Source organism: Vagococcus allomyrinae, assembly GCF_017829975.1.
Lineage (GTDB): Bacteria > Bacillota > Bacilli > Lactobacillales > Vagococcaceae > Vagococcus_D > Vagococcus_D allomyrinae.
In genome coordinates this window covers 1-50404 of record NZ_JAEEGA010000025.1, presented here as the reverse complement: position 1 = coordinate 50404, position 50404 = coordinate 1, and the positions used below count along the sequence as shown (strand labels likewise).

The window sequence follows — 50404 nt, the reverse complement described above, 5'->3', positions numbered from 1 at the left end:
AGCGAAAAATAGTGAGATAAAAAACCGGCATGGATACGCGACCAGTCAAAGTGATGGTCTATTTGGCATGACCGTTCAGGCAGCCACGACGTTGTTTGTAACGAATTTAAAAAGAATCATGACTCTGATGAATGAATAAAAGAGAATAAAATAAGGGTCAAATCCCAAAATCAGGGATTGGACCCTTATTATTTTATCTCTAAAGATTAAAACGAAAGAAATCTATTCGTTTTTCAGCAGCTTACTCGAAGGGATCACTGTTTTTTTGGCTCATAAGGAAGAGCTCAAGAACCTAATTGCTATCATAGCCCAGAAAAGTATAGATAGGCAAAGTGTTCTTTGATACTGTTAATTTCTTTTTTTGTGGGAATTGTGGAAATATAAAAGACTTTATTCGGTATGTTTTCTTCAATGGGGTGATTGCTGACAACCACATCTTCTTCGTCTAAGTCACAACCTAATAACTCTTCAATTTCGATGGAAACCAACGAGAGGCGTCCACCGAAAATAGCATCCAGTTCATTTGCCAGATAGGCTTTCCAAGCCGGTTCTCCTTGATATGAGAAGTAAACATGGCGTCGGGCACTAACCTCTTGGCTAATCGCTTCGGCCAGTAATAAGACAGCTGAACTAATAAAATGATCAGGGTAAACTAGCGACTGATAAAATGGAGAATCCGCTAAGTGTTTAGCAAGTAATTGCCAGTAATTAGCATAATTTTGTTTCCCGTAATTAAGCACCTCCAAGTGAGCTAAGACAAATTTTTCTGACAGACTTGTTGATTCAGTGTATTTCAAAAAGAGCAATAGCAGGTTTTTCGCAAAGAACGTCTTGTTTAAATCTACTGCTAAATCATTAGATAATTGATGGACAATGGCATCACATGATTGTTGAAGATCTTGATAATGACGACGAATAAAGTCTTCGGTTTTAACCGGAGGTACCTCACTAAAATTCCAACTTTCAATAAAACAATAAAAAGCAAAGAATCCCTCTTCACCATCTAGATAAATGCCTTCCCGCTGATAAAGCTGTGTTAAATAAGGCGCAAAAAGCTTAAACAAGGGGTCACTCATGTCTACTTGCTCAATATCAATCCGACAATTAGCTTTAATGCGAATGGTGTTAATAAAGTACCAGCAAATTCCCCAGATGTTTTCAAGTGATGGGGCGAGTTGATCTCGATCCAACTCTTTTAGAAATTGATGATAAAAGCTTTCATGAATGGGGTAATCATCAAAAAAGAAATTAGCGTGAGTAAAGGGCAATAGTAAACGATGATAAAAGATGCGAATGTCAGCTTCAGAGCCGACTAAGGTTACCTTGCCTTTAGTCGAAATCTTTAGTTGATAAGGCCGCAACTCTTTATTTAGAAAGCTTATCAGGCGACGCAAACTCTCTGTTGACGTTCCTAATTTGGTGGCTACGGCTCCACTGGTTAGTTTGTGACCGCGAAAAAGCAGTTTTAGTAGCTGAAAACTGATCGATTGCTCCACTAATTCTTCCCAGAGGCTGGAAATTGGCACGTCCGCTTGACGTTTTAAGACAATGCCTGAATTCCCTAAAGAGTCAATTTGCCATCCCTGAGGTAGCGAGTCTCGTAAACTTTGAATATCTGTTGAAATTGTCCGTGCAGAAAAGCCGATCTGATCAGCAATCTCTTTAACTGTTACGGTTTCAGAATTAGTTAGAAACTCTAAGATACTAACTTTACGAGCGATATCTTTTTCGATGATTAAACTTTGGGCGAATTGATACATGGAAAGACCTCCTATTGTTCTCAGAAATCCAAGGTGATGGTTACTAAGAAGGCTGTTGCTGATTAATAGTATAACACTTTATAGGCCTTATCGAAAAGCTAGAACCTTCGCCATGAAAAAAAGTTATTCTGAAAAAGCTCTAATATAAGGCGTTTCCTTATGAGAAAGCAATAAGGAATCAGAGACATGATTGAAGTTTCACAATCTTTTTGTTAAACTGTAATTGTGAAAAAAATAACTTGTAAATTTACTGCAATTAAGAAGAGGTTGGCTTGATTATTCAGGAATTTTAAGTTAAAGACAGTTCAAATCAGGAGGAAATTAGATGAAAAAGATTGGTATCGGGCTACTTTCATTCGTATCAGTGATGATGTTAGCAACAGGTTGTGGGAAAACAGAAAAGGCAACGACTGAAACAAAAGAAACGACTGAAAAGACAGATGCTACCTCAGGAGCTTCTGAGCAACAAAAAACATCACTAGATGAATTGAAAGATAGCTATGATGTTGTGATAGTCGGTGCTGGCGGTGGTGGTATGGCAGCAGCCATTGAAGCAAAAGAAAAAGGCATGAATCCAGTGATATTTGAAAAAATGCCTGTTGCAGGTGGTAATACAGTTAAAGCTTCTGCAGGAATGAATGCCTCTGAAACGAAGTACCAAAAGGCAGAGGGGATCGAAGATACGAATGATTTGTTTTTTGAGGAGACTTTAAAAGGCGGCAAAGGGACAAATGATCAAGAACTATTACGTTATTTTGTTGATCAATCATCATCAGCTATCGATTGGCTAGATTCAATGGGAATTGAATTAAGCAACTTAACAACGACTGGTGGCATGAGTGTCAAACGGACTCACCGTCCTGCCGATGGGTCAGCTGTTGGTCAATACTTAGTCGATGGATTGTTACGAAATGTTTATGAACGGGAGATCCCATTGTTTACTGATGCTGATGTGACCGAAATTGAAGAAAAAGATGGCGTCGTGTCAGGTGTTAAAGTGGCATTTAATGGGAAAGATGAAAAAGTCATTTCAGCGAAAGCCGTTGTGGTGGCAACAGGTGGTTTTGGTGCCAATCTGGATATGGTAACGGAATACAACAAGGAGCTTGAAGGTTTTGTCACGACGAATCAAGCAGGTAGCCAAGGTGATGGCATCAAGATGATTGAAAAATTAGGTGGCGCCACAGTTGATCTGAAAGAGATTCAAATTCACCCGACAGTTGAACAAGAGACGTCCTTTTTAATTACCGAAGCGGTTCGCGGCGAAGGAGCCATTCTCGTCTCTCAAGCTGGCAATCGATTTATCAATGAATTAGAAACACGTGACACTGTCTCTGCTGCCATTATTGGCTTAAAGGAAAAAGCGGCTTATTTAGTTTTTGACGCTGGTGTGAAAGAGCGAGTAACAGCTATTGATTTTTATGAAAAACAAGGATTTGTCAAAAAAGGTGACACAATTGAAGACCTAGCAAAAGAAATAGGGGTAGAGCCAGGGACCTTGACCAGTACGCTTGATACATGGAACACTAGTGTCAAAGAGCAAAAAGACGGTGAGTTTAATCGAGAAACCGGGATGGATCATGATTTATCCAAAGGCCCTTATTATGCTATAAAAATTGCTCCAGGCATCCACCATACCATGGGTGGTGTTAAGATTAACACTAAGACCGAAGTGTTAAAAGAAGATGGTTCGGTTATTAAAGGCTTATATGCTGCCGGTGAAGCTGCTGGTGGTCTTCACGGTCAAAATAGAATCGGTGGTAATGCCGTGGCGGACATCATTATTTTTGGGCGCCAAGCCGGTGATCAATCAAGTGAGTTTGTCAAAGCTTTAAAATAAGAAATAACGTGGCAAGTTGTCTGATTTCAGGCAGCTTGTTTTTTTACTCGATAGTAAAGTATAAAACTTTCTCTGTATCGCAGTTTGGATCTAGCTTCACGAGGCAACACCTAAATATATTACTTTCAGGGCTGAACACTTCGTTCAGCTTTTCTAAAGGAGGAGACGTCCTCATAGTTCAAGTTAGTTCGTTTGATATCAGTACTGAGAAACGTCATTTGAAGACAGGCTCGTCGGGGTGAATATAACGAAACTTGAGATGAGTGATGACATCACTCCCTCCAAGTTTTAAGTGTAGCCAAAGGCTGCTGTATCAAGGTTTTTATTTTGTGGTTTGACGATCAAACCTCAAAGGATGAGTGATAGCATCACTCATTAAATAACGATTTCAGAATTATCTTTAAAAGGTTGATTTCCGCTTGATAATATAACGAAAGAGCAAATGAGTGATTTTGTCACTCATTCCAAGATTTTAGTGTAGCTAACTGGTGTTATATCAAGGTTTTTATTTTTCGCTTGACGATCAAACCTCAACGGATGAGTGATAGCATCACTCATTAAATAACGATTTTTAGAATTGTCTTTAAAAAGTTGATTTCGCTTGATAATATAACGAAAGAGCAAATGAGTGATTTTGTCACTCATTCCAAGATTTTAGTGTAGCTAACTGCTGTTATATCAAGGTTTTTATTTTTCGATTTGACGATCAAACCTCAACGGATGAGTGATGGCGTCACTTATTAAATAACGATTTTCGGAATTATCTTTAAAAGGTTGTTTCCCGCTTAATAATATAACGAAAGAGTGAATGAGTGATTTTATCACTCATTCCAAGAATCCGATGTAGCCAAGGGCTGTTATATCAAGGTTTTATTTTTTCGATTTGACGATTAAACCTCAACGGCTGAGTGATGGGATCACTCATTAAATAACGATTTTCGGAATTATCTTTAAAAGGTTGCTTCCCGCTTGATAATATAACGAAAGAGCAAATGAGTGATTTTGTCACTCATTCCAAGATTTTAGTGTAGCTAACTGGTGTTATATCAAGGTTTTTATTTTTCGCTTGACGATCAGACCTCAACAGATGAGTGATGTGATCACTCATTAAATAACGATTTTTGGAATTATCTTTAAAAGGTTGTTTCCCGCTTAATAATATAACGAAAGAGTGAATGAGTGATTTTGTCACTCATTCCAAGAATTCGGTGTAGCTAAGGGCTGTTATATCAAGGTTTTTATTTCTCGTTTGACGATTAAACCTCAACAGATGAGTGATGTGATCACTCATTAAATAACAATATTAAAAATTTTCTTTAAAAGGTTGTTTTCCAAAAAATAATATAACAAAAGAGCAAATGAGTGATTTTGTCACTCCCTCCGAGTTTTCAGTGTAGCTAAAAGCTGTTATATCAAGGTTTTTGTTTTCCGATTGACGGTCAAACCTCAACAGCTGAGTGATGACATCACTCATTAAATAACATATTTTTAAATTGAGATAGAGGCTAGAATGCGAATTTTAACTGTTATTATTTTCCTACCTAACAGATGACAGTTGGTCCATGTCCTCGCACTGTTACTGTTATAAGACTGTCTAGTCAGATGTCAAAATTAAAGTGTGCAATGACAAAGTAAAAATGACTGAAAGTAAATTGTTTTTCAAAGGCGGAGTATGCTCATTTATTTTCGGCTGATGGTCAGCTTCCTTTACGACTGTGTTCTATCTGATAACTGTGGCGCAAAATCCTGGGAAATGGTCAGTTCTTTCGCTTATTTTTTTTCATCTTCACTCATAATATGAAATGAAACAGTCAGTTTTCGCCTTTTAGGAACTCTTAATAGTTTCTTTAGAATTGATTGGATAATCCGAAAGAAATCAGATAAAACTTAAGGAATTGACTGGGAAATTCACCAGTCCTTAACCGCTTTACGAGATCATTGGGTTGTTACGTGTAATGCTCAAAATCATCTGTACAATAGCTGATTTTCTGGTTTTTTAAGCGATAAAATCCTTTTTGAGGAACGTCTTGCTCAAGGGTGTTAGTTTCCTCAAGGTTGGCGTATGCCCCTCTTAGAATTCGGCCTAAAAGACCGTGGTTCACAACAATGGTGCATTTTTCTGAGTCAATATCTTTCAAGCAATTGCGGCAGCGAGTCATCACAAGGTCGTAACACTCGCCAGTTGGTGAGTGAAAGTACCAATGAAATTGATTGGCAGTCGCTAATGTTTGAGGATAGTCCTGTTTAAGCTCGGAAAAACTGTGGCCTGACCAGTCGCCTAAATCAACTTTTTGAAGTCGTTGGTCGATGATCACATCGTCAAAGGGATAATTTAAGTATTGGTATAAAATTTTGGCACTTTCCATCGCTCGACCTAAGGGGCTCGAGTAAATCTTAATGTTCTGCGTATCTGTTAACTGTTGTTTAAGTAAGACACTGTTTTGGGAGACTTGGGCGCGATCTAGGGGAGTCAAGGGAGAATCTAAAAGCCCTTGGTATTTGCCTAGTTTATTGAACTCGGTTTCACTATGACGTAATAGGTCAATCATCTTTCAACTTCCTGAATGTGGCTTACTTTAATTTTACCATAGTCAGGGCTGGTGAAATTCTAAAAAAGAGTAAAAATGTTTAAGATATGCATAAGATGTTGAACTAGAGCCCTTTGTAGCAGGGAGTGGTTTGAGCAAGCTATTTTTTACTGTTGGCATGGTCAGTACTTGCTATGGCTCGGTGGAAATGATAAAATGACGTGAACTTGTTGGTAGTTATGAAGAAAGCGGTGTTGCAAAGATGATAAACCAAAATACCTTTAAAGCCTTAGCGAATGATAACCGTTTGGAAATGTTAAGATGGCTAAAAAAACCTGAAGCATACTTTGATAAACCGACTGCGATTTTACATGCTAATCTATCGACAAAAGGCGGTGTGTGCGTCGGGGATATTCAAGATAAATCTCACTTATCCCAATCGACAGTGTCGTCATATTTGCAAATCCTGCAAGATGCTGGTTTTTTGGAGTCTGAACGTCACGGTAAACACACGTATTACAGGCGAAATGAACCGTTTATTAAGGCCTTTTCTCAGGCGATTAATCAGGAGTTATAAAGGAAATGACTTAGGAATAATTTAGTTCTTAAGTTATTTTTTGAGCTTACATATTGACATATCGAGAAAAGTCGATATAATCGAAAGTGTTAATAAATAGATAGTGAAAGAGGCGCTCGATGATGTCAAAGTATCAATTTTTAGAATCTTATAGGTTTAAGAATGGCATGACAGTCAAAAATAGAATTGTGATGGCTCCAATGACCACGATGTCTAGTTTTCATGATGGACAGGTCACGAATGATGAGGTTGCCTATTACGCCGCACGGGCTGGTGGGCCAGGGATGATTATTACAGGGGTAGCCAATGTATCCGAATCAGGTAAAGGCTTTGAGGGTGAACTAAGCGTAACAGATGACCGTTTTATTCCTGGTTTAGCGAAGGTGGCAGCCGCCATTAAGCAAGATGGGACAAAAGCCATTTTACAAATTTTTCATGCCGGTAGAATGTCGAATTCCAGTATCTTACGTGGGAAGCAGGCAGTCAGTGCCAGCGCCATTGCCGCGGCGAGAGCAGGGGCGGAAGTGCCTAGAGAATTGACTGAAACGGAGATCTTAACGATAATTGACGAGTTTGGTCAGGCCACAAGACGAGCAATTGCAGCTGGTTTTGATGGCGTTGAGCTTCATGGAGCCAATACGTATTTGTTGCAACAATTTGTCTCTCCCCATTCAAATCGCCGAACCGATCGCTGGGGAGGCAGTTTTGAAAAGCGTCTGGCTTTTCCTTTGGCGGTCATAGCTAAAGTAAAAGGAATCATTGCAGAAGCGGCAAAAGAGCCTTTCGTCTTAGGTTATCGGTTTTCACCTGAAGAGTTTGAAACACCGGGCATTCGCTTTAGCGACACACTAGCTTTCGTCAAGAAAGTCAAGTCAGAGCTGGATTATTTACATATTTCCTTAGGGCATGTTTGGCGGACGCCGATGAATGACCAGAGCAATCAACTGCCAGTGGTAACTTCCATTAAAGAAGCGATCGGTGAGTTACCCTTAATTGGGGTGGGATCACTTGAAACGCCTGAGGAAGTTGAAAAGGTTTTGGCACAGGGCGTGGAGTTTGCGGCTCTCGGTAGAGAATTAATTCGTGAACCAAAGTGGGTTCAGAAAGTGATCCGTCATGACCAGTCAAGTATTCGCTATAAGATTTCGCCGAGTGATTTTGATGAATTGACGATTCCTAGAGCGATGCAACACTACTTGCAGACTTCTTTTCGTGAGGTGATTCATTTGAGTACTGATGAGACTACGGAATCAAATGCTTATCTGAAAGAAGTGGCACCGATGGAAGGTTACGAAAAAAAATTATAATAGTAGATGAATAGCTAACTGTAGAAATTTTGCAGTTAGTTTTTTTGTGCTGAACAAGAACTTTAAGGGACCTGTTCAGTTGTTTTACCGAAAAGGGGGTAGAGCTTTGTTCTATTAAGAATGAGTAAAGCCATGTAAACTATGATTAATCCTTAAGAAAACTGGGGGAGGTGGATAAATGAAAAATAAGCGGATACAGGAGATGCTTATTACCTTAGGCAAGACTGGGCGAGTGTCTGATTTGAGCAATTGGGCAGAGGTCTATGGTGTATCAAAACGAACCATTCAAAATGACCTTCAAAAAGTGAGTGAGATTATCGCGTCAGATTATCGCTTAGAGTTAGTTAAGTCAGGATCAGAAGCGTATTTGCTTGAAGGGGAGGTCAGTCTGCTAAAAAAATTCCAAGAGGAACTTTTGGAAAAGGGGCTAGTCGACTTTTCTCAAACCAACAACCGTCAATTGGCGATCATCAAGAAATTGTTGCTGTTAAACGAAATCGTTTCTTATCGGCAATTGTCAGAATTATTTTATGTCAGTCGGAGTTCAATAGCGGCTGATATGAAGCAGGTGAAAAAATATTTTAACAGTAGTCCAGTTCCTTTAACCATCGATCATTTAGGGACTTCTTTTAAAGGTGACGAATACGCGATTCAAGGAGTTTTGCGGCATTTTATTAGTGAATATACTTGGAGCCAATCCAGCGATGAAGAGTTGATGATACAACTGTACTACTATTTTTTTGAAGCAGACTTAGTGGATGACTTGCGACAAATCCACAGCTCTTTCTTAAAAAAAATCAAAACTCAAATCAGTGATCAAAATGCTCGCAATATCCAAACCGCGTTGATTGTTTTAGTTTGCCGAGGAAGGCATCATCATCGGTTGGAGAAGCCAATGACGATCGATTATTCTTATGAACAATTAAGGGACATGACGACCTATTTGTTTGCTTTAGATATTTCCCAACAAGTTGAAGCAAAATTGGGTGTTGTTTTTTCTAAGAATGATTTGCTCTACCTTAACAAAATACTGATAGCCAGTGGGGTTGAACCAGTCAATTTTCTAGTTGAAACCAATGGAACCTATCAGCGCTTCATAAGTGAAGCGGTCAGTAAGATGTCAGTATCTGTTGGAATCAATTTACGGGATGACCAGCTGTTACATGAAGGATTGGTGACTCATATTATTCCCATGATTTATCGCATTCAGAATAATAGTCAGATTAAGAACCCCTTACTAGCTGTTATTAAATCGAAGTACAGCGTGATGTATGGCTTGACTTGGTTTGTGATGATGGACTTGGAAAAGGAATTGGCGATTAATCTTTCAGAAGATGAGGTCGCATTTATCATGGTCCATTTCCAAGCAGCAATTGAAAGGAAACGTCAAACCTTAAGAGTTCTATTTGTTTGTCCCAATGGCTACGGTACATCGTCTTTATTGGCCAGCCAAGTTCGTCAGGTTTTACCGAATAGTGAGAGTTATGAAACGCTGTCATTAAATCAACTTGAAGAGAACGATTTATCTGGTTTTGATTTTATCATTTCAACGATTACTTTGGCAGTTCCTGACAATAAAATTATCAAAGTCTCTCCTATTTTAACTCAACGAGACGTTAAAACAATCTTGGATAAATACGGTGATTGGTTTATTGAGCGAAGCGCCTATTTTAAGGCCCCTGCGACCTTAAGTGCCGCTAATTCGCTGATATTGGATGTATTACAGTTGTCGGACATTTATGTCAATCAACACTATGACTCCAAAGCGGAAGTATTGGATTTTTTATGCACTGAATTGGAACAAGAAGAACACGTGACGTCAGAATTTAGGCAATCTATTTTTGGCAGAGAATCGTTGGCCCCTACTAATATTAGTAATGGCGTAGCCGTTCCTCATGGGAATCCCCACTATGTTCGGCGGTCAAAGGTTAAGATTGTTGTTAATACCCACAAAATCCCTTGGGGAGAAGAAGATATTGACGTGGTGATGATGCTAGCAATTAATAAAGAAGATGTTGCTTATGTTGAACCAATGCTCATGAGGGTATTCAAAATGATTTATGATCGTGAAACAGTTGAAGCTGTTTTTCTTAAAAGCGATCGGCAACAAATTTTTCACAGTATTTTATTCGATGATGAGCAGGAACAATGAGTCAACAGATAGAGAGAATGGTCAAAGGAGTATACAAAAATGGCACAAACAGATTTAGGAAAATTATTAACTAGGGAACGAATTAAGCATGTGACAACACTGTCCTCATGGCAAGAAGCGACGGAAATCGCAAGTCAGCCATTAGTCACAGCTGGGGCCATTGATGAAAGTTATGTGGAAAGCATGAAGCAAAATGTCTTAATCAATGGCCCTTATATGGTTTTAACTGATTATTTTGCTTTAATGCATGCTAAGGCAGGTGCGGGCGTTAATGAGATGTCGATGTCGTTATTAGTGACAGATGAGCCGATTGATCTGGCAGGAGTACCCGTTAAGTTATTCTTAGTTTTAGGGGCAATTGATCATGAGGCCCACATTGCCGCTTTAGCGCAAATTACGTCAATATTACTAAACCAGGATGCTTTTGATACTTTCTTAAGTGGTGACATTGATGCGATTTTAACCATTATTAATAACACTCAATAGCCAATGACACTATTGAGCCAAGATCGCGATGTGAAAGGAGGTGGAATAAAATGAAAATTTTAGCCGTATGTGGGTTTGGTGTGGGATCATCCATGGTCCTAAAAATGACGTTACAAAAGGCTGTTGCCGAATTGGGCCTTGAAGCAGAGGTTGAAAATACAGACGTTAGCAGTGCAAAAGGAAGCCAAGCAGATGTTATTTTTACCAGTAATGAGTTGCTGGATGAATTGAAAGGTTCAACTAAGTCACCGATCTATCCGATTAAAAAGTACATGGATTTAGTCGAGGTTAAAGCCGCTTTGGAAGCGTATTTAAGCACACAAGCGTAAGTTGTGAACGCCTAAACTCTCAAGTCAGTTGCTAAAGACTCAAGAGTTTAGGGGACTTCGGCTGTTCATCGTTGTCTGGGGTGCGACTGTCAGATAAATAAAAAAATGGAGGGTTCTAACATGGATTTTATTGCAAACAATATACTAAAAAATCCGCCGGTTTTACTGGGGTTAATTGCAGCACTTGGATTAATTGTTCAAAAGAAAAACATTTCAGATATTATTAAAGGTTCTTTATCCGCCGCTTTTGGCATGGTTATTTTAAATAAAGGTGTGGAAATGCTAGTTGGGACGATTGCGCCGATCAATGTTGCCTTTCAATCAACTCTGGCAAGCGGAGGGACCGCCACTGAAGGGCTAAATGACATTACCTTTACGGCAGCTCATGGCGGTGATGTAGGCCTGGCAATGTTCTTAGGTTTAATCTTGCATTTAGCGATTGCTCGCTTCACGCCAATTAAAACGATCTTTTTAACAGGTCACATGTTGTGGTGGTTCCCGTTTGTTTTCGTGGCCGCAGGTGTTGAAGGAGGGATGAGTGGTACGCCTTTGATCATCTTTGGCGCAGTTTGCTCCGCTTTGTATTGGTCTGTTATGCCTTGGATTTTACGGAAGTATGTCTGGGATGCCACTGGCGATCAAAGCTTTTTACTTGGTCATCCAACAGGTTTCTTAAGCTTAATTTCCGGCTTTGTTGCCAAACGAGTCGGTAATAAAGAGCGCTCTACGGAAGACCTTAATGTTCCTAAGAGCCTGTCTTTCTTTAGAGAAATTTCTGTAACTGGTGGCATTGTGATCGCTTTAATGTATGGCGTGATTGGCTTAGCCATTCCGTCGCTAGTGGAAGAGGGCGGTAATTTAGTCATGACCGCGATTAACAATGGGTTGATGTTTGGCGCAGGTTTACTGGTGATGTTATACGGTGTCAGAATGTTGATCAATCAAATTATTCCAGCCTTCCAGGGAATCTCTGAAAAGCTGATTCCCAATGCGATTCCAGCTTTTGATTGCCCCATTATCTTTAACTACAAACCAAATGCCGTTATTATTGGTTTTATTGTGGCCATGATTACCTCAACAGTGATGATTGTCATCGCCAATGCCACAAATATGTTTGGCGTTCTTCTGGTACCTTTAGTGATTACGAGCTTCTTTGAATGTGGTGCGGCTGCAGTGATTGGTGAAGGACAAGGTGGCTTACGAGGTAGCATCATCGGAACAGCCGTTGCGTCGATTGTGATGGTTTTACTCATGGGGATTTCTGTGGCCATGTTCAGCGGGACCATTTCTAATTGGTTACTTATTTTTGGTGGGAATGATTTTTCTCTCTTTGGTCCGCTAGCGAAATTACTTGCAACTATATTTTAATGAGGTGTGATGATGAGACTACAATATTTTGAGATGATTAATGAACTGTTACAAGTAGTAGAAAAAGCAGAAGCAACAACTATGGCAGAAGCGACAGACTTATTAGTTGAAGCGATTGAGCAACGACGCTCGATTTATATTTTCGGCGCCAGTCATGCTGGTATTTTAGTTCAAGAGATGTTTTACCGGGCTGGCGGTTTGATGAGTATTAATCCGATTTTTGGTAAGGAAATCATGTTGGATAATCAGCCGATTACGTTGACGAGTCAAATGGAGCGTTTACCAGGATATGGCACTATTTTAGCTAGTCAGGTCGATTTTCAAAAGGGGGATGTCTTAATCCTTCACTCTGTATCTGGACGTAATCCTGTGACCATAGAACTGGGAATGGTGGCTCAAGAAAAAGGTGCCAGTGTTATTTCGCTGACAAATATGACTTATTCTAAAGCCACAACCTCTCGCCATCCCTCAGGTAAGATGCTCTACGATGTCAGTGATGTGGTGATTGACAATCACGGTGAAATTGGTGATGCTAGCTGTCAAATTGTTGGCATTGAGCAACGAGTAGGGCCGTCTTCGACAGTTATCGGCGCGACTATTTTAAACGCAATTGTCGTCGAAGTTTGTCAAAGACTTGTCGATCATGGCATGAGCTATCCGCCGATCTTTTATTCTGCTAATTTAGATGGCGGCGATGAACTCAATCAAGAGTTATACGAGACTTATCAGGAAACGATTCACTACCGCTATTAAAAAAGAAGCATCTACCGGATTTGGGTAGGTGCTTCTTTTGTTGATGATAGAAAAGGTTTATATGTTACTAAAGCGCTGATAGTGTCTACCGACTTCAGCAATGCTATGGGCATCGGAACCGAAGACAAAGGGAATACCTAAAGCTTGGGCTTCTTTAAGGATGTCAGCAGAAGGGTATGTCTGTTGGTAGAAGGGTTTGTCTAAACCTGCCGTATTAAAATCCAATTGATACTTTTTCTGGGCGATCTCGGCTAAAAGCTCTTTTAGGTACTGGCGGTTGGTTTGAGAAAAGGCCGTATCTTGTGGAAAGAACTGTTCAAATTTTTGAATCAACGTCATGTGACCAAGGCGTTGAGGTTTAAAAGGTCCAAGATCGGCTGTGAGAGATTGGTGGATCAAGTTGAAATACTCCTGATAGATTGTAGGAAAGTCTTGGTAGTGAGAGACTAAGCCTGTTTCGAATTCTTCTGGCGTGTAATCAAGACACCACCAGCCTCCTTGTCCCGCTTGAAAGTGAACCGATAAGATACCGTCTTGGGTGCGAGGTCCGTACTCCGTCAGAAAATCCTTGGTCCAATTTTCAAATAATGGCAAATAATCCATTTCAAAGCCAATCTTAATGTTGAGATCACTGGCGTATTTTTGTTGCAACCCCTCCATCGTGGTGAAATATAAAGGCAGATCGTTGAATGACATGCTGGCTGTTTGGAGACCTTGGGGCTCGCCAGCGTAGACTTCTGCAAAGTCTGGTGGTAAGGGAGCATGTTCGGTAATGGCGTATTCTTTAAAGCCTAGCTTAATCGCCTGTTGAATCATTTTTTCAACAGGTTCAAAACTGCCGTGGGGGCAAAATTCGGTGTGTGTATGACCATCTTTTTTCATATAAAGACCCTCCATCTCTATTGACTATTTTGTAAATTATACCACTTGCTTGTGTTAAATTGGTAAGAAGTCGTTAGATTATGCTGGAAATTAACAAAATTTGAATTTTTATTCGCAAAACAGTTTACTTTAGTCGTGATAATTGCTAGGATAGACATAATATTCTGTGAGTTCTATCATTTTAATTTTAAATGTTTTTAATCTAAGTTTAATGAGGGGTGACATGATGAAATGGAATCGTAGCTTACCAAATGGCACGAAAGACAAATTATTTAAGGAGGCCAGTTTAAGCCATCAACTTGAAACCTTGGTTAATCACCATTTTAAGAGGCGCGGTTATCAACGCATTGAAACCCCCTTGATTGAGTTTGAAGAGGTGTTTGATGGGATGGCTCAAAAAGCCACTTCCCGGTATCGTTTTTTTGATGATCAAGGACGAATTGTTGTCTTGCGACCTGATATGACCTTACCAATTGGCAGAGTAATCAGTACCACAGGGGTGATACCACCAGTTCAACTTTTTTACAGTGGCAAAGTATTCCGCGTCAATAAAGGCCACTCAGGGGAATACAATGAGCAGCTGCAAGCTGGTATGGAATTAATCGGGTACGATTCTTTGAAAGCCGAAACAGAATGTCTAGTAAATGCCATTGAGGTGTCACAAAAAAGTGGCTTGACAGATTTTCAAATTGAATTAGGCCATGGGGCGATTTTTAAAACGATCATGGCTGAATTAGCCTTAAGGGGCAAAGAGGCAGAGCAGTTTAAATGGTTATTGCAAAGTAAAAATTCACCAGGCATGCAAACCTTCTTAATTGATTACCAAGAACATGAGCTATATCCGCTAGTATCTAGATTGCCGCGACTTTTTGGTGATGAAGAAATGCTAAAGGAAGTGACAAGTCTGACGACCCACGGCACTATTTTAGCTGTCGTTAAAGAGCTTGAAACGTTGATTAAACGTGTAAAACAATTGTACCCAGAACAGCCATTAACTGTTGATATCGGGTTAGTTCAGGCGTTTCAATACTACACAGGGATAACGTTTAAAGGGTATACCGATCAGTCACCAGATGCCTTTTTAAGTGGTGGCCGTTATGACAATTTATTGACCGAATTTTCAGTCGATCCGGTGCCAGCGGTTGGTCTGGTGTTTTATTTGGATCGGATCATCTATATCAAAGAACGAAAAGGAGAGCTGCGTAAGCCGCGCGGCACCCAAACGTTAATTCATTTTGAAGATGATTGTTTACAGGTAGCAGAGGCTTTACTTGCCAAAGAACCTGATAGTAGTTTGAGCTTACATCAAGAGTTGGAAGAGACCGTAAATCACGCGCGGCAGTGGCATATTCCCCGAGTCCTCTGTGTGAGTCAAGCTGGTGTAATAGAACAGGTGATGGAAGGAGGAGGAAGCGATGCCTAAATTAAAGATCGCCTTAACAAAAGGCCGTATTGAGCAAAAAACCATTGATTTATTAGAAGAAATCGGCATTAACTGTGACTTTTTACGTCACAAAAAACGTAAATTGGTTTTTGAAAGTCCCTATGATGATTATGAATTTATTTTAGTCAAAGCTGTCGATGTGTTGACTTATGTCCAACAAGGCGTGGCTGATATTGGGATTGTCGGCAGTGACGTTCTTTATGAAGATGAAAATGAGCATTATGAGATGCTGGACTTAGAAATAGGGAAGTGTCAGTTTTGCGTCGCCTCCACCCCTTCTTATGAAACAACGGATTACCGGCGCAAGATTATTGCCACCAAATACCCCAACACAGCAGCGCGTTATTTTCAAGAGAAAGGTGAAGACATTGAAATCATCAAAATAGAAGGTTCCGTCGAAATTGCGCCTTTACTAGGGTTAGCCGATGCCATTGTCGACATTGTTGAGACGGGCGATACCTTAAGGGAAAATGGCTTGATTATCTTTGAAGAAATGATGCCCATTTCAACGCGCTTAATTGTTAATCGAGTCTCTCTCAAGCGAAATAAGCAAGCGGTGTGCCAGTTAGTGGATCAGCTGGAAGCCCATATTCAACAAAAGAAAGTAGGGGTCTAGATGAAGATTATCAGTGGAAGTTTGATGGAGCTTAGCGCTCATCTGGCTCGTCAAACTGACAGTCAGGACGATGCCGTTATTGAAGAACGTGTCAAAGCGATTATTGCTGAGGTCAAAGCGAAAGGGGATCAGGCGTTATTTAGCTATACGGAGCAGTTTGATCAGGTGGCCTTGGCTAAACTTAAATTGGATCTAACGGAAATCGAGCGAGGTTATCAAGAAACAGCCCCTGAAGTGGTTCAGGCCCTAGAAGCGGCCAAAGCCAATATTACCTCATTTCATCTAAAACAAAAACAGAGCGGGTTTGTGGATGCTGAAAAAGCTGGTGTCATTCGTGGGCAATTAGTTTTACCCATTGAAACAGTGGGAATTTATGTCCCTGGTGGCACTGCCCGCTATCCTTCTTCTGTGCTAATGAATGCTCTGCCCGCCAAAATTGCCGGCGTCAAACGGATTGTCATGGTGACGCCGGCTTCACCAGAAGGCTTGCCGCCAGGGCTTTTAGCCGCTGCTAAGATCTGTGGCATCGAGGAAATTTACCAAGTGGGTGGCGCCCAAGGAATTGCCGCTTTAGCTTTTGGGACAGAAACAATTCCGAAAGTCGACAAAATAGTCGGACCAGGTAATGTTTATGTGGCAACGGCTAAGAAAATTTTATTTGGAACAGTGGCAATCGACATGATCGCAGGACCTTCAGAGGTAGTCGTGCTGGCCGATGAGGCAGCCAATCCAGCCTTTATCGCAGCAGACTTGCTGTCTCAAGCAGAGCATGACGTGTTGGCCCGAGCCATTTTAATTACCACCAGTCAATTGATAGCAGAAAAAGTTAATGAAGAGCTAGAGAGCCAGTTAGTGACGTTACCTCGAGGGGCAATTGCTCGTGAAGCTCTTGACAATCACGGAGCTATCTTCGTTGTGGAAGATGTGACCAGTCAATTTGCCTTAATGAATCAGATTGCACCGGAGCATCTGGAAATCCAATTGGCAGATCCGCTAGCTCATCTTAGTCGGGTGAAACATGCAGGCTCTGTATTTTTAGGCGCCTATGCTTCGGAACCTTTAGGGGATTATTTAGCTGGGCCTAATCACGTGTTGCCAACAAGTGGAACCGCCCGTTTCTTTTCTCCTCTCGGCGTGGAGGATTTTGTCAAACGAACGGCTTTTATTTCTTATACGAAAGAAGCGTTGGCGGCAGAAAAAACAGAGGTGATGATCTTAGCCCGTGAAGAGGGGCTTGAGGCTCACGCTCGGGCGATTCAAGTGAGATTTGAGGAGGAGAAAAAATGAGAGAAGGATCATTAGTCAGAACGACGGCAGAGACAGCCATCACCCTTTATTTAGCATTAGACGAGGCCGATCCTGTTTGTGAAATTGCCACCGGCATTGGTTTTTTGGATCACATGTTGACTTTATTTGCCCGACACAGTCGGATTAGTTTTAGCTGTCAGGCCAATGGAGACTTGGAAGTCGATGGTCATCATACAGCAGAAGATATTGGCATCGTACTTGGCAAATGTTTGAAAGAAGCCTTAGGAGATAAGTCTGGCATTAACCGATACGGCAATGAATACGTGCCGATGGATGAAAGTTTAGGGTTTGTTGCTTTGGATTTAAGCGGGCGTTCGTATTTGGTTTTTGATGCGGAATTTGATAACCCAAAATTAGGTGACTTTGATACCGAATTAGTAGAGGAATTTTTTCAAGCAGTCGCCTTTAATGCAGAGATGAATTTGCATATGAAGGTGTTGTACGGTAAAAACACTCACCATAAAATCGAGGCTTTGTTTAAAGCTTTTGGCCGGGCATTGCGTCAAGCGATTGAAGTTAATCCTAATATTAAAGGGGTCAACTCAACTAAGGGAGTGTTGTAAATGATGGTCATTGTTGATTATGATACTGGCAATACCCGTAGTTTAAGCATGGCCTTTGAAAAAATTGGGATGCCGACTCTGATTTCCGATCAAGCAAGTGATATTTTGCAAGCAAAGGGGCTTGTTTTACCAGGGGTTGGTGCCTTTCCTAAAGCGATGGAAGCCTTAAAAGAGCGCGGGTTAGTTGGGCCTATTCGTGAGGCCGTGGCCAATGGCACACCCCTTTTAGGAATCTGTCTGGGAATGCAATTACTCTTTGATTACAGTCTCGAATACGGTGAGACGGCTGGTTTAGGCTTGATTCCGGGGAAGGTGCTTCCCTTTCCAAGGGAATTAGCTTTGCGAATTCCCCATATGGGGTGGAATTCACTACAAGTGACAAGGGCGGATTCGCTAGTTGCTGGGGTGGAAGATGAGTTTGTTTATTATGTTCATTCCTATTATGTGGATTGCCCAAATGAGTACGTGTTAAGTTCAAGTGATTATGGTGTTAATGTGCCTGGGATTGTTAAAAACAACCATGTTTACGGAATGCAATTTCACCCTGAAAAAAGTGGTGAGGTTGGTCTGGCATTATTAAGTGGCTTTAAGAAAGTGGTGGAAGCATGATCGTATATCCGGCAATAGACTTAAAAAATGGACAATGTGTCCGCTTATATCAAGGTGATTTTGCTCAAGAGACAGTCGTTAATCCCGACCCTTTAAAACAGGCCAAAGCATTTGCTGAGGCTGGGGCAAAGGCGTTACATATCGTGGATTTAGATGGAGCCTTAACTGGTGATTTAACCAATTTGAAGGTGATTCAAGGGATCTTAACCGTGGTTGAGATTCCGATTCAAGTTGGCGGTGGCATTCGTTCGTTGGAGCAGATTGCGACCTATTTGGAAAGTGGGGTTTCGCGGGTTATTATCGGCTCAAAGGCTGTAGAAGACCCAGCGTTTGTGGCAGCAGCGGTCCGCCAATATGGGGATAAAATTGCTGTGGGAATTGATGCCAAAGAGGGGCTAGTTGCCACTCGCGGCTGGCTGGATGTCTCTGAACAGGATTATCTAAGCGTCGCAACTGAAATGGCAAAACTCGGGGTTGAAACAGTTATTTTTACAGATATTGCCAAAGATGGTACTTTATTAGGGCCAAATTTGGAACAGCTTGGGGCGCTAGCGGAAAAGGTGCCACAGTTAAAGCTGATTGCCTCAGGGGGCATTAGCTCACGAGCGGATCTAGAAGCGGTTAAGGCGCTGGGGGTAGCGGGCGTGATTTCCGGAAAAGCCTTATACAATGGCAATCTGACGATGACAGATGTGGTGGAGGTGGGAGAATAATGTTAACGAAACGGATTATTCCTTGCTTGGATGTGACAGCTGGTCGTGTGGTCAAAGGCGTTAATTTTGTTGATTTACAAGATATTGGTAACCCCGTTGAAATTGCCAAAGCTTATTCAGAAGCGGGGGCCGATGAATTAGTGTTTTTAGATATTACAGCGACGGTTGAAGAACGAAAAACCATGGTGGAAGTGGTTCGGGAAACGGCGGCTGAAGTTTTTATCCCGCTGACTGTTGGTGGTGGTATCCAATCTGTTGATGATATGCAAGCTTTGTTACGGGCAGGGGCGGATAAAATTTCCTTAAACTCGGCGGCCTTGAAGCGCCCGGCGTTGATTCAAGAAGGGGCCGAAAAATTTGGCAATCAGTGTATCGTCGTGGCCATCGACAGCAAATATGATGTCGCTAGTCAAAGCTGGCACGTCTTTAGTCACGGCGGGCGTGTTGATACAGGCTTAGACGTCATTGCTTGGGCAAAACAAGCAGTGGCTTTGGGCGCAGGTGAAATTTTATTGACTAGTATGGATGGTGACGGAACCAAGGACGGTTATGATTTGGTCTTAACCAAGGCGGTGGCAGAGGCGGTTACGGTGCCTGTGATTGCCTCAGGTGGCTGCGGCAACGCTCAGCATATGATTGACGTCTTTCAGCAAACAGAGGCCTCTGCGGCACTAGCAGCCTCTATTTTTCATTATGGCGAGTTGGCAATCGCGGATATTAAGCGAGAATTAAAAACAGAAGGGGTGGCGGTTCGATGGTAACACCAGATTTTTCCAAAGGCTTAGTCCCAGCCATCATTGTCGATGAGCAAACAAAAGATGTGCTGATGCTAGCTTATATGAACGAAGAAAGTTACCAGCAAACACTGGCAACCAATGAAACTTGGTTTTATTCCCGTTCTCGTCAGGAACTGTGGCATAAAGGGGCTACTAGTGGCCATATTCAAACAGTCAAGCGAATTCAACTGGATTGTGATCGAGATACCTTGTTGATTGCGGTTGATCAAAAGGGTGTTGCTTGTCATACTGGGGCCCGTAGTTGTTTTGTTCAGAAAATCAGGGAGGTTGAGGGTCATGAATAGTATAAATGAACTGTATCATGAGATTGTCATGCGACAAAAGACGCCTAAAGAAGGCTCTTACACGACTTATTTATTTTCTAAAGGTCTGGATAAAATCTTGAAAAAAGTTGGCGAAGAGGCGACGGAAGTGGTGATTGCGGCCAAAAATCGCAATCGGGAAGAATTAATTGCTGAGAGCGCCGATTTAGTGTATCATTTGACGGTTTTATTAGTTGAGCAAGGGATTAGCTTAAGTGAGCTTGAAGTTGAATTAACAAGCCGTCAAGGCAAGATAAGCAAAACGCAAGATCGAGCTGAAATTACGGAGTTATAGAGAGGAGCAAAGGCATGAAAGAAAAAGCGACACTGGCTAGTTTAAGCCCTTATGTTCCAGGTAAGCCAATGGCTGAGGTCCAAGCAGAATACGGGATTGCCAAAGTGGTGAAGCTGGCGTCAAATGAAAATCCTTTTGGCTCGTCCCAGAAGGTTCAGGCCGCGTTAAAAGACGCGCTAACAGATTTAGAATACTATCCAGATGGTGGCGCTAAGGAATTAAAAGCTAAATTAGTCGAATTTCACGGTGTTAAGGAAAGTCAGTTGTTGATCGGCGCTGGTTTAGATGATGTGATTCAAATTATTTCCCGCTCTCTGCTTAATTCAGGTGATGAGATCATTGTTGCAGATCCGACCTTTTCTCAATACGAGCTACATGCAGTGATCGAAGGCGCCAAGGTTATCAAAGTACCAGTTGATGACAAGGGGCAGATGGACTTGACTGGCATGCTGACGGCCATTAGCGAGCGGACCAAAATTATTTGGTTGTGCAATCCTAATAATCCGACAGGGACGTATCTGCCTCAGAAAGAAATTGCCAATTTTATCGCAAGAGTTCCTGAAGATATTCTAGTTATCAGTGATGAAGCTTACCAAGAGTACGTGACAATCGAAAAAGAAAGCAGTAGCTTGCCCTTATTGTCAACTTATTCTAACTTATTGGTCATGCGCACCTTTTCGAAAGCCTACGGATTAGCTGGCTTACGAATTGGTTATGCGATGATACCCGAGGCTTTAAATCGAGCCTTTGAGATCGTTAGACCGCCTTTTAATACGAGTAGTTTAGCTCAACGAGGAGCAGTTGTCGCCTTAGAGGATCAGGGATTTATTGAGCAAACCGTGGCGGTTAATCAAGTTGAATTGGCCAAATGGGAATCGTTTATGTTGGAACAAGGGTTGCCTTATTATCACTCACAGGCCAATTTTATCTTTTTTGACACCCAACAAGATAGTCAGTTAATTGCTAAAAAATTGCTAGAAGATGGCTTTATCATCAGAGCTGGTTTGCGAACAGGCTGGTTACGGATTACCATTGGTCACAAAGAAGACAATCAGCAATTAAGAGACCATTTGGTTAAATTATTATAAATAGATCCCTCCCGTAACATAATCCGAACAGATTGTTCCCTTGGCTTGTCGACATAAGGACTGATCGTCTTCACTTTGAATTTGTTGAGATCGCAGCTTTGCGTAGTGATTATTGAATCGGAACTAGTGGTGAATGGAGTGAGAATATTTCTCACTCTTTTTGTGCTTACCGCAATGACGGATGTCCATGGCTAAACCAAACTAAGAGATCTGCAAAGACAAGGTGTCAAAAATGACGCTGACAAGTGCTTGTTTAACTCCCGGGGATCATCTACACTTAAATCAACAAAGAACACCAATATCGCACAAGGAGGCAGTCAATGTTTAATGAGAAAATAAGGAGCTTAAGAAAAGCAACTGGCATATCCCAAGAGGAGTTGGCCGAAAAGTTGGACGTGACGAGACAAGCTGTAACTAAATGGGAAAGCGGGTTTGTTTTTCCAGATATATTAAACTTGATCAAAATGAGTGAGCTGTTTAAGGTGACGATTGATTCCTTAGTGAAAGAAGAAGCTTGTGGTGGTCAAGAGCTAGCTGATAAACAAGACATGGATCTTTGCCAAGCCTTTGTTCATTCAGCTAAATTACAGACATATGCGGTCAATGGGCAACCAGAAAGCTTAACTCTACGGCAAGGGTCAAAGGACTACCGTTATCAATTAGACGACTATAGTTACCACGATAGTTATCTTGGAAATGAACTATTTGTGGGAGAAGAAGTGGTTTATCATCAACAGCAACCAATTTGGTCCTTGTCCTATGCTGGCAACGTCTTAAGCCAGCGTTTTTCGTCCTCATTTTTAAAAGAAGCTTTAGGTCAAGTCCCTAGTAATCGACCCTTCAGAGGACCTAATCACTATCACCAAGGGAAATACTATTACCAATGTCAAAATCAAGGTGATTTTAAGTGGTTTCAAGGCAGTGAAGTGATCTTTTACGAACAAGAAAAAGTCTTTGAATTGTTTTTTCATGGCGGTGAGTTGACATAAAGTGTGAACGACTGTGAATGCGACCTAAATATTTTTTTATAAAATATGACATTCGTTTAATAAACCTCCCTTATATTTGCTATAATAGAAAATGTAGATCACGTCTTTTGATCGTTCAGAAAGGCTGATCTGTTTTTTTAACTGAGATAGTTAGTCATACAAGGGAGGCGTTAAGATGTTTCATATTAATTACAAATTGTTTAATCAAGATCAGGAAAAATTTAAAGGAGAATCTGGTTATTTTCAGTTGATTTTTAATCAATCTGAATACGGGGTGTTTTTACAACATGAATTAGAGGTTTTTTCCGTATCGGTTTATCAGTGGTTTCATGATTTATTGGAAGCGGCCACCTTGCTGAAAGAACAGTCACCTGTATTTGTTAAAGATCCAGATGTTCTGAGTGCTTGGATTGAATTGAGAAAACTAGACTCGGAAGTTATTTCTATCTGTGAAGTCCACTCAGGTCACCTCTACGGTCAAGAAGCTGTTAGATGTGAGGAATTAGCAAGACCAACATATCCTAGAGGAAGCCACAACTTTGTTTCAATCAAATTATTTAACAGTGAATTATTGGAAAAAGTTCAACAGTATGTCCACCAATTAAAACGACTTAATTCCAGCGATCACCCAGCAGTGTTAGCACTGGAGAGCTTGATGACAGAGCTTGAAGTGTCTCAAATCAATCAGGCGATGTGACAATGAACTGGCAGTAGGTGTCTCAATGCGTGAGCAATGGAACTTTTTTTATATGTTTTGAAAACCACCTGCTATGCGGGTGGTTCCTTAGAGCTTCCAGCGAGGTATAAAAAAAGCCTCCTAAAATGTTAAACTGATATTGGTTTCCCGACCGTATCATTAACATTAAAGGAGGTCCCTTTATGAAAAAGGACAATCAAAGTTTATCACACACCGTATGGAAATGTAAGTATCATATCGTTTTTGCGCCTAAATACCGTCGCCAGATCATTTATGGCAAGTACAAGAAAAGCATCGGAGAAATCATTCGACTTTTATGTGAAAGAAAAGGCGTTGAAATACTCGAAGCAAATGCCTGTCGAGATCACATTCATTTACTAGTAAGTATTCCACCAAAGTTAAGTGTATCGGGCTTTATAGGTGACTTAAAAGGAAAAAGTAGTTTAATGATTTTCGATAGACATGCGAATTTAAAGTACCGCTATGGTAATCGTAAGTTTTGGTGTCGTGGCTATTATGTCGATACCGTTGGCCGCAACAAAAAACAAATAGAAGAATATATTCGTAATCAAGTACAAGAAGATCACGTAGCAGATCAGCTGACGTTATTTGAGGAATATGATCCGTTTACAGGCAATAAAAATAGCAAAAAATAAAAAAGAATGAGATTCTTTTAGAATCAGTGAGAAAAAGTGGTGCGTGAAGGAGACCCGCTCAGGAGGCCTTTTAGGCCGTGGCCGGTAAAAGAGGCTTCCAGCCGAAGAGCAAACCTCCAGTTCTCACTGGAGGTTTTGATTGAATAACAGGCATTTTAAAAGGAGGAACTATGGAAATCACCTTATTGAAAAAAGATGACTTAGAATTTGGTGTTACGACGGAGTTTAGCGGTAAGTTACTATATACATTGTGTTAAATAATCAGACATATAGTTCCATTGGATAATTCGCATAATCATTCGTCAAGAGTGATACTTTCAGCTTTTTTCTAGCTGGAAGTTTAACGGTAAAGAAGGATTATTTAATAGGAACTATATAGCACCAATTATTAAAAATGTCCTTTTAAAAGCAGAAACTAAGTGGGATGATTATGACGAAGTCTTTCATTGTACTCAGCTCATTGAGAGTATTAGGGAAACTCAAACGATGGTGACTGACTTTCATTTTATTCGCCAAAACCAACAAATAATCGGTGTGCTACTCGGGACCCGAGGAGAGCTAGATTATCGCTTATTTTTTCAAGAAGTGGCACTACTGGAGCCAAAGGGTAAAGAAGTAGTTATGCTGAATTATTTTCATATTGCACCAGAAGGTCGAGGGAACGGCCAATTTTGGTTAAAAGAGATTATTTTGAAGTACTATCAAAACGAAGGGCTGAGTAAAGCCTATATTAAATCCTCTCATCCCCAGGTCTTTTCTTTGTATCAACGTTTAGGCAAGCAAATTGGCGAGTACAGCAGTTTAAGTGACAATGGCTTATTTGAGCGGCAAGGAAGAGTATTTGAATTATCTCTTAAGGAAGAGTAGGACGTGGGGGAGTTCTTCTGCTCAAAAAAACCGAAGTTAGCTATCTTCGGTTTTTTTGATGGGAATTCTTAAGGTGATCAGAGTGCCGTTTGATTCCATGGTGTTAACAGATAAATTGTAGTCCTCCTGATAAATCAAACTCAGTCGTTGATTGATATTGTGGATGCCAATGCCAGAAAAAGTTTTATCAGAGTTATCTTCTGAATTAGCAAAACCCACACCAGTATCAATAATTTCTATTTCTAAATAATTGTTAACCACTGACGCATCAATGACAATTGTACCAGACATATTGTTAGGGAAACCGTGGATAAAGGCGTTCTCGATAAAGGGTTGAAGAACCAGTTTAGGGATTAGTATGTCATTAAACTCTGGGAAAACCATCGAGAGTAATTGGATGCGGTCGCCATATCTGGTTTGTAAAATTTTGGCAAATTGTTGACTTAAGGTAATTTCTTCTTTGAGAGTGATCATCTCCTGATCATTATAAATACTGTATTCAAGCAGTTTTGAAAAAGCTTCAATGGTTTCCGCTGCCAAGTCATTTTGATGTTGTAAAATTAAAAATTTAATGCTCGTTAACGTATTGTAGATGAAGTGGGGTTTGATTTGGAGCTGGAGAGCACCGATTTCCGCTTCTTTTTTGTCGTTTTCAGCCTTAATCAATTGTTGAACGAAAAGATTTAACCCCTGTTGCATGTGATTATAAGATGTTACTAATTCTTTAATCTCTTTAGTTCCGGTAATTTCCAAAGGTTGGTTAAAATCACCTTCGATAATTTTAGGCGTTAAGCCAATTAATTTGTAAATGGGTTGTAAGATATGTCTAATATATGCCGATAAAACCAGAGAAATGATGGCAATTACGAGAATTAAGACAGTTAGAACCGGGGGCCAGACGTTCATTTGCTTTCCCAAGGCTTGTTTATCGATCGTACTAATTAACCGAAGATCAAGTGTTTGAATCGGTGTTTCCTGTCCAATTGCTCGAGCTGTCTGCTCTTCTTCACTGTAGTGGGTACCCAATAGGGCGGGAACGTTTGACGAGATAATCTTATTATCAGTCGTGACTATTTTGATTGTGTTGACATTTGTTGCGATGATATCGCTATATAGGGAGCTAAAATCGGCTTCGGTAATTTCAATAAAAGCATAGCCTAAAATCTTTTGTTGGTCGTTTAAGACGGCCGTGACGAAGAGATGAATGGGCTTTCCGCGAGTTAAAGCGGTCAACCCACTAGATAAGAAAAAGGTTTGAAGATGTTCAGGGTCGGCATTGATTTTTTTGATGAATTCCTTGTTTACCAACTCTTCATGAGAATACACGCGAGTGCTTTGATTGTAATACGTGTTGTCATTTAAACCGATTAGGATTAGGTTGTAGTTAATCCCGTCGTATAAAGTGGTTTTGGTTTCATCCAAGAAGTGTCTTAAGGCGACAATGTCTTGATACTCTTCTTGAGTGGTGCGAAATTGTGTGAAGTAGTTTTTAGTGGCATTGCTGGTTCGGATACTGGAAAGCATGTTATTGATTGAATTATTTAAATTTTCAAATTCAATGGACGCTCGCTCGAGAATTAATTGATTGGACTCAACATAAGAGTTAATATAACTTGATTCCGAACGTTTGACTGCGATATTAGCTGTGAGAACACCTAAGCAGGTTAAACTGATAATGATGATCATCAACAGCTCATAATAGAGCTCTCGTGAAAAAAACTGTTCTTTAATTTTTTTAAACACGCTCAACACTCCTCCTGTACTTTGAAGGAGTTAAGCCAACTGCTTTTTTGAAAACTTTTGAAAAATAGCCGACGTCAGAAAAACCAATTTCTTCTGCGATGTCATTGATGGATTCTTTTTCTTGACGCAATAATTCCTTAGCTTTTTCGATCCGAATGCGATTGATATAATCTGAAAAGTTAGTCCCTATGACAGAAGTAAAATAATTAGAAAGATAGTTGTAGTTAAAGTGAAAGTGTTCCGCAACATCATTCAAATTGATCTTTAAGTGATAATTATCTTGAATGTAGTCCAAGATCTGTCGATCGATATCAGATGATTCTTTTGATCGTTGAATGAAGGTTAAAATGTCACTAATTTCTTGATTTAATTCCGCTAGACTTTTTTTCCCCGTGATGGACTTTAACAGAGAAATTTTGGTTTCGGCTAAAGTTTGACCATCGCTGGCTGCTTGTTGATATAAGGATAGGGCCAGATTTAAGTAAATGGAAATAATATCTTCTCGCGGAATAAAAAAAGGGGATTGGACAAAATAAATATTAAACCATTTTTCAAAAGAATCCCATTGTTTGTGTTGAATGTATTTTTGTAACGTACTATTCTTTTTTGTCATGCCATCAAGGGTGTGATCATTCCAAGCGTAATCCCATAAAAGGACTTCCTGATTTTGATAAAACTGCCATTCAGTTTTTAGATTAGTCAATTGGTCAAGGGCCGGTAAAATATCTTCAATGGTAGTTGTTAAAGGGAAGATAATGGCTTTTTCACTCAATTCATCAATCAGTGTCCGCAGCTCTAACTCTTCATCAGTGTTGATAATTAAAAGGTGACTGTTATCTTGAGTGAATAAATGACAGTTAGTAAGTTGATTATGCTGCTGAATCTGTTGGACAATGCCGTGGATAGGGAAATCTGCTTGTTTTAATAACAAAATTCCGTAGAAAAATGCTCGAGAAAAAGGTAGAGCATTGATAACTGAAAAATCTTCAGCATTCAGAACCGTAGCCGGTTGTTTCGTTTGTAAGGCTAGACTGTCAGGAATGTTTTTTTCCAAGAATTCTTTCATAGAAAAGTGATTGACGGTTGGCTTCAATATGTAATCTTTAGCGCCACTGCGCAAGGCTTCTTTCACATGTTCGAATTCATTGGAACTACTTAAAACTAAGGTTGTAACTTGGGGATAGCGTGTTGAAATAATCTTGGTTAATTCAATACCTGTCATCGTTGGCATGATAATATCGGTTATGACCACATCAACAGTCTGGTTAGCTAAAAAAAGAAGCGCTTCCTCACCGGAAGAAAAAACACCAGAAATTACAAAACCAAGTTCCTGCCAAGGTATAATATTTTTTAGTCCTTTTAATAAATACTCCTCATCATCAACGAGAATTACGCGAATTAATTTATTTGATTGCAATGGGGTATCCTCCTTTTACTTTAGGTCCGGCCTTCAAAGCTTTACGCTTTAGCCGTTATTCTTGCCAATTTATTGGCTTAGAAATAAGGGACATCGAAGAGCGTTTAGCATTTGATGAGATCGAAACTTTGTGTAGTGTCCACTATCGCTAAATACTGAAGCATTAAGCATAGTGGCCCTCCATTTCATAAGTGATTCCATGTCTATTATCGCTGGCCATTAACGCGATTTAACAAGAATATGCCACTATTATATCACAGGTTTTGATTGCTGAATTTTGATAAAACAGTAAAAATTACAGATTTTTGTAATTATTACAGAGGATCAGCGAGAATGGTTGTAATCGTTTTCTAAACTGGGTATATTGAGGGTGTCAAAAAATAAAAAAGAGACAAGGGGAATGGATATGAAAAAAGTAAAAATTTTGTTAGCCATTATCGCAAGCGTTTTATTGATCGCTGGATGTTCCAGTAAAGATGAAGCGACCAAATCTGAGAAAGACAATAAAATAACTGTTTGGGCTTGGGATGAATCTTTTAACATTAAAGCAGTAAACGAGGCGGTTAAAGCTTATGAGAAAAAAGCAGATGTTAGTGATTTAGACGTGGAAGTGGTCACGATGGCACAAGATGATATTGTCCAAAAATTAAATACCAGTTTATCATCAGGCAATTTAGATGGTTTGCCGGAGATTGTTCTGATCGAAGATTACCGAATTCAAGGGTATTTGACCTCATTTCCTGATTCCTTTACACCTTTAACGGACATTGTCAAAGAGGCTGATTTTTCTGAATATAAATTCGCGGTAAATAAAGTCGGCGATGAAATCTATAGTGTGCCTTTCGATTCAGGCGTTGCAGGTTTGTTTTACCGGACGGATTATTTAGAGGAAGCCGGTTATCAAGCCGCGGATATGAAAGAGTTGACTTGGGAAGAATATATTAAGATTGCAAAAGAGGTAAAAAGCAAAACTGGTAAAAACATGATCGCTTTAGATCCAAGTGATTTAGGAACATTGAGAATCATGATGCAGTCCGCTGGTTCTTGGTACTTAAATGAGGATGGGGAAACCTTGAATATTAAAGATAACGATGTCCTAAAAGAAGCGTTAAAAGTTTATGTTGATTTGATGAAAACCGAGGCGGTTACTCAAATCTCCGATTGGGATTCCGGTGTTAATGCTGTCAACTCAGGAGCTGTTGCTTCTTCTCCAACTGGGGCCTGGTATGCTGGTACTATTATGGGCGCAGAAGATCAAAGTGGCAAATGGGCGATTGCAGAGATTCCTCGCTTAGGAAATGTCTCTAAATCGATTAACGCATCAAGTATTGGTGGCGCTAGCTGGTATGTCTTGAAAGATGTTGGCAATACCGATTTGGCAAAAGAATTCTTAGCGGAAACTTTCGCGACAGATGTAGATTTAATGAATACCTTGGCAACTGAAATTGGCTTAGTTAGTACCTTAAACGCAGCAAGAGATGGCGAAAGCTATAAAGCTGAAAGCGAGTTTTTCAGCAATGAGAAAATTTTTGAGAACTTTTCCAATTGGTCAGCGGAAGTGCCAGCAGTTAATTACGGGTTACACACATACGCCATTGAAAATATCTTCACTGAGTATGTCCAAAAAATTATTGGCGGCGCTGACATTGACAAAACGTTAGAGGATGCACAGAAACAAATTGAAGCAGCGATCCAAAATTAATTAAGGATAAAGTCAGTCATCAAATGAAACTGGATGTTCAGACTAGTTGATGACTGTCTGGTGTGAAAAGCTCAATGTGAACTCGACATCAGAGTGACTTGAGCTTTTCTTACATTAAATAGTTTGCTCCGCTTACGGGAGAGTAGATAAACCGAAGGCATGAAAACTCTCATAGTTTCGGTTTGCCAATTCTCCCTTAAGAGCTTCGAACAATAAATATATACATCATGTTAAATAATCAAACATATAGTTCCATTGGATAATTCGTATAATCATCCGCCAAGAGTGGTACTTTCAGCTTTTTTCTGGCTGAAAGTTTAACGGTTAAAGGGTGATTATTTAATGGGAACTATATAGGAAGAACTATCTGAAAGTTTTGGAATCTATCTGGGAGGCGTCAAAATGAAGAAAAAGAAAGAGTCATTAATCGGGTACCGTTTTACGATTTTAGCAGTGGTTCTGATTGTTATTTTAGTGTTTGTGCCAATGGTTCAAGCCTTGATTATGTCTTTTCAAACCGGGACACCGATGGCCATGAAGTTTGATGGTTTAGCAAATTATCAGCGGATGTTGAGCGATGCCACCTTTAAAAAAGCCGCGTTGAACACGCTGCTATATTTAGCAGTGCAAGTTCCCATTATGATCATTCTATCGATGATTATTTCCGTATTTTTAAATCAAAAAGATTTGAAATTTAAGTCATTTTTCAGGATTGCCATTTTTTTACCTTGTATTACCGCCTTGGTTTCCTATTCATTGATCATGAAAACCTTGTTTCAAGAAAGCGGGCTAGTTAACACAATACTGATGAATCTTCACTTAATTGGTGAACCGATTCAGTGGTTAACCCATCCCATTTGGGCGAAAGTGTTAATCATCATTTCTATTACGTGGCGCTGGACAGGCTATAATATGATCTTCTTTCTTTCCGGTTTACAAAATATTGATCCGTCGATCTATGAAGCAGCAGAAATTGATGGAACCAATGAATTCCAGAAGTTTTTTAGAATTACGATGCCGATGTTAAAACCCATTATTTTATTTACAACCATTACCTCAACTATCGGTACTTTGCAACTCTTTGATGAAGTCAATAATATTACCGGTGGGGGTCCGGCTAATGCCACGATGACGCTTTCGCAATATATTTATAATTTGAGTTATAAGTTCACCCCTAACTTTGGTTATGCCGCGGCAGTGTCTTTTGTGATCGTGATTGCGATTGTGATCTTAACAATGGTTCAAATGAAATTAGGAGGAGATAAAGATGAGTAGAAAAGCTGGTAACATATTTAAATACCTCTTTTTATCGGTGGCGGCATTTATTTCTATTTTCCCCTTTGTTTTTATGATATTGGGGATGACGAATAAATCGATTGACGTAAGTTCTGGGAAATTGCAAATTGGCTCAGAATTGCTAACTAATATGAAAAATCTTTTTGAGAACACTCTGAATTTTAAAGGGGCATTTCTGAATTCTTTGGTGATCGCCATTGTGACAACCGTTTTGGCTTTGGTTATCTCATCATTGGCAGGTTACGGATTTGAGATATACAGAAGTAAAGTCTCAGATCGAATTTTTAATGTCATCTTATTATCGATGATGGTGCCATTTTCGGCTTTGATGATCCCTTTGTATCGGATGTTTGGTAAAATGAACGCAGCTGGTTTTAAAGGACTGGGATTAAACTCATATTTTTCAGTGATTATTCCTGCCGTGGCCACCGCGTTTTTGATTTTCTTCTTTAGACAAAACATCAAGTCCTTTCCAAAGGAATTAGTTGAGGCGGCTCGGATTGATGGACTAACAGAATTGACCATCTTTTTGCGGATCTTTGTACCCATCAATAAAAACACATACGCTGCAGCGGCCATTATTACTTTCATGAGCTCATGGAACAGTTATCTTTGGCCATTGGTCGCATTACAGTCACCTGAAAAGCGCACCTTACCCTTAATCTTATCAGCAATGGGGGCATCTTATACACCAGATTATGGCATGATGATGTGTGGCATTGTCCTCTCAACATTACCAACAGCAATCCTGTTCTTTATGATGCAAAAACAATTTGTACAAGGAATGATTGGCTCAGTTAAGTAAATCGTAAAAGGGCCCCTATGCTTAGTGCTTTATGCACTTAGCGATAGTGGACACCGGACCCATAAGTAAAAGGAGGGCCCCTATGCTTAGTGCTTTATGCACTTAGCGATAGTGGACACCGGACCCATAAGTAAAAGGAGGGCCCCTATGCTTAGTGCTTTATGCACTTAGCGATAGTGGACACCGGACCTATAAAGATAAGGAGGATCAAGTTAAATGGTAGAAATTTTAGTCAATCAACAAGGAAATAGCTTTCATCTTAAAAATGAGACAATCAGTTATGTGATTAAAGTAGAAGAATTTGGGCTGGTTTCCCAGCAATATGTGGGACAGGTGATTGACGGGTATGCAACAGGTCGCAATTATCCCCGAAAGGATCGCTCTTTTTCTCCAAACTTTTATGGAGCGACAGATCGGCTGTATTCAAAAGACACATTACCTCAAGAGTATAGTTCTTATGGCAGCGGAGACTTTCGAACGCCAGCAGTTAGGTTAAAGCAAGGCAATGGATCAACTGTGGTCGATTTTCGTTATGACGGATATGAGGTAGTAAACGGCAAAAACTCTTTGGAGGGTTTACCTCATTTTTATTCTCAACAGGCCAAGACCTTAAAGCTTAAAATGACAGATAAGGCAATTCCTGGAGTAGCGCTCTATTTGTATTATTCAATTTTTCCCGAAGGGGGACTTGTTCGTTCTGCTAAACTGATCAATAATAGCCCAACATCCTTAATTATCGAAAAGTTGGATAGTCTTCAACTGAACATGCCAGAGTCAAATTATGATGTGATCTCTTTGCCAGGCGCTTGGGCCAATGAACGCCAGTTAAAACGAGAACCTTTGGGTGTTGGAAAGAGAGTCTTCGCTTCAAGTCGCGGTTCAAGCAGTCATCAACAAAATCCGTTTGCGGCATTACTACCTAAGGAAACCACTGAGCATCAAGGTGATGTTTTTGGGTTCTCCTTGGTTTATAGTGGCAGTTTTCAGCTGACGTTTGAAACAGATCAATACGAGTCATTGCGGGTAAACCTGGGTCTTAATGAGCAACAATTTTCTTGGGAGCTGGAATCAGGAACAGCCTTTCAATCGCCGGAAGCTATTTTGGTTTATTCAAAAGAAGGCTTAAATGGCATGTCTAAGATTTTCCATGCCATGACAAAGGGCTGTTTGTTACGAGGGCAGTACAAAGAAAAAGAACGGCCGATTTTAGTTAATAATTGGGAAGCCACTTATTTTGATTTTAATGAAAGAGTCGTCAAGCAGTTGATGGATCAAGCAGCTGACTTAGGGATTGAGCTTTTTGTTTTGGATGACGGTTGGTTCGGTAAACGCAATGATGATCGTACGTCATTAGGTGACTGGGATATCAATTATCAGAAATTACCCAATGGCTTAGAGTCGATGATCGCCTATGGCAAGGAGCGACAGGTGGCTTTTGGATTGTGGTTTGAGCCTGAAATGATTTCGGAAGCTAGCGAGTTGTTCAGGTCCCATCCTGAATGGGTCTTGCAAGTGCCTGGACGAGAAAAATCACGTAGCCGCGATCAGTTTGTGTTGGATTTTTCGCGCCAAGATGTTAGAGTGCATCTCTACCAGAAGATGCAAAAGATTTTATCTGAAAATGATATCCGTTATGTCAAATGGGACATGAATCGGCATTTATCAGAAGTTTATTCAGCTGATCTTTCGCCGAATAACCAAAGGGAAACTCATCATCGTTATGTGCTTGGACTCTATGACTTTTTAGAAAAACTGACGGAAGAATTTCCCAACGTGCTATTTGAAAGTTGTTCCGGTGGTGGCGGTCGTTTTGACTTAGGGATGTTGTACTATATGCCGCAGACTTGGACCAGTGATAATACAGATGCAGTGGCCAGACTAAAAATTCAGTATGCGACCAGTTTGCTATATCCAATCGTGACGATGGGGGCTCATGTCTCCGATGTCCCAAATCATCAGACTCACCGCATAACCTCCATGGAAATGCGGGGAAATGTGGCCATGTCAGGGACTTTAGGTTATGAATTGGACTTAAATGCCATGTCAGACCCAGAGAAAGTGACGGTCAGAGAGCAAATTAATTTTTATAAAGAACATCGCCAGCTGATTCAATTCGGTGATTTTTATCGATTGATGAGCCCCTTCGAAGGAAACGAATGTGCTTGGATCTTTGTCAGTCCTGATCAGTCTGACTGTTTAGTTTTTTACTATCATATTCTGGAACAAGCGTCAGCGCCTTTTCGTTTATTAAAATTGGTAGGCTTGTCCGAATCCGCTCATTATTCCCATCCTGAATTAGGAACCTTTAGTGGTTCGGAGCTAATGCATGCCGGATTTTACACCTCGGTGACTAAAACAGGTGATTTTAGAAGTGACTGTTATTACTTTAAGCGAGTGGAGGAAAGCGAATGAGGCAAGAAGTAATTTATTACGGTGGCGATTATAACCCTGAACAATGGGACCGTCAGACGATCATCGAAGATATGCACTTGATGAAGCAAGCAGGGGTCACCTATGTCAGTGTCAATATATTCGGTTGGAAAAATATTCAACCAGCGGCAGGTGTGTATGATTTTACTGAACTGGATTGGTTATTGGACCTGCTTCATGAAAATGACATTGCCATCGATTTGGCAAATGGAACGGCTTCGCCACCAGCTTGGTTAGTCAAGCAATCTCCAGAGGTTTTGCCAATTGACAGTTTTGGTAGGCGACTCGTCCACGGGTCACGACAACATTATTGTCCGACTTCGCCAATTTATCGTCAGGCAATTCAAGAGCTGACTGAAAATGTGGCTCAACGCTATGGGAGCCATCCAGGAGTGGTCATGTGGCACATCAATAATGAGTACACCTGTCATGTTCATCAGTGCTTTTGTGATCAGTGCCGACAGGGATTTCAAGCTTGGCTGGAAGAGAAATATCACCAAATCGATCAGTTAAATCAGGCGTGGGCCACTACTTTTTGGAGTCAAGCTTATAATGACTGGCAAGAAATCTTTTTGCCAGAAGCCATGCCCACTTTTAAAAACCCTTGTCAAGAACTAGACTATAAACGTTTTGTCTCTGATATGAATTTGGAGTTATTTCAAATCGAAAAAAAGGCGGTCTTAAGACATTCTCAAGGGATTCCCATCATGACCAACTTAATGGGCTTGCATGAACACGTAGACGGCTTTAAGTGGGCTCAGGAGATGGATGTTGTCAGTTGGAATACCTATCCCAATCCCCGCGAAACGCTGCCCTACGCTCAGTTTCTAGCCAGCGACCTAACGAGAAGCTTAAAGAAGCAACCCTTTCTTATTATGGAACAAGCCACCAGTGCGGTAAATTGGCGCAAGATAAACAAACGAAAAGTCCCTGGCCAAATGCGTTTGTGGAGCTATGAAAGCATCGCCCATGGCGCCGACGGTTTGATGTTTTTCCAATGGCGCCAGTCCCAAGGTGGGGCAGAAAAGTTTCACAGCGCCATGGTGACTCATTCAGGTAAAACTGATACAAGAATTTATCAGGAAGTCGCTCAATTAGGCAATGAATTGGCTCAATTAAGTGAACTAGTTGGAACGGATTTTGTGGCTAACGTGGCAATTGTCTTTGATTGGGAGAACTGGTGGGCTTTAGAACTTGACGCCAAACCGTCAGCTGAAGTCAGGTATATTCGGCAGATGATGAGCATCTATCAAGCTCTCAGGGAAGCTCATATCAGTGTGGACTTTGTTCACCCTACGGAAGATTTGTCAGCTTACCGTTTAGTTATCGTCCAAAATCTCTATTTGGTTTCTCTTGAAAATAGTCAAAAACTGGCTCAGTATGTTGAAGCGGGCGGCACTCTTTTAGTTAATTTTTTTAGTGGGATTGTGAATGAAAATGACAGTGTCTATTTAGGAGGCTATCCAGGTGCCTTTAAAGAGCTGCTAGGTATTGAGGTGGAGGAATTTTCTCCTTTATACCCCACGGAAACCGGACGGATCTCCTATGGCGGGAAACAATATCCAACGATGATTTGGGAAGAAGTGGTACATTTGCGTGGAGCGACTGCTTTAGCTAAATATGAAAGTACTGACTTAGTAGGCATGCCGGCGATTACCTGCAATAAATACGGTCAAGGTCAGGCGTATTATCTTTCGACGCAGTTAGACTCGAGTGGGTATCGCGAAGTTATTTCTCAGTTGCTAGCGGAAATGGCTTACGAACCAATCTATGACTTTCTACAGACAGAAGATCCAGCCGTTTCCATAACTTATCGTGAATCGGCAACAGCCATTTATGGGTTTGTGCTGAATTATAGTCAGGACAAAATTGAGATTCAGTTAAAAGAAGAAGCTCTTGACCTACTTTCAGCTGAGGTCAGAAGTTCAACGGTTGAAATTAACGCCAGTGATCTAGCGATCCTTAAGTTTAACAAATAATTGATGATTAGAATTGGAGGATAACATGTCGCAGATGTTTGAAATTAGAGAAGATTTCTATTTAGATGGCCAGCCTTTTAAGGTGATTTCAGGCGCAATTCACTATTTTAGAGTAGTGCCAGAGTACTGGGAACATCGGTTAAAAATGCTAAGAAATATGGGCTGTAATACAGTTGAAACTTATGTCCCATGGAATTTTCATGAGCCACATGAAGGGCAGTTTGATTTTAGTGGTGGGCTTAATATTCGGCAATTTATTTTGTTGGCCCAGCAATTAGATCTTAAAGTGATCTTGCGGCCATCACCCTATATTTGCGCCGAGTGGGAATTTGGCGGTCAACCCTCTTGGCTACTAAACGATCCTCAGATGCGGGTCAGAAGTAATTATCAACCTTATTTAGACAAGGTTAAAAACTACTATCAGCGTTTTTTTGCGGAAGTCAAAGATTTACAAATTACCAGTGGTGGACCGATCATCATGGTTCAAGTTGAAAATGAATATGGTGGATACGCCAATGATAAAGATTACTTACTAGCAGTCGTTGATTTGTTGAAAGTAAATGGCATAGACGTTCCTTTAGTGACCTCTGATGGCCCTTGGCACGACATGTTGGCAAACGGCAGTCTCCCGGAGCAAGCCTTGCCAACGATTAATTGTGGGTCCGATGTCAAAACTCATTTTAAAAAATTAAAAGAATTCCATGGTAAGACAGCTCCTTTGATGGTAATGGAGTTTTGGATAGGTTGGTTTGATGCTTGGCAGGATCAAGCCCACCACACTACAGACGTGGCGACCTGTGCGCAAGAATTAGATGATATTCTCAGTGAAGGCCATGTCAATATCTATATGTTTCATGGTGGTACTAATTTTGGTTTTAGCAATGGCGCCAATTATTATGGCAAATTATTGCCTGATACCACCTCATACGATTATGATGCTCCTCTTAATGAATATGGAGAAGTGACGGAGAAATACTTAGCGTTTCAACAGGTTATTCAGAAATATCGCTCATTTGAAATTGAAGAGATTCCTGACATCAAGCGGCTGGGGCCAAAAACGATTGAATTAACAGCCCGTACGGGATTGACAACAAACCTAGCAAAAATCGGCACAGCTCACCAAGGCACGTATCCACTAAATATGGAAGCCATGGATCAACCCTTCGGTTATGTTTATTATACGAGTGAGGTTGGTGGTAAACGAAAAATTGAAGATTTTCGTTTAATTGAAACGGCTGACCGAGCGTCAGTTTATGTCAATGACCAACCAATTCTGACTAAATACGACACAGATATGGCTGATTCGGTTGAATTTGAGTTAGTCAACGAAAAGAATCAGTTGCAAATTTTAGTTGAGAATATGGGACGAGTTAATTATTCTGTCACCATGAACAGTCAGCGCAAAGGAATCGTGGGTGGCGTGATCCTTAACGGGGCTTTCCAGACAAATTGGTGTAGCTATGCCCTCGATTTTAGCAAATTGGCTCAACTTGATTACGAATTGGAAGTGGTTGGCAAGACGCCTACCTTTAGTCAATTCGAATTTGAATTAATTGATATTGGTGATACCTTTATCGACATGTCTCAGTGGGGCAAAGGGGTGGTTGTGGTCAATGGTTTTAATCTTGGACGCTATTGGCAAGTAGGACCTCAAACCAAACTTTATATTCCAGGGCCGAAGCTGCGAAAAGGGCTCAATGAAATTGTCATTTTTGAAACAGAAGGACAGGAGCAGCAACAGATCATGTTAACTGACCTTCCTGATATTAAAAATGGGATGAGATCCTCCTAAAAAATCGGCAATTTGCCATCAGGTTGTTTGGTCTTTTCTGACAGACCAACTAATGTGAAATTAAACCAGGGTGAGACCATGTCTTACCCTGGTTGTTTATGCCGATAAGTAATTTAATTTGCAGCGGTCTTAGTCATGTTGGTTCTTACAAGACAGATTGTCATCAATCAAGACTATCGTGAAATAGCCGATTTTTATCAGAACAATTATCGAGAAGCTGATCGAAAAGAACGGTTGTTGAACTACGTAAAAGCAACGGAATTAATCCCAGAGTTAATGGGAGTGTCCGGCCATATTATGGCCACCGGCAGAAAAAAGTAAGAGACTCAAGTCAACCAGTTGTGGGAAGATGCCCAGCTGGTTGTTTTTGTGTGTGATCATCGACTTCCTTTTGAAATTTCACCACTGTCTGAAAAAGATGACTTTTTATTTACGCAACCTCTTGCTATTCTCAAGTAAGTTGGTCAATAACGAATGCAACTGCATTTTAAAATAGGTATGGAGGAATAGGATGAAGGTTAAGCAAGACAGTATCGAAATTATCGCAAGAACGGTTAAGGTTAACCCTGACAATGGGTTAACCACGTCTCAAATAGTTAAAAATCGCGAACAGTATGGGGAAAATATCTTTGAGGAAACAACCAAAGAAACCTTGTTTCAAAAGGTTTGTCACCATTTAGTTGAAGTTATGAATCTGATTTTAATTGGCACCGCAGTTTTTTCTTTTATTTTAGCACTGCAAACACCAGATGAAGGCTATGTTAAATCAATTGTTATTTTATCCATTGTAATTATTAATATTTCAGTCTCAATTTTTCAAGAAGGGAAGGCAGACAATGCCTTATCAGCCTTGAAAAAATTATCCGCACCTAATTCGGTGGTTCTTCGAGATGGGAAAAAAGAGACGATTCAATCGGAAGAACTAGTTGTCGGTGATATCATTTATTTAAATGTCGGTGATCAAATTGGGGCTGATATTCGGTTAATACAAGCTAACTCTTTACAAATTGATGAGTCCTCTTTAAGTGGTGAAAGTATTCCTATTGAAAAAGATCCATCCCTAGAATTTGCAAAAGAGATGCCTCTTGGCGATCAGCTGAATATGGCTTTTTCAGGTACCAATGTGTTAAATGGCAATGGTTTAGGGATCGTCGTGGCTGTAGGGGCTGAAAGCCAAATGGGGCAAATTGCCAGCTTGCTAGTCTGTCAAAAGAAAGATAAGACCCCGCTACAAAAACGGATTGATCGTTTGGCTAAGCGATTGGCAATTTTAGCTTTTTTAGCAGGAGCCTTAATTTTTATTATTAATACCTTGACATCTTCCGTACCTTTAGTCGAAAATCTGATGACAGCTGTTATTTTGGGCGTTGCCGCGGTTCCCGAAACACTGCCAGTTATCGTGACCCTTAGTCTGATTTATGGGATGGAAAATATGGCCCGTAAGCAAGCGATTATTCGCAATATTCCCGCTGTTGAAACCCTAGGCAGTGCCTCGGTAATCGCCTCTGATAAGACCGGCACATTAACCCAAAATAAAATGGTGGTTAAGCGTCTATGGGTTTTGCATGAAGAGGTTAAAACAGTGGATGATAAGACTAACTGGAGCAGGGCTGACCGTCAACTAGTTGACTACATGGCGTTAGCTTCCAATGCCACAGCTGAATTGAACGAGGAAGACCAGTGGGTGGTTCACGGCGATCCGACGGAGTCTGCCATCATCCAGCTCCTGGGGAAATTGGCTGGGACTAAAGGAGAACTGGAAACCAAATTTAAGCGGGTGTTGGAGCTGCCATTTGATTCATCTAGGAAAAAAATGACCACAGTCCACCAGTTGGATCAGGGCTATCTTGTCTTGACAAAAGGCGCCTTCGATCGCCTGACAGACAATCTTCATAACGAAGCCGCTTTTAAGCAAGCCGATGCTGCTAGTATTCACGATCAATTTGCCAAAGATGCTCTCAGGGTTTTAGCTTTGTCATATAAGGTAATCGATCACTTACCAACTGAAGGAAATGAACCGGAATTGGAAGTAGGACAGACCTTTTACGGCATGATCGGCATCATTGATCCCCCACGTCTAGAAAGCGCCCGAGCGGTTGCTGAAGCACGAAAAGCGGGAATTAAGCCGATTATGATCACAGGCGATCATTTGTTGACGGCTACGGCTATTGCGAAGGAACTAGACATTTATCGTAGTGGTGACCTCGTGATGACTGGGATTGAGTTAGAAAAAATCATTGACTCGGAACTAGAAGAAAAAATTGATCAAATCTCCGTCTATGCTAGAGTATCACCTGAGAATAAAATTAGAATCGTCAAGGCATGGCAGCAAAAAGGCCAAGTAGTGGCGATGACTGGCGATGGGGTGAATGATGCCCCTTCCCTAAAAGCGGCTGATGTAGGGACGGCTATGGGAATAGCCGGAACCGAAGTAGCCAAAAGTGCCTCTGATATTGTTTTGGCCGATGACAACTTTGAAACCATCGTAAAAGCCATTTCTGAAGGGCGCCGCGTCTATGGCAATATCAAAAAAACGATTTATTATCTCTTATCTGCTAATGTGGCTGAAATAATTATTATGCTTTTAGCGGCTGTCGTTGGTTGGGGAATGCCTTTAAATGGCCTTCAGTTATTGTTTATCAACGTATTAGCAGATGGGATTCCAGGGTTTGGTCTAAGTCGTGAAAAAGCCGAATCTGGCATCATGCTTGAGCCACCAGTTGGCATGGATGAAAGCTTGTTTTCAAGAGGAGGTTATCGCCGCATTGTGACAGCGGCCACAACGTTCACTGTCACCTCACTGGCGGCTTTTTATCTGGGGAGTTTCGTTGACCTAGGAACGATAGCACCAAGTTTAGCGGTGGGGCAGACCATGACCTTTCTTGTCTTATCAATTTCCTCAACCGTTCATATCTTTGTGGCCCGCAGCAACAAACCATTGATTAAAGCCGGTTTAAGGGAAAATACCATGATTTTTTGGACAGCAGTCTTTTCCCTATTATTGACAGTGACGGTGGCCTTAGTGCCAGGTCTGGCAGCGGTGTTAGGGTTGGTTCCTTTGGGATTAGTTCACTGGACGATTGTCTCAGGCTTATCCAGCTATATTTTAGTTGTTGTGGAATTAGAAAAGTATATCTTGCAGCGGATGGGAAGACGCTTTATCGCTTAACAGGCGATTTAGTAGGGAAGCCCTTGAAGTGTGTCACGTTAACTGACATTCTTCAAGGGTGGCACCTTCAGCAGATAATGGGCCTTCCCCAATTATTGCGTATTGCTAGGAAAATGTTGTGGTTCTTAAAGGGTGCCTTATCTTTGAAAAAAGAAATATCGGATGATATGGTAAAGGTATCAGGAGGGGGCTAAGGAAGAGGAGGAAAAGTGATGGTTATACCAATTAGTTTGTTAAGCCTACTCAGTGTGAGTTTGGTTTGGATTGGCCGCATGTTTAAGGCTGGGAGTTTGATTTATCTAATTGAAGGCAAAGCTGTTACAACAGCCAGCGTCGGTCATGAGAGGTTTGCTAAAGTTATTTCTCGCATTTGCTACGTTTTTGGAGTCCTGTGTCTACTGCTGATCTTTAAACTATTAGTGATTAATCAGCATGAACTGGCCATCGTTTACAGCCTGTCAATGCTGGTAACGCTACCGAAAGCATTGCTCTTACTATACGGCGCTATCAGTTTAATCTGCTTTCATTAGCTGGCTATACTATTTAATTTTTAGAATAGGGGGAAACTTATGCAGTATTTTCATCGACAATTATTAACAGATAAAGTAAATAAACGTTGGTTTCAACTGCTGATCGAATTGGAAAGAGAACGGACAGTCTCAACTAAAGATTTAGCCAAATCGGTCTCATCAACGACCAGAACAATCATCAGTGATATTGCTAATATCAGAACGTATTTTGGCAAAGCGATTCGCATAGATGTGACTAATATGGGGTACAGCTTTTTCGAAATTGATTCTGAGGAATACATCCGTAAGAAAAAAGAGCTGTTAGATTTGGAACCACTTTTTGTGATTATTACCGCCATTTTTAACAACGAATTATTATCGATTGGCGAGTGGTCCGATCGTTTGCATAAATCAGAAAGCACTATTTTACGAAACTTGAAGAAGTTGGATAAAATTGTGGCGGACTATCAATTTGAGATCGAGTATTCGCCGATTACGTTTAAAGGCAAAGAGCAAAATATCCGCAAGTTTTTTCTTTCATTTTTTTATGAAGCAGACGCAACGCCACACACTGTCACACCCAATATTATGATACAAGAGATCGTCTTGGAGTTCTCTAAAGCCTACCACTTGGAAACCCATCTAGCCATTCAATTTTCAATGTTTTGTTACATCTTACTCATTAGTTTGGAACGATCTCAAGGGGGACATCATATTAAACTACCTCAAAAACTGAAAAGGGAACTGTTGAAGTATCATGAAAATTTTGATCTGCAGAAGTTAAAGGGGATCATTTTGAGGAAAACCGGCGAAGCTTTATCAGATGAGGAATTATTGTACATTAAATTGTTTCTGATTACAAATCGCAATATCGATTCACTTAAAAGTGAAGGGGAGTTTGTTAAACGCTATGCAAATGATCGGGTCAATCAACTGGCCCAGGCCTATCTTCAACTGCATCCCGAAATCACTCGCAACGGCGTGGAGGCGCTAATCCATTCTTTTTTTACCTGCTGCTATTTGGAAATTCAATTGACGGAAGTCCATGTTAAGAACTTATGTGGAGGTACTTTATTCGATGAAGGACCTGACGCAAGTAACTTTGCGCAAAACCTTTCCTTCTTAGAACGTCATCCTTTAGCTCAACAGTTCTTAACAGAAAGGATTGTCAGAGATGTTGCCGTCAACTTGACGTTGTTGATGTCGGCGATTGAAAGTAGCTATTATTCTTCATCTTTGAAAATTGCTTTTTTACTGGAAGGCAATCACTTTGTATGTTTGCAAACAAAGGCCTTTGCCCATCAATTGTTGGCGGGATCTCATCAATTGTATTTTTTAGATTCTATTTCGTTAAATGAAGACATTCTCGAGACGATTGGCGTGGACATAATTGTGACGAACTACTCGGAATATATTAATGACTATGTCTTAAAAAGCGAGTATCTCTTGTTTCAAACCATTCCGACAGCCGATGATTGGAATAGTTTACTAAAAAAAATATCACCGGCCTTAACGAAAACATCAGCTCGATCTGCCCTCATTTAGAAATCTCTGTCATCAAGCAAGCGAGTTCTTGCTTTGTGACAAAGATTTCCAAAAAGGACTACGTAAACAAACAGAAGAAGGCCAGACCTTTTTCTGTTTGTTTGAGGTTAGATTGTGGCTAGGCTAGCTTAACAACCTGTCAGTTGTGTTTTTTTTCGTAGTGAAAGATATCATTAACCTCAACGTTAAAATAGGATGCTAAACGAAAGGCCATTAATAGTGAGGGGGCCTGAGTTTTTTTTTCTAAAAGAAAGATTGTTTGCCGGCTAACACCAACGGCATCTGCTAATTCTTTTTGTGACATTCTCTTTAAAACGCGATATTCGTATACTTTATTGTAAATAGCGTCTGTTAGTTCTTTTTCCATAAAGGATCCACCTACCTTTTCTTAAGTTAACAAAATGACGTATTTTTATGGACATTTCAGTCTGTAATTTTATAATACCGAAATTTTTATGTGATGAACATTCAATTTTTTCATACATTGAGGAAATTTTTTTACCTGAGCTCTGATCGATGATACAATAGATAAAGAAATAACTAATGTGGAGGAATAAAATGATTATTAACCCAACTAAAAAGTCGCAACCACTGTTTAATAAGCTGGTCAAGGTAAAAGACGCTAACGTTGCCAAAGCTTTTGCCCCAAAAAATCCCTTGTTTTCTTGGCACGCCAATTACTATACAATTAATCACAAAAAAATTATTATTTTAGTAAATGATCTGACCTACTCTCCGGTCATCTTGGCAAATATCAATGCAGCCAATAAACAAAATTTAGGGAAGTATATCGAGAAAGGTATTAGACAGGTCTTTAAATTTAGTGGCATTTCGGAGGATCAACTGGATCGTTATTTCGAATTAGCTGGCGAGATCGAGGTAAATGCTGGGCATAATAGAAGAGTAACAGGCATTACCAATGAGTATATCCACTACGCTGCTCATTTAGACATAAACTTGGATTCATTGTTGCAGCCAAGAGCAAATGCAGAACTGGCAAATGTCCTATTTGTAAGTTTAAAAGAAGGCAATAGTATCAAGGAATTGGCCTCTGTTTTTGAACAATCATTAGAAATTAACCAAGTACTCCCCGAGGACTTAGTGATCCCAGACAAAACAGAGTATCAAGTCAACAAGTTATGGCAGGATTTTTCGATTTGGCGACAACATGCTAACAAAGGGTGGTTTGACGATTACGAAGCGGTATCTGATGACGTCATTGACAATAATCGTCTTGTGTTAGAGTCATTTGAAGATTATTTGAAAAATGGGGAAGGTCTAAGTGCTAAAGTTTGCCAAACTCATTTGGAAAATGTGAGCTTATTTCTCAACGATTACTTACTGTATTATAACATTCACACACCAGTCACGAATTTAATAGATGTAATGGATTTTATCAGCGATTGGTTTGTCAGAAAGGCCATGTGGTCCAGTCAAAGCAGTGTCAAAAAATTAGGTGCTTCGCTGAAGAAGTTTTATACTTTTTTGGCGATAGCCGGTGAGATTAATCAAGAACAATTAAAAGAGGTTAAAATGTATATTAGTGAAGGGGTTGATTTTGGAGTGGAAGTCTTAAAGGGCGAGCTTTTTTAATCATCGAAGGCCTTAGAAATGAAAGTTTTTCCCGATATCGCAAGAGAAAAACGTCTTAATTCCACTTGGGAATAAGACGTTTTTTACAATTTTTTAAAGTAAGAAAATTTTATCTTGGCAGGCGTCGATGGTTTCTTGATCCCATAAAGACACTTGAACTTCGCCAATATGTGCTTTCCCGAGTAATAGCATGCACATCCGGCTTTGGCCAATACCGCCACCAATGGTTAACGGCAATTCATTGTTAGCCACTTGTTGATGGAAATCAAAGGCCATTCGATCACCAGCATTAGCTTTTTCAAGTTGTTCGAGTAATGCCTTATCGTCAACACGGATGCCCATACTGGAAAGCTCCATGGCGCAAGCCAATGGTTCATGCCAAAATAGGAGATCACCATTAAGTGACCAGTCGTCATAGTCAGGTGCGCGATTATCATGAGGCTCGCCATTTTTTAAAAGATCGCCAATTTGTAAAATAAAGGTAGTGGGGTGCTCTTTGACATAGGCGTGTTCCCGTTCTTTTGAATCTAAATCAGGAAAGAGGTCAGCTAATTCTTGACTGGTGATAAAAGAAACAGTGGTGTCGATGGTAACATCAACACTGGGATACTTTGTGCGTAAGCGACTGGCGGTTTCAGCCATAGCGTTGACCAGGCCTTGGACGACTTGTTTAAGATAGGGAATCGTCCGTTGCTCTTTAGTGATCACTCGCTCCCAATCCCATTGATCGACATAAATCGAATGTAAATTATCTAAGACTTCGTCGCGGCGGATCGCATTCATGTCCGCATATAAGCCATTGCCAGGGTGGAAATCATACTGCTTTAAAGCTACTCGCTTCCATTTGGCCAATGAATGAACGACTTCGCCATTATCATCTAGTGATGGGACATCGAATTGGACAGGCCGCTCAACGCCACTTAAATTGTCGTTTAACCCAGATTGTTGATTAACGAATAGAGGAGCAGAAACTCGTTTGAGTTTTAAGCTACCTGTCATGGCTTCTTCAAAACATCTTTTAATAAAGCCGATAGCGGTTTGCGTGTCATACACGTTTAAAATTGATTGGTAATTATGGGGAACTATTGTTTTACTGATACGTCATGCACCTCATTCTAATTGTATTCTCATTATTTTACCACAAAATCTGCTAAAAAGTTACTTTATTTTTGCAAACCTTCTCTAAAACATATGAGTAAACTTTCATCTGGACGCTGATTGTTTTATTTGTTATACTTGCAAAACAGTGAAGATTACATGTTGACGTAGGAACCATCTGAAGAGGATGCTTTCTGCGTTTTTTTGTATTTGCTGAAGAAAAAGAACGGAGATTGATGAATGAAACAAGAAAGACGTTTACCTCAAACTAGTAAAGAAGGCTTGTTATACGGGGTGGTGATTTGTGGCATTACGGCCTTTTTAATGGCCTCTTTCAATATTTATTTGCAAGTAAAACAAGTCAATATGACATTGGTTGTCATGATTTTAAAGGCCTTTCCTCTCTTCTTTTTGATTGCCTTATTATTGGAAACTTTTGTGATGCATCAACCAGTGGAAAAGTTGGTTAGAAAATTTACTGAAAAAGACGATAGCTTTAATGCGGTTATTTTATTTACCGTGTTGTTTACGGTTGTGGGAATGTCCTTTAGCATGACCATCATTGGTGATTTTATCGGTCATGGTTTTCTGATTGAGCAAGGTTTCTTATTGCGATTTTTAGCTGCCTGGCCCCGAAATTTTGCCATTGTTTTAATGATTGAATTGTTAATAGCCCAACCGCTTGCTCGTAAAGTAATGACTGTCCTGCACCAAAATAAGTCTGCCGAGTATCAAGTGCCTCTTGGCGAATAATCAGTAGGCATATAGATTGATTTTAAAACGCCCATTAGATATTCTATTTATAACTATTATTATTTAACAATTTAAATAAAATAGAATAATCAACGAGGTGATCTCTTTTGACAAAGAATTTAGATAATAGCAAAAACAACCTGACAACAGATGCAGGGGCGCCGATTGGTGATAATCAAAACTCCATGACAGCTGGTAGCGGAGGCCCAGTGCTGATTCAAGACGTTGCATTGCTTGAAAAGTTGGCTCATTTTAATCGCGAGCGTGTGCCAGAACGGGTTGTTCATGCCAAAGGGGCAGGGGCCCATGGCTATTTTGAAGTCACGAACGATTTGGCACGCTACACAAAAGCTGATTTTCTAGGGGAAGTTGGCAAAAGAACGGATCTGTTTGCACGATTTTCAACAGTAGCAGGTGAAAGTGGGTCATCAGATACATTGAGAGACCCACGGGGCTTCGCTGTGAAGTTTTATACAGAAGAAGGCAATTACGATTTAGTCGGAAACAATACCCCGATTTTTTTCATTCGAGATGCGATTAAATTTCCTGATTTTATTCACACTCAAAAGCGTGACCCCCAAACCCATTTGAAAAATCACAATGCTATTTGGGATTTCTGGTCATTATCACCTGAGTCGCTTCACCAAGTGACGATTCTTATGTCAGATCGTGGCATTCCTGCTACCTTACGTCATATGCATGGCTTTGGCAGTCACACATTTAAATGGACCAATGCTGAAGGCGAGAGTGTTTGGGTTAAATATCATTTTAAAACTGAGCAAGGGATTCAAAATTTGACTTCTGAAGTTGCGCAAACGATCGACGGCAGCAATCCTGATCACCATACAGAAGACTTGTTTAATTCGATTGAGGCTGGAGATTATCCTGCATGGACGTTGAAGGTTCAAATCATGCCCTTGGAAGATGCTGCTAACTACCGTTTTAATCCTTTTGATGTCACTAAAGTTTGGTCTCAGAAGGACTATCCTCTAATAGAAGTGGGAAGAATGGTACTTGACCGCAACCCGAATAATTATTTTGCCGAAGTGGAACAAGTGACCTTCACCCCAGGTAATATTGTGCCAGGAATTGATTTTTCTCCTGATAAGTTGTTGCAAGGTCGTCTCTTTGCTTACGGTGATGCTCATCGACATCGTGTAGGGGCCAATAGTCATTTGTTACCAATTAATCGCCCTAAGAACGAAGCCAATAATTATCACCGTGACGGAGCAATGCGCTCAGACAGCAATGGTGGCAGTTCAGTGTATTATGAGCCAAACAGCTTAGGTGGGCCAACTGAGACGCCAGCCAATAAACAGGCAAGCTTCGCGATCTCAGGGATGGCAGATTCTGTGGCCTATGATGACGATGATCATTACACCCAAGCCGGAGATTTGTATCGCTTGTTGCCAGAAGACGAAAAAACTCGTTTGGTGGCTAATATCGTTGGCCATATGATGCCAGTTGCTGATGAGGCGATTAAAAGACGTCAAATTGCTCATTTCGTAAAAGCTGATCCAGAATATGGGGCCAGAATTGCGGCCGGTTTAGGAATAGAAAACGTTTAAAGATAGCTAATAAAAAAGTGAGGCAATTCCTTTAGGGATTTGCCTCACTTTTTTTAGTTTCCTTGATAATAACCAAGGCCATTTGTTTGGAATTGATAGTCTGCTGCATCTCTGTCATCCTCAGTATCCAATCCTAAGCTGACTCTGAATCGGTGACTGATGTATTCCACACTATCAGGGAATAGTTCGACCATACTTGCTCCATCTAAATCAAATGACTGCCAATCAAAAAGATAAGAATTAAAGTCATAGGAATCTTTCACTCCTGATTGAGCCAAGGCTAACATTTCATCAAAAGTTAAATTGGTTTGCATATTACTGCCAACCGCTTTAATTATTTCCGAGTATTTGCTTAATGAACCAACACTAGTTGCTTTATCAGCAATGGCTTTAATCACCAACTGTTGTCGTTCACCTCGTTTGATATCATTATCTGAATGACGAGTTCGTGCTAAAGCTAAAGCTTGCTCACCGTTTAAATGTTGTCTACCTTCGGTTAGGGTAACTTCGCCATTCCCTTGAGTGTTCGTGTCAGTAAAACTAATTGGCACATCCACATCAATGCCTCCTAAGGCATCAACAATACCTAAAAAGGATTGAAAATTAAAGGAAATATAATGGTTAATCGGCACATTTAACAGGTTTTCTACAGCATCGATGGATGCCTCTTCCTGACCATAGGTATAAGCGGCATTTATTTTATCTTTACCATAAAAGTCATCTGAAAAAATATCAGTATAGGTATCTCTAGGAATACTTACCATATTAATATCATGTTTTGTTGTATCTATTGTTAGATAAAGTAAGGCATCTGTTCGTGCGCTGCCTAACTGCCGAATTGAATCATCATCTAGTCCCATCACTAAGAGTGAAATAACACCATCAATCGGTTCAACAGAAATTTCTTTGCCGTCTTTGGTAATCGTATTTTTAGTTTGTTTTAATTCCTTAAAAGAATTATCGACAGCAGATTTAGCATCAACGAAAATCTTTGTTCCATAGGCTGCGGCGCCTAAGAGTAGCAAGGCCACGATAATCAATAGTGGTTTATAATTTCGTTTCCTTTTGTGATGACGATCAATTCTCGTCGAGTTACTTGACGTTCGTTTTCGCTGTTTTTTCATTTATTAGTATCCCCCATAATAAAAGTCTAAAGGTATTTTATCATGTAACAGTAAAATAACAAAATGATATCTTAAAGATTAATAAAAAAGCAATATATGGGGTGTTATCAATCTTAAATAACCAACGGTAGATCAGTTCAAAAGCAGTCATCCATTGGTATGACGAGAGGAGAGGTCTGTTAGTTCTTTTTTAACAAGTAGTTAATACAATAAGATTGAAATTCACTTGGAGGTTTGGTATGATTTTCTAAATTAAAGAAGAAGGTAGGCGAAAGAATGACCACCATTAGAATAGCATGCCAGCAAGATGGCGCTGATTTACTCAAGATTTACCGTCCGTATGTCACTGATTCAACCTTTACCTTCGAATATGGAGTGCCCTCTCTTAAAGAATTTCAAGAACGCATCACGTCAACCTTGGCGGAGTATCCTTTTTTGGTAGCAGAAGATCGTTATGGTAAGATTGTTGGTTATGCTTACGCTCACGCGTATAACAATCGACCTGGCTATGCCTGGGCAGCAGAACTGACGATTTATCTTGATTCAACCGTTAAAGGACAAGGGATCGGTCGATTGTTGTATGAACATTTGGAAGAAGCTCTAATCAAGCAAAATGTATCTCAGGTAGTCGCCTGTATTACAGGAGATAATCAGAGCAGTTTAAAATTTCATGAGGGGATGGGTTATCACTTAGTGGCTAAGTTTGAGCAATTTGCGTATAAACATGATCAATGGCATGACATCGTTTGGATGCAAAAAAGCTTGAGTGAGTCAATGTCAAAACCTGTGCCGTTTATCCCTTTTGCCTCACGATAAAAAACAAGTCAGATTATTTCGAGGCTGCTGAAAAAGTTAAATAATTAAAGTTGTATAAAATGATAGCTGTTTTATACAACTTTTTTTTGATTTTACAGACTTTTTCCGTTCAATTTGAGATAATATAGGTAGAAAAAAT

General features: G+C 40.3%; 44 protein-coding genes. 36 read left to right on the top strand and 8 right to left on the bottom strand.

Annotation, left to right across the window (positions count from 1 at the left end):
* Positions 1-302: 302 nt before the first annotated feature.
* The gene (gene mafR, locus I6N95_RS25340; RefSeq protein WP_209532737.1) at positions 303-1760 is read right to left on the bottom strand and encodes a global transcriptional activator MafR; all 1458 of its coding nucleotides are present in this window, start codon (positions 1758-1760) and stop codon (positions 303-305) included.
* 325 nt (positions 1761-2085) lie between these two features.
* Here mafR and I6N95_RS25335 point away from each other — a divergent pair, with 325 nt between their 5' ends.
* Positions 2086-3600 carry a flavocytochrome c gene (locus I6N95_RS25335; protein WP_209532736.1) on the top strand — a complete coding sequence of 505 codons (1515 nt, stop codon included), beginning with the start codon at positions 2086-2088 and terminating at the stop codon, positions 3598-3600.
* A gap of 1946 nt (positions 3601-5546) precedes the next feature.
* Here I6N95_RS25335 and I6N95_RS25330 read toward each other — a convergent pair.
* Complete coding sequence (locus I6N95_RS25330) at positions 5547-6149, bottom strand: histidine phosphatase family protein (protein ID WP_209532735.1); 603 nt, start codon at positions 6147-6149, stop codon at positions 5547-5549.
* A 241-nt stretch (positions 6150-6390) separates the two neighbouring features.
* On the opposite strand from I6N95_RS25330, the gene I6N95_RS25325 reads away from it, so the two are divergent.
* The 7 genes from I6N95_RS25325 to I6N95_RS25295 all read left to right on the top strand — a co-directional run bounded on the left by I6N95_RS25325 (position 6391) and on the right by I6N95_RS25295 (position 13100).
* On the top strand, positions 6391-6705 hold the full coding sequence (locus I6N95_RS25325) for an ArsR/SmtB family transcription factor (RefSeq protein ID WP_209532733.1): 315 nt from the start codon (positions 6391-6393) through the stop codon (positions 6703-6705).
* A gap of 119 nt (positions 6706-6824) precedes the next feature.
* Positions 6825-8012: an NADH-dependent flavin oxidoreductase gene (locus I6N95_RS25320; RefSeq protein WP_209532731.1), complete on the top strand. Its 1188-nt coding sequence runs from the start codon at positions 6825-6827 to the stop codon at positions 8010-8012.
* Positions 8013-8190: 178 nt separating this feature from the next.
* Positions 8191-10164: a BglG family transcription antiterminator gene (locus I6N95_RS25315; RefSeq protein WP_209532729.1), complete on the top strand. Its 1974-nt coding sequence runs from the start codon at positions 8191-8193 to the stop codon at positions 10162-10164.
* A gap of 39 nt (positions 10165-10203) precedes the next feature.
* On the top strand, positions 10204-10650 hold the full coding sequence (locus I6N95_RS25310) for a PTS sugar transporter subunit IIA (RefSeq protein WP_209532727.1): 447 nt from the start codon (positions 10204-10206) through the stop codon (positions 10648-10650).
* 50 nt (positions 10651-10700) lie between these two features.
* Complete coding sequence (locus I6N95_RS25305) at positions 10701-10979, top strand: PTS sugar transporter subunit IIB (RefSeq protein WP_209532725.1); 279 nt, start codon at positions 10701-10703, stop codon at positions 10977-10979.
* Between the two features lie 120 nt (positions 10980-11099).
* A complete protein-coding gene (gene ulaA / locus I6N95_RS25300; RefSeq protein ID WP_209532723.1) occupies positions 11100-12347 on the top strand; it encodes a PTS ascorbate transporter subunit IIC in 1248 nt (415 codons plus the stop codon).
* 12 nt (positions 12348-12359) lie between these two features.
* Positions 12360-13100, top strand: a complete 741-nt coding sequence (locus I6N95_RS25295) for a sugar isomerase domain-containing protein (RefSeq protein WP_209532721.1) — start codon at positions 12360-12362, stop codon at positions 13098-13100.
* A gap of 57 nt (positions 13101-13157) precedes the next feature.
* Here the strand turns inward: I6N95_RS25295 and hisJ are convergent, their stop codons facing one another.
* The gene (gene hisJ, locus I6N95_RS25290; protein WP_209532719.1) at positions 13158-13982 is read right to left on the bottom strand and encodes a histidinol-phosphatase HisJ; all 825 of its coding nucleotides are present in this window, start codon (positions 13980-13982) and stop codon (positions 13158-13160) included.
* A 226-nt stretch (positions 13983-14208) separates the two neighbouring features.
* Here hisJ and hisZ point away from each other — a divergent pair, with 226 nt between their 5' ends.
* The 14 genes from hisZ to I6N95_RS25220 all read left to right on the top strand — a co-directional run bounded on the left by hisZ (position 14209) and on the right by I6N95_RS25220 (position 24926).
* Positions 14209-15405, top strand: coding sequence for an ATP phosphoribosyltransferase regulatory subunit (gene hisZ, locus I6N95_RS25285; RefSeq protein ID WP_209532717.1), 1197 nt, complete (start codon positions 14209-14211; stop codon positions 15403-15405).
* On the top strand, positions 15398-16042 hold the full coding sequence (gene hisG / locus I6N95_RS25280; protein WP_209532715.1) for an ATP phosphoribosyltransferase: 645 nt from the start codon (positions 15398-15400) through the stop codon (positions 16040-16042). The genes hisZ and hisG overlap by 8 nt, the downstream gene beginning before the upstream one ends.
* Positions 16043-17329, top strand: coding sequence for a histidinol dehydrogenase (gene hisD / locus I6N95_RS25275; protein WP_209532713.1), 1287 nt, complete (start codon positions 16043-16045; stop codon positions 17327-17329). It abuts the gene before it with no gap.
* Complete coding sequence (gene hisB / locus I6N95_RS25270; RefSeq protein ID WP_209532712.1) at positions 17326-17913, top strand: imidazoleglycerol-phosphate dehydratase HisB; 588 nt, start codon at positions 17326-17328, stop codon at positions 17911-17913. Before hisD ends, hisB begins: the two co-directional genes overlap by 4 nt.
* Positions 17914-18522 carry an imidazole glycerol phosphate synthase subunit HisH gene (gene hisH, locus I6N95_RS25265; RefSeq protein ID WP_209532709.1) on the top strand — a complete coding sequence of 203 codons (609 nt, stop codon included), beginning with the start codon at positions 17914-17916 and terminating at the stop codon, positions 18520-18522. It begins immediately after the preceding gene.
* Entirely contained in the window at positions 18519-19235 is a 717-nt protein-coding gene (hisA, locus tag I6N95_RS25260) for a 1-(5-phosphoribosyl)-5-[(5-phosphoribosylamino)methylideneamino]imidazole-4-carboxamide isomerase (RefSeq protein ID WP_209532707.1), read from the top strand. Before hisH ends, hisA begins: the two co-directional genes overlap by 4 nt.
* Complete coding sequence (gene hisF / locus I6N95_RS25255) at positions 19235-19996, top strand: imidazole glycerol phosphate synthase subunit HisF (RefSeq protein ID WP_209532705.1); 762 nt, start codon at positions 19235-19237, stop codon at positions 19994-19996. The genes hisA and hisF overlap by 1 nt, the downstream gene beginning before the upstream one ends.
* Positions 19990-20316, top strand: coding sequence for a phosphoribosyl-AMP cyclohydrolase (hisI, locus tag I6N95_RS25250; protein WP_209532703.1), 327 nt, complete (start codon positions 19990-19992; stop codon positions 20314-20316). The genes hisF and hisI overlap by 7 nt, the downstream gene beginning before the upstream one ends.
* Positions 20309-20629 carry a phosphoribosyl-ATP diphosphatase gene (hisE, locus tag I6N95_RS25245; protein WP_209532701.1) on the top strand — a complete coding sequence of 107 codons (321 nt, stop codon included), beginning with the start codon at positions 20309-20311 and terminating at the stop codon, positions 20627-20629. Before hisI ends, hisE begins: the two co-directional genes overlap by 8 nt.
* A 14-nt stretch (positions 20630-20643) precedes the next feature.
* Positions 20644-21717, top strand: coding sequence for a histidinol-phosphate transaminase (gene hisC / locus I6N95_RS25240; protein ID WP_209532699.1), 1074 nt, complete (start codon positions 20644-20646; stop codon positions 21715-21717).
* A 320-nt stretch (positions 21718-22037) separates the two neighbouring features.
* Positions 22038-22706 (top strand): DUF5680 domain-containing protein, encoded by a 669-nt coding sequence (locus I6N95_RS25235; protein WP_209532697.1) that lies wholly within the window; start codon positions 22038-22040, stop codon positions 22704-22706.
* Between the two features lie 175 nt (positions 22707-22881).
* Positions 22882-23403 carry a hypothetical protein gene (locus I6N95_RS25230; protein ID WP_209532695.1) on the top strand — a complete coding sequence of 174 codons (522 nt, stop codon included), beginning with the start codon at positions 22882-22884 and terminating at the stop codon, positions 23401-23403.
* Between the two features lie 182 nt (positions 23404-23585).
* Positions 23586-24059 carry an IS200/IS605 family transposase gene (gene tnpA, locus I6N95_RS25225; protein WP_209532693.1) on the top strand — a complete coding sequence of 158 codons (474 nt, stop codon included), beginning with the start codon at positions 23586-23588 and terminating at the stop codon, positions 24057-24059.
* Between the two features lie 486 nt (positions 24060-24545).
* Positions 24546-24926, top strand: coding sequence for a hypothetical protein (locus I6N95_RS25220; protein WP_209532692.1), 381 nt, complete (start codon positions 24546-24548; stop codon positions 24924-24926).
* A gap of 36 nt (positions 24927-24962) precedes the next feature.
* Here I6N95_RS25220 and I6N95_RS27790 read toward each other — a convergent pair whose 3' ends face one another.
* A complete protein-coding gene (locus I6N95_RS27790) occupies positions 24963-26669 on the bottom strand; it encodes a sensor histidine kinase (protein ID WP_209532691.1) in 1707 nt (568 codons plus the stop codon).
* Entirely contained in the window at positions 26662-28086 is a 1425-nt protein-coding gene (locus I6N95_RS25210) for a response regulator transcription factor (RefSeq protein ID WP_209532690.1), read from the bottom strand. The genes I6N95_RS27790 and I6N95_RS25210 overlap by 8 nt, the downstream gene beginning before the upstream one ends.
* Positions 28087-28492: 406 nt before the next feature.
* Here I6N95_RS25210 and I6N95_RS25205 point away from each other — a divergent pair, with 406 nt between their 5' ends.
* The 10 genes from I6N95_RS25205 to I6N95_RS25160 all read left to right on the top strand — a co-directional run bounded on the left by I6N95_RS25205 (position 28493) and on the right by I6N95_RS25160 (position 43313).
* Positions 28493-29788 carry an ABC transporter substrate-binding protein gene (locus I6N95_RS25205; protein WP_209532689.1) on the top strand — a complete coding sequence of 432 codons (1296 nt, stop codon included), beginning with the start codon at positions 28493-28495 and terminating at the stop codon, positions 29786-29788.
* A gap of 402 nt (positions 29789-30190) precedes the next feature.
* Positions 30191-31063 carry a carbohydrate ABC transporter permease gene (locus I6N95_RS25200; RefSeq protein WP_209532688.1) on the top strand — a complete coding sequence of 291 codons (873 nt, stop codon included), beginning with the start codon at positions 30191-30193 and terminating at the stop codon, positions 31061-31063.
* Positions 31056-31889, top strand: a complete 834-nt coding sequence (locus I6N95_RS25195; RefSeq protein WP_209532687.1) for a carbohydrate ABC transporter permease — start codon at positions 31056-31058, stop codon at positions 31887-31889. The genes I6N95_RS25200 and I6N95_RS25195 overlap by 8 nt, the downstream gene beginning before the upstream one ends.
* A gap of 216 nt (positions 31890-32105) precedes the next feature.
* Positions 32106-34301 (top strand): alpha-galactosidase, encoded by a 2196-nt coding sequence (locus I6N95_RS25190; protein ID WP_209532686.1) that lies wholly within the window; start codon positions 32106-32108, stop codon positions 34299-34301.
* Entirely contained in the window at positions 34298-36298 is a 2001-nt protein-coding gene (locus I6N95_RS25185) for a beta-galactosidase (protein ID WP_209532685.1), read from the top strand. Before I6N95_RS25190 ends, I6N95_RS25185 begins: the two co-directional genes overlap by 4 nt.
* Positions 36299-36323: 25 nt before the next feature.
* Positions 36324-38090, top strand: a complete 1767-nt coding sequence (locus I6N95_RS25180) for a glycoside hydrolase family 35 protein (protein ID WP_209532683.1) — start codon at positions 36324-36326, stop codon at positions 38088-38090.
* Between the two features lie 135 nt (positions 38091-38225).
* Positions 38226-38411, top strand: a complete 186-nt coding sequence (locus tag I6N95_RS25175; RefSeq protein ID WP_209532681.1) for a hypothetical protein — start codon at positions 38226-38228, stop codon at positions 38409-38411.
* A 190-nt stretch (positions 38412-38601) separates the two neighbouring features.
* Positions 38602-41259, top strand: a complete 2658-nt coding sequence (locus I6N95_RS25170; RefSeq protein WP_209532679.1) for a cation-translocating P-type ATPase — start codon at positions 38602-38604, stop codon at positions 41257-41259.
* 212 nt (positions 41260-41471) lie between these two features.
* On the top strand, positions 41472-41789 hold the full coding sequence (locus tag I6N95_RS25165; RefSeq protein ID WP_209532677.1) for a hypothetical protein: 318 nt from the start codon (positions 41472-41474) through the stop codon (positions 41787-41789).
* Between the two features lie 39 nt (positions 41790-41828).
* Positions 41829-43313 carry an AcpB/EbpR/MafR family transcriptional regulator gene (locus I6N95_RS25160; protein ID WP_209532675.1) on the top strand — a complete coding sequence of 495 codons (1485 nt, stop codon included), beginning with the start codon at positions 41829-41831 and terminating at the stop codon, positions 43311-43313.
* A gap of 139 nt (positions 43314-43452) precedes the next feature.
* On the opposite strand, the gene I6N95_RS25155 is transcribed toward I6N95_RS25160, so the two are convergent.
* Positions 43453-43680: a helix-turn-helix transcriptional regulator gene (locus I6N95_RS25155; RefSeq protein ID WP_209532672.1), complete on the bottom strand. Its 228-nt coding sequence runs from the start codon at positions 43678-43680 to the stop codon at positions 43453-43455.
* A 191-nt stretch (positions 43681-43871) separates the two neighbouring features.
* Here I6N95_RS25155 and I6N95_RS25150 point away from each other — a divergent pair, with 191 nt between their 5' ends.
* On the top strand, positions 43872-44906 hold the full coding sequence (locus tag I6N95_RS25150) for a DUF6933 domain-containing protein (protein WP_209532671.1): 1035 nt from the start codon (positions 43872-43874) through the stop codon (positions 44904-44906).
* Between the two features lie 93 nt (positions 44907-44999).
* On the opposite strand, the gene asnA is transcribed toward I6N95_RS25150, so the two are convergent.
* The gene (gene asnA / locus I6N95_RS25145; protein ID WP_209532738.1) at positions 45000-46004 is read right to left on the bottom strand and encodes an aspartate--ammonia ligase; all 1005 of its coding nucleotides are present in this window, start codon (positions 46002-46004) and stop codon (positions 45000-45002) included.
* A 240-nt stretch (positions 46005-46244) separates the two neighbouring features.
* Here asnA and I6N95_RS25140 point away from each other — a divergent pair, with 240 nt between their 5' ends.
* Both I6N95_RS25140 and I6N95_RS25135 read left to right on the top strand, forming a co-directional pair.
* Complete coding sequence (locus I6N95_RS25140) at positions 46245-46757, top strand: DUF2798 domain-containing protein (protein ID WP_209532669.1); 513 nt, start codon at positions 46245-46247, stop codon at positions 46755-46757.
* Between the two features lie 107 nt (positions 46758-46864).
* Positions 46865-48325: a catalase gene (locus I6N95_RS25135; RefSeq protein ID WP_209532667.1), complete on the top strand. Its 1461-nt coding sequence runs from the start codon at positions 46865-46867 to the stop codon at positions 48323-48325.
* 53 nt (positions 48326-48378) lie between these two features.
* Here I6N95_RS25135 and I6N95_RS25130 read toward each other — a convergent pair whose 3' ends face one another.
* Entirely contained in the window at positions 48379-49449 is a 1071-nt protein-coding gene (locus I6N95_RS25130) for an LCP family protein (protein WP_209532665.1), read from the bottom strand.
* Between the two features lie 276 nt (positions 49450-49725).
* On the opposite strand from I6N95_RS25130, the gene I6N95_RS25125 reads away from it, so the two are divergent.
* The gene (locus I6N95_RS25125; RefSeq protein WP_209532663.1) at positions 49726-50265 is read left to right on the top strand and encodes a GNAT family N-acetyltransferase; all 540 of its coding nucleotides are present in this window, start codon (positions 49726-49728) and stop codon (positions 50263-50265) included.
* Positions 50266-50404 lie beyond the last annotated feature (139 nt).

Excerpts from the sequence above, each read along its gene's own strand:
- I6N95_RS25175 (WP_209532681.1), top strand. The coding sequence starts at position 38,226 with ATGTTGGTTCTTACAAGACAGATTGTCATCAATCAAGACTATCGTGAA.
- I6N95_RS25320 (WP_209532731.1), top strand. The coding sequence starts at position 6,825 with ATGATGTCAAAGTATCAATTTTTAGAATCTTATAGGTTTAAGAATGGC.
- hisH (WP_209532709.1), top strand. The coding sequence starts at position 17,914 with ATGATGGTCATTGTTGATTATGATACTGGCAATACCCGTAGTTTAAGC.
- I6N95_RS25305 (WP_209532725.1), top strand. The coding sequence starts at position 10,701 with ATGAAAATTTTAGCCGTATGTGGGTTTGGTGTGGGATCATCCATGGTC.
- hisF (WP_209532705.1), top strand. The coding sequence starts at position 19,235 with ATGTTAACGAAACGGATTATTCCTTGCTTGGATGTGACAGCTGGTCGT.
- I6N95_RS25180 (WP_209532683.1), top strand. The coding sequence starts at position 36,324 with ATGTCGCAGATGTTTGAAATTAGAGAAGATTTCTATTTAGATGGCCAG.
- I6N95_RS25160 (WP_209532675.1), top strand. The coding sequence starts at position 41,829 with ATGCAGTATTTTCATCGACAATTATTAACAGATAAAGTAAATAAACGT.
- hisG (WP_209532715.1), top strand. The coding sequence starts at position 15,398 with ATGCCTAAATTAAAGATCGCCTTAACAAAAGGCCGTATTGAGCAAAAA.
- I6N95_RS25205 (WP_209532689.1), top strand. The coding sequence starts at position 28,493 with ATGAAAAAAGTAAAAATTTTGTTAGCCATTATCGCAAGCGTTTTATTG.
- I6N95_RS25200 (WP_209532688.1), top strand. The coding sequence starts at position 30,191 with ATGAAGAAAAAGAAAGAGTCATTAATCGGGTACCGTTTTACGATTTTA.
- hisI (WP_209532703.1), top strand. The coding sequence starts at position 19,990 with ATGGTAACACCAGATTTTTCCAAAGGCTTAGTCCCAGCCATCATTGTC.
- hisB (WP_209532712.1), top strand. The coding sequence starts at position 17,326 with ATGAGAGAAGGATCATTAGTCAGAACGACGGCAGAGACAGCCATCACC.
- I6N95_RS25130 (WP_209532665.1), bottom strand. The coding sequence starts at position 49,449 with ATGAAAAAACAGCGAAAACGAACGTCAAGTAACTCGACGAGAATTGAT.
- I6N95_RS25310 (WP_209532727.1), top strand. The coding sequence starts at position 10,204 with ATGGCACAAACAGATTTAGGAAAATTATTAACTAGGGAACGAATTAAG.
- hisZ (WP_209532717.1), top strand. The coding sequence starts at position 14,209 with ATGAAATGGAATCGTAGCTTACCAAATGGCACGAAAGACAAATTATTT.
- I6N95_RS25325 (WP_209532733.1), top strand. The coding sequence starts at position 6,391 with ATGATAAACCAAAATACCTTTAAAGCCTTAGCGAATGATAACCGTTTG.
- hisE (WP_209532701.1), top strand. The coding sequence starts at position 20,309 with ATGAATAGTATAAATGAACTGTATCATGAGATTGTCATGCGACAAAAG.
- I6N95_RS25295 (WP_209532721.1), top strand. The coding sequence starts at position 12,360 with ATGAGACTACAATATTTTGAGATGATTAATGAACTGTTACAAGTAGTA.
- I6N95_RS25230 (WP_209532695.1), top strand. The coding sequence starts at position 22,882 with ATGTTTCATATTAATTACAAATTGTTTAATCAAGATCAGGAAAAATTT.
- I6N95_RS25140 (WP_209532669.1), top strand. The coding sequence starts at position 46,245 with ATGAAACAAGAAAGACGTTTACCTCAAACTAGTAAAGAAGGCTTGTTA.
- hisD (WP_209532713.1), top strand. The coding sequence starts at position 16,043 with ATGAAGATTATCAGTGGAAGTTTGATGGAGCTTAGCGCTCATCTGGCT.
- I6N95_RS25315 (WP_209532729.1), top strand. The coding sequence starts at position 8,191 with ATGAAAAATAAGCGGATACAGGAGATGCTTATTACCTTAGGCAAGACT.
- I6N95_RS25185 (WP_209532685.1), top strand. The coding sequence starts at position 34,298 with ATGAGGCAAGAAGTAATTTATTACGGTGGCGATTATAACCCTGAACAA.
- hisC (WP_209532699.1), top strand. The coding sequence starts at position 20,644 with ATGAAAGAAAAAGCGACACTGGCTAGTTTAAGCCCTTATGTTCCAGGT.
- I6N95_RS25330 (WP_209532735.1), bottom strand. The coding sequence starts at position 6,149 with ATGATTGACCTATTACGTCATAGTGAAACCGAGTTCAATAAACTAGGC.
- I6N95_RS25150 (WP_209532671.1), top strand. The coding sequence starts at position 43,872 with ATGATTATTAACCCAACTAAAAAGTCGCAACCACTGTTTAATAAGCTG.
- ulaA (WP_209532723.1), top strand. The coding sequence starts at position 11,100 with ATGGATTTTATTGCAAACAATATACTAAAAAATCCGCCGGTTTTACTG.
- I6N95_RS25195 (WP_209532687.1), top strand. The coding sequence starts at position 31,056 with ATGAGTAGAAAAGCTGGTAACATATTTAAATACCTCTTTTTATCGGTG.
- hisJ (WP_209532719.1), bottom strand. The coding sequence starts at position 13,982 with ATGAAAAAAGATGGTCATACACACACCGAATTTTGCCCCCACGGCAGT.
- I6N95_RS25125 (WP_209532663.1), top strand. The coding sequence starts at position 49,726 with ATGACCACCATTAGAATAGCATGCCAGCAAGATGGCGCTGATTTACTC.
- I6N95_RS25220 (WP_209532692.1), top strand. The coding sequence starts at position 24,546 with ATGGTGACTGACTTTCATTTTATTCGCCAAAACCAACAAATAATCGGT.
- I6N95_RS25190 (WP_209532686.1), top strand. The coding sequence starts at position 32,106 with ATGGTAGAAATTTTAGTCAATCAACAAGGAAATAGCTTTCATCTTAAA.
- tnpA (WP_209532693.1), top strand. The coding sequence starts at position 23,586 with ATGAAAAAGGACAATCAAAGTTTATCACACACCGTATGGAAATGTAAG.
- I6N95_RS25235 (WP_209532697.1), top strand. The coding sequence starts at position 22,038 with ATGTTTAATGAGAAAATAAGGAGCTTAAGAAAAGCAACTGGCATATCC.
- I6N95_RS25165 (WP_209532677.1), top strand. The coding sequence starts at position 41,472 with ATGGTTATACCAATTAGTTTGTTAAGCCTACTCAGTGTGAGTTTGGTT.
- hisA (WP_209532707.1), top strand. The coding sequence starts at position 18,519 with ATGATCGTATATCCGGCAATAGACTTAAAAAATGGACAATGTGTCCGC.
- mafR (WP_209532737.1), bottom strand. The coding sequence starts at position 1,760 with ATGTATCAATTCGCCCAAAGTTTAATCATCGAAAAAGATATCGCTCGT.
- I6N95_RS25335 (WP_209532736.1), top strand. The coding sequence starts at position 2,086 with ATGAAAAAGATTGGTATCGGGCTACTTTCATTCGTATCAGTGATGATG.
- I6N95_RS25155 (WP_209532672.1), bottom strand. The coding sequence starts at position 43,680 with ATGGAAAAAGAACTAACAGACGCTATTTACAATAAAGTATACGAATAT.
- I6N95_RS25170 (WP_209532679.1), top strand. The coding sequence starts at position 38,602 with ATGAAGGTTAAGCAAGACAGTATCGAAATTATCGCAAGAACGGTTAAG.